The sequence below is a fragment of the Martelella alba genome (genome assembly GCF_005217455.1).
Classification (GTDB): domain Bacteria; phylum Pseudomonadota; class Gammaproteobacteria; order Enterobacterales; family Enterobacteriaceae; genus Acerihabitans.
Window position 1 is genome coordinate 1 of record NZ_SZPQ01000027.1, and the last position, 57,671, is coordinate 57,671.

A 57,671-nucleotide genomic window follows, 5' to 3' on the forward strand; every position below is an offset into this window, starting at 1 on the left:
TATAATGCTGATTTCCCACTGACCGAAGCTGGCGCCGGTCAGTTTTAGCGCGGCCACGCAGCCGCAGCCGAAGAACAAAAGCAGGGCGGTCCCGAGGAATTCCGCGATACATTGGCCTTTTAAAGTTGGCGTTTTCTGGCTCATAAGCATGTCCTACTGGCAAATTGTGAAATAACCGGTTAAGACGGGGAGTGACCGGATCAAGCCTAGCCTGAAAGCATGACTAGGTCTGCGAGGAGTGTAACGTTGATGAGCGAAAACGAGAAATATCGAAATTAATATGTGTGCAATAGGTCATAAAAATGATCGTAAACGACTATAAACGATAATTATTCTTTCACTTTCGAAAATGGCCGTGGCGATACGCGCCGGCGAAAACACGTCGGCGTCAGAGGGATGCGGACCGGCGCGGCAATGCGCGGCGCCGGAAAATCACGCGGTGCGCGTCAGGGGATAAACCGGCCTAATCCGCCAGCGCCCGCGCCAAAATTGTGATCGGATGCTCGCAGCGTTTACTGGTGGACATCTCAATCTGCCATTTACAGGTTTCGCAGTCGGTGACCACCAAATCGGCGCCGCACTCTTCAATTTGTTTAAACAGCGGCGCGCCGATGCGCTGCGCCGTCGGATAATTTTCCGTTTTAAAGCCGTAAGTGCCGGCGATGCCGCAGCAGCGCGAATCCAGAACGGTCAGTCGCAGGCCGGGGATCCGACGCAACAGGTCCAGCGTATAGGCGCTCCAGCCCAGCTTTTCCATATGGCAGGGGGTATGGTAGGCCACATGGAGCGGCATAGCCTTAAGCGGTAGCGTTTTGCCCGCTTCCAGCAGGCGATAGAGATAACGGGTGGCGAGTTCCACCCGATCGCGTACCGCCGATGTGTCCACATCCAGCAAATGCGGATATTCCTCGCGCAGGGCATGGATGCAGCTTGACGAGGTGCCCACCACCGTCACGCCCTGTTCCTGGACCGCCGCGCGCAACGCATCATTATTGATTCGGGCCTGCCGCTGCGCCTGGGTGATAAAACCGTTGGCGATAAGCGGTACGCCGCAGCATTTTTCCTGCTTGAGTAATTGCACGCCGACATTCAGCGCGTTGAACACCCGCAGTAAATCCTTGCCCAATTGCGGATAGTTGTAATTGACATAGCAACCGTGAAAAAACGCCACCTGTTCCGGGTAGCGCCGCTGTTGGTCGGCCTGCTGGCGGTACCAGCGGCGAAAGGTGCCAAAGGCATACGTCGGCAAGGATCGGCGGTGGTCAATCTTTAACGCGCCGTCCAGCAGACGTTTGACCGGCGGCAGGCTGGTGCCCAGGTTCACCAGGGGCGCCAATGGGGTCGATAGCCGGCCCATCATGTCGGTATGACTCAGCAGCCTGTCGCGCAGGGAGGGGGTATGCTCGCTATACCGGGCTTTGGCCCGTTGGATGATATCGCCTATCGGCACATCGGAGGGACAGGCGACTTCGCAGCGCTTGCAGTTGGTACAGTAACGCAACGCCTCATCGAACAAACCGGGATCTTTCAGTCGCAGCCGTTCGCCGTCCGGTCCGGCCTGCTTGGGGCCCGGATAAAGGGGATTGACGTTGGCCACTGGACAATAGGTGGTGCATACGGTGCATTTGATGCAGCTCTCGAAGCTGCTTTCCCATGAGCTGTTCATGCGATTTCCTTAGCCGACGCCAGGATCCGGCGCGCGGCAGACAGGGCGCTGATTAGCGAGACGCCCGCGCCGCAGCCTTGCTGTAGCGGATCGTAACCGCCGAGCACCGCCCCCGCGGCATAGACGTTTTCCATTGGCTCGCGCTCAGCCATAAGACGCAACCGATCGTCGGTGTTAACGCCGAATTCCCGATAAGGCTGCGGCTCGAAAAAACCGGTTCGACACCAGTCGCCGCGGGAGGGGAGACTGTGAATATCCGCATTGAATACCGGCTCACGGATGCCCTCGCGCTCGGCCAGCAGTCCATTGCTGAAAAAACTGCCGCTGGCCAGAATGAACTGCCGCGCCTTTAGCATAATATCGCCGTGGTTGCGGGTGTAGAGGCCCATTACCCGTCGACCGGCCATGCTTGCCTTAAGGACGGTGTCGCCCGGCATAAAGATCCCGCCGAGCCTGTTGAACCGTTGGCGCAACGCCTGGAAAAAGCGCACCCCCAGCAGGGATGGCGGCAGCGTGGGCAATATATGCACCGGCCTGCCCAACGCGGCGCGAAGTCGTTCCAGCGGTCGGCCGTCTTCCAGTCCGATGCAGGCCGGCAGGATAATGCTTTCGGCATCGCCGGCCAGACGGACGAGCTCGTCGGTCATCGCCTGGGCGTTGTCGGGGATATCCAGGCGCCGGGCGATATTCACCGCCCGGAACTCGCTGGGATTATTGCGCAGCGAATCCAGCACGGGCAGGTGAATCAATGTGGCGCGGGCGTCGAGTCCTTGTTCTCGCGTCAGCGTATCGGCCACCAGGGCCGGTTGGAAATCCAGAAAACCCTCAATGCCGGCTATCAAAATAGCGTGCCAGGGGAGGTTTTGGCCGGATTCGACGATGGGAACATCGGTCGGGCTGAGCCAAGTGGCCCGGCGGGTGCCGAGCGGCGTGATCCGTAGATGATTGCGGGCCATGGAACCCCGCAGTGACAACCCGCATCGCTCCAGCAGGGCCTGCGCTTCCTGCGCCAAGGTTGCGACGGTCTCGGCGCCAAGGATGCTGTAGGGATGCCGCGGCGCCATCCGCGCCAGCGCCGGCAGCGCCGCCGGCGGCGACGTCACCGCCGTACCGTCCGGCAGACGGGAGAGCAGGTCGAGGGACCCGGAAGACGAAAACAACGCGCCTTGGCCTGCGCTGACCACTGCGCAGCGCAGGCCGTGTTCGGCCAGGCGGATGGCGCCGCTGAGTCCGGCCAATCCGCCGCCTATCACTATGACATCAAAGTCCATGATCCGCCTCCCGCCGTTTGGCGTCGTCACAGGCGTCCAGCCCGCACAACCCTTGATAGACCCAACTGGTGAATTCGCTTTCGCGTAACGCATCGCCCCAGGCCACCGGTCTGATGCCCTTCCAGCGTTCATTGAGAAATTCGCCCAGTTGCTCGACGGATTGCTGCGCGGTGACGACGTTGAAACGGGCAAGTAGCCCGGCGGCGCGGCAGGCGCACAATTCGCCCTGACAGGTGCCCATGCCCACCCGCGTCCGGCGTCGCAAATCAGTCAGATCGCGTACCGCCAGCGTCTCGGCGGCGTAGCGTACCTCGCCGGCGGTCACCGCCTCGCATTCGCATACCAGGCTATTATCGAGCCGGTTATTCTGGGGCAGGCGATCGGCGCGATCGCCATGGCGATAACGGGCGGAACCGGCAATGCTGGCCGGCAGGAGGGAGGGATCCCGGCCGGATTCTTGTTCCGGCGCGCGCGAGCCCGGCAAAGGTTCGCTGGCCGTCGCGCAGGTCGCCGTCACGCCCAGCTTTTTGCAAATGCTGTCGGTGGCCCATTCCGCCATCAGGCGGTAAGTCATCAACTTGCCGCCGGTAATGGTAATGAAGCCTTCCATCCCGTCGCGGACGGCATGATCGAATAACACGATGCCACGGCTGACGGCCCGTCCGGAGGGATCATCATCGCTGGCCACCAGCGGCCGCACGCCGGCATAAGCGCGCAGCAGTCGGGTAGTGGCCAGCGCCGGCGCCAGCAGACTGCCTTCCCGGATAAGCAGATCCACTTCTTTCTCCGTCACGGTCATTTCATCAATGCGATCGTAATCCACCCGGGTAGACGTGGTGCCAATCAGCGACACGGTATCCCCCGGCACCAGGATATCGGCGTCGGCTGGCGGCCGGCAGCGGTTGATCACTGTGTTGTTGATCCGATGGCCGAGAATCAGTAAGGCGCCCTTGGCGGGAAACATTCGCACGGGCAAATCAGCGTATTCGGCGATATGCTGTCCCCAGATACCGGCGGCGTTCACCACCACCTGCGCACGAATCTCCCCTTGCTGCCCAGTGTGGTGGTCGAAAACGCGCACGCCGCAAACGCGATCGCCCTGGCGTATCAACCCGGTCACTTCATGGTAAGTCAGAAAACGCGCGCCGTGCTCGCGGGCATCAAGCATATTGGCGGTGATCAGTCGGAAAGGATCGAGGGTGCCGTCAGGCACCCGCACCGCCCCGATCAGATCGGGGTTGACGCAAGGTTCCAGGCGCCGCGCTTCGGCCGGATCAATGGCCTGCGCGTTGATGCCGGCTTCGGCGCAACGACGGATAAACAATTGTTGATAGTCCAGCGAATCTTGCGGCAGGGTGATAAACAGGCCGTCGACCGGTTCGACGCAGTGCCGGGCGATGCGCTTTAGCACCTGATTCTCGGCAATACACTCCCGTGCGGATTCACTGTCGTTTACCGCATAGCGGGCGCCGCTATGCAAAAGTCCATGATTGCGCCCACTGGCGCCGCTGGCGATATCGAAACGCTCCAACAGCAGGCATTTCAGTCCGCGCAGGGCGCAATCCCGCGCGATTCCCGCCCCGGTCGCGCCGCCGCCGATGATAATCACATCCGTGTCATTATAAGGAGATTGCGTGGTCATAACCTCTCCTATCTCTATTGAGCCGGCACCGAAACGTGCCTTGTGCCGCTATTAGGGCATAAATGCGTCCCAAAAAGTTTGATAGAGAGCAAAAACGAACATAAAACGAAAATTATATTTTCGTTAAAAAACGTTTTAACTGATAACATCGCCAAAGAAATCGATAGACAGGACTTATGGAGTCCGTGGGGATATGTAGAGGTCGACGATTGAATTGCCGGGGGTAAATCCTTACATTCGGAACTCTGATGACATCATTGAAAAATATCATGAAATACAAAGCCCTTAGAGATCACGCTCTCCATCCCGCCAGCAAAAGGGAACGAATACGCCGGGTGCGCGACCTGCGGCGCAAGGTGTGGCTGGCGGTTTTTTTCATATGCGCACTATTCTGGTTATGCGTGGCCTGGATCGTTATCCAGTTCTAAGTTCGTTATAATCACGACAAACCCAGGGAATCCTGCGCCTCGAAACATATCGATGGGATGATACAACACTAAAACAACACCATAGGCTAAATGATCCGCCTGACCTGCCGATAACGCAGAGGGACGTGAGATCGGACCAACCCCCGCGGCCGATTCGCCTTTTTTTAGATGTCATGCCTGAGGAAAAGTAATATAACAAATTTATTAACAAAATGTTGTTTTGGTGAGCGTGATGCTGATGCTACAGGCGCATGCGCTTTGAGTAACCAATCCTTGGTGGTGTTCCTCATATAGGAGTTGATGGGATGAAAGGACGCAAACGCGTAAACCAATCCGGCTTAGCCTGCTCGCCTCTGCCCGCGCCGCTACCGGCATCCGTTCCCAGGCTGATCACCCGCTTGGCCTATATCGCCGGTGTCGAGCAAGAGAAAGCGATGGAAATTCTCGGCAGACCCTATGCCGATGGCGGAATTTCCTCAGATCAGGCGGCGGCTATCAGGAAATATTTTCCGTTTTTGAATCTGACGGCGGGGGAAACCGGCATGGAATCTCTCACTATCGCACTGGTCGCAACCTATTTGCAAATTGAATATGCCTATGAAAAAGGCCATTATCTTCCGCATAAAGTGTTACAATATATTGCGTCCCTTAACGTTATGTGATCAATCCACAACGCTACTTTATCGGCCTGAAAATTGTTTTTGACAACGGAAAGAAGTTCTTTTGGGCGCGTCATCGCAAATTTTAAGAATGACTGACTAATTTAATGTAATAACGGGGTTTTCCGACCTAACGCATCGGGCGTAACGTGACTTTTCGTTCAGATTTCTTGCGCTGCGTGGCATTTTCCACAAGCAGGCATATTGAGGCGGGCTGTCGTTTCAGCGTACAAAACTCGATTGTTTCATCAATGAATAGCGCATAAATTATAATTACCCTCAATTGATTAACTTCAAACAAGGTATATATGATAGCGGCTGTTTTTCAGGGCATTCCGATTTCATTAATAGAATTCACATTTTAACTATCAAAATAAGTTGCGGGTAAAATCTTATATTCTCATACGATTTTTTGATAGGTGTTTTTCTCTTGTTTATTGCTTGTTTCGAGGGATGCGCAGTGCGTGCGGAAACAGGTTGTAGCCGGCATGATGCCGGGTTTTTCAATAACATCAGGGCGGGTGTTTATAATCTTGAATTAGATTGTCTTTCGTAAAACATATGAGCGGGAAAGGGAATAATGGAACTTTAAGAAGTGATTTTTGTCAACTTTTTATCTGCCCACGCTAATTCTTTTCCCTTCAGGATAAGAATATAAAGACAGGACGATGGTAAAAAAATACAATAAGGTAAACGCCAGGTAACGTACATAACTTTCTTATAACATTGAGACAAGGTGTTGATGTCAAGCGGCCTTTCTATCCGGTATGGTTTTCCCGCTGACGCTGCATGGCCGGCGGGGAGGCGATTGTGCATCAAGGATAGACGACGAAGGCGCTGACAAACCCGGAGAAAAGTATGAATATTCGAGATCTGGAGTACTTGGTGGCGCTGGCCGAGAAGCGCCATTTCCAACGGGCGGCCGATGCATGTAATGTGAGTCAGCCAACGTTAAGTGCTCAAATACGAAAGCTTGAGGACGAACTGGGATTAAGATTGCTGGAGAGGACTACCCGTAAGGTTCATTTCACGCAAAATGGTTTACAACTGGTCGAACAGACCAAAGCCGTGTTACGCGAACTCAAGGCGCTGCGATCATTGGCCACGTTACAAAAAGACGTTATGCAGGGTCCGACCAATATAGGGATTATTCCGACCATCGCGCCATATCTCATTCCACTGATATCTCCTGTTATTTGTCAGAAATTCCCGAATCTCGATCTTTATTTGCATGAAGAACAAACGCATCAATTGCTGGCGATGCTGGAAGCCGGCAAGATTGAATGCGCTATTATGGCCATGGTGCGCGAAACCAGTCAATTTGCCGAGCTACCATTGTATGAGGAACCGTTTTTGCTGGCGGTGACCCGTGACCATCCTTTGGCGCAGGAAACCGCAGTTGATATGCATAAATTGGCTGGCAATAAACTGATTATGCTTAATCAAGGTAATTGTTTACGGTGGCAGGCCATGCGGTATTGCTATCAATTCGACGCCGAGGAAGATACCCGGTTTGCCGCCACCAATCTGGAAACGCTGCGTACCATGATTGCCTGCAACGGCGGAATGACCTTTATGCCGAAGCTGGCGGTCAGGCGGGATGATCGCTGCGTTTATCTTCCCTGTGTCAATCCGGAACCGAAACGGACCATCGTAATGGTTTTTCGGCATGGCAACAGTATGCGTAGTCGTTATGAACAGCTGCGCAAAGAGATAGCCCGCCATATGAAGCCCATTCTGGAACAAAACATCGTCCATGCGCCGGCGATGCCGGCAGTAAAAAATTGGTCCGACTGCAATGAGCCGGATTGATAACGGTACCCTTTGACTTTATGTCGATTTAATCCGGTAGTCCCTTAGTGACAATCCCGTCCGTCAGGCATTGGCCGGGATTAACGCTGGGTTGGTGACGGTCATTACTGGGGTGTCATCTATGAATAGGGTGCATTTAATTCATTGACGTCCCGCTTGCTATGGGCGCGGCGCATTAAATAGGGACGGTGATGGTTGGAGCGATAATTAATTGATAAGAGTGATTGAATTTCTGTGCATATAAACTATATGCTTCATTTGTTTTTAGGCCGATTCAGCGCTGTTTCATTTTCCACGCCGAAAAAACGCTGGCGGCCGGCGTTCAACATGCGGGTTGACGGCCTAAAATCGGTGCATAAAAAAGGCTTCAGCCAAATCGGCAAAATAGCTGTAGCGTGCCGAAAAGGTCTATTCAGGAATGGGGAAAAATAATGTACGATGATATTGGCAATCTGAAGGAAAAAAGTGGTTTGCGGAATTTCGCCTTTCAAGATTTTAGTAAACAAGACGAAAAAACCTCTTCCTCCGCCGACGATCATGTCGCCGATGCCGGCGACGGCAGTCGGACCCCTCCGGCGCAAGCAGTGCGGGTGAAAGCCGTATCACCCCTAAATGCCGCACAGGCCGCTTCCGACGGCGCGGCCGCGCCGGCCATGGCCAAACATAACAAACCGCCCCGCGCGATGGACGCCTCTTTGTTTGCGCAGCCCGCCGCACCTTCAGCGCCTGTGCAAAACGGAATACGGACAGTGGATGGCGGCCGTTCCCGCGCCATAGATCATATTTCCCTGAGCTCGTTGCTCAAGGCGATTGCCAATTCCCAATGAGTCGGCGTTAACGACTCGCCACGCAATATTGGCCGCTAGGGATGAAATTTTATACTCATCATACTTCAGGATGACTTTTGTGGCGGCGTTTGCTCATCCCGGTCACGGCGCTGGCTATGCGCCTGGGGACAAAAAGAGGCCTCCCGTTTCTTATCGGAGGCTTGCCATGGGGCGGTTCAAGTTCGTTCCGGCGAATTCGTCGCCCGCCCGCCGCCGCGATGCAACTTGGCGTATTTAGAGAATATAGACGCTGCGTTTGAACGTTTACCAGATGTACCATTTTCATTCCTATACCAGCGTCTGGCCTCTGACTGCCGCAATCATAATGACGTGTGTGGATACACGGCGTGTAACGGATTTTTTTGGAATTATGATGATGATATTTCTGAGGCGATGCTTACTCCTGATGGCATCTATGATTATGGTGTTGTTAATCATTACGCCAATGGACAATAACCGACAATACATACTGGGCTTGATCAGTATTGCTTTTGTCATGATATTGGGATACAAACCCAGCCGCCAACGCTTATTGGTAATGATTATATTATCCACCGTCATGTCAACGCGTTATTTATATTGGCGGGCGACCCATACTTTGCATTTCAACTCAACGATTGAAGCCATTCTTGGTATCGGGCTTTTCTTGGCGGAAGTCTATGCCTGGTTGATTATGATCCTGGGCTATTTACAAACCTGTTATCCGTTACGGCGGGGCATCGCGCCGTTGCCGCAGGATATCTCGGCCTGGCCCAGCGTCGATGTCTATATTCCCACTTATAACGAAAGCCTGGATGTGGTCCGGGATACGGTGCTGGCGGCTCAATGTATTGATTATCCCCGCGATAAGCTGCAAGTCTATGTGCTCGACGACGGCAAACGTCCGGAATTCGAGGCGTTCGCCAGCCAGGCGGGGGTAGGTTATATCACCCGTACGGATAACAGCCATGCCAAGGCGGGTAATCTGAATCATGCCATGACCCTTACCCGGGGCGAGCTGATTTGCGTCTTCGATTGCGATCATGTGGCCACACGTATTTTTCTCCAGGCGACAGTAGGCAGTTTTCTACAGGATCCCCGTCTGGCGCTTATCCAGACACCCCACCACTTTTACTCCCCGGATCCGTTCGAGCGTAATCTGAGCGCCGCGCGCCGCGTGCCCAACGAAGGCGCGCTGTTTTATGGTCCGGTGCAGCAGGGCAATGATAATTGGAACGCCACGTTTTTCTGTGGGTCCTGCGCGGTTATTCGTCGCGCGGCGTTGGATCAGATTGGCGGTTTCGCCGTGGAAACCGTCACCGAGGATGCGCATACCGCCCTGAAACTACAGCGGTTGGGCTGGAATTCGGCGTTCCTGGCAATTCCACTGGCCGCCGGACTGGCGACGGAACGACTGGCGCTGCATGTCAATCAGCGAATCCGCTGGGCGCGCGGCATGACGCAGATTTTCCGTATTGACAACCCGCTGTTCGGCCGGGGGTTAACCTGGCCGCAGCGTCTTTGCTATCTCAATGCCATGCTGCATTTTCAGTATGGCTTGCCCCGCATCGTATTCCTTACGGCACCGCTGGTATTTATGTTGCTGGGATTGAATATCATCGCCTCGTCCGCTGGCATGATTTTTGCCTATGCCTTGCCGCATCTGGTGATGTCGGTGTATGTCACTTCCCGCAGCGTCGGTCGTTACCGGTATACATTCTGGGGAGAGGTGTATGAAGCGGTAATGGCCTTTCATTTGGTGCTGCCCACGGTGTTGAGCCTGATCTCGCCGCGCCTGGGCAAGTTCAATGTCACCGATAAAGGCGATCTGCTCGACAAAGATTATATGGATTATCGTACCGTGTGGCCGCTCATTGTGACGTCGTTGCTGCTGGCGGCGGGCATGGCCTGGGTCATTTACCGCTATACCGCCGGCCAATTGCTGGGTGTGGATCCTTATGTCGTCGCGTTAAATCTGGGTTGGGCCGGTTACAGCCTGCTGATTCTCCTGGCATCCATCGCCGTTGGCAAAGAGACGCGCCAAGTTCGCAAGACTATCCGTATCAATGCCGCTTTGCCGGCGGTTGTGACCCTGGCGGACGGCGGCACGCTTGCGGCGCAGACCCGTGATATTTCCATGGGAGGGGTCCGGGTGGCGGCCGATTATCGCGCCGGCGATTTGCGTGGCAATGTCGCGACGGTGACGTTGCACCTGCAGCGGGAACAGGTCACGTTACCGGTCAGTGTCAGCGCGATGGGAAAAAACGAGATCCGATTGGCCTTCAAGTCAATGACCCTGGATCAGCGCCGTAAGCTGGTCCGCGTGGTTCTGACCCGTGCCGATGCCTGGATTGCCCCGCCGGGGCGGCGGGATCGTCCGCTCCGCGCCCTGGCCGGCATTGCCCGCTGCGTACTGGAATTATTTTTTGGGGCCCGTCCCCGCGCGCAGGTCAAATCGCTGCGTTCGGGAGAGAGGGCATGAGAGCGAGGCTTATTAAACTGTTATGCGTCGGAATATATTGCTTGAATACGCTACCGGCCATGGCACAGCCGGCTACGCAAGGCGAAACGCCGCTAACGTTGCCCAATGGCGAACGTCTTGATGCCCCCGGTTTACCGTTGGCGCCGACATCGGATACGGAACCTGGCGGTCCGGCCGTCTCCCCGGCAACAGCCGGCAAGACACCGGCGGAAGCCGCGGTGACCGAGGATCTGACACTGGCGCAAATGGGGCAACGTCGGGCAATGACGCTACAGGGCAATCAGGCATTGTCCGGCGTGTCATTTTCTTTGCCGCAGGATTTGGTGGTGGAGCAGGCGCAGTTAAAGCTCATGGTATCCGCTTCGCCGGCACTGGCCCAGCGGGGCGAGATGTTGTTCATGATGCTTAACGGCCAACCGATGGGTACGCTGCCCCTTGGCCAGGATGCCGGCGGGGAGAATACCTACCAGTTGGATATTCCGGCCGCGATGCTGACCGGCCAGAATAATCTCAGCTTCCGGGTGGGGCAAAGCGATCAACCGGCGGAGGGACAATGCCTGGCGCCATTGGATAAAGGGCTCAGCGTCAGTATCTCTCCGGCTTCGGCGCTGCAATACCGGGGCGTCTGGCTCAATGGCGGTCGTAATCTGCGCCGTTTCCCGTTACCGTTTTTCGATCCCCGTAGTATGACCGGCACGTCATTGCCGCTGATGCTGGCCGCCGATCCGCAAGCGAGCGAGATAACCGCCGCCGCGATCATCGCCTCCGGCCTCGGCAGCCTGAGCGGGAACAGCGCGGTGGACTTGCCGGTATTACTGGACCAGTTGCCCGCCGGTAACGGCATTATCATTGGCCGGTCCGGGCAAACCGTGGCGGGTGTCGTGTTGCCTGGCGGCGACGGGCCGCAGTTGACGATCATTGATAACCCCTCCGCGCCGACGTTCAAATTACTGGTGGTCAGCGGCGACGATGAGGCTCAGCTACGCCAGGCCGCCTGGGATCTCAGCACGGCGCCGTTACCGGAGGGACCGCAATGGCGGGTCCCGATGAATGGCATTGCGCAACGCCATGATTATGATGCGCCGGCGTGGCTGAGTGCCGACGGACCGGTGCCGTTGCGCCGGCTTGCTGCCGCCGAGGGCGCGTTGTCGGCCAAAGGCCTTTACCATGGCGCCAACAATCTTACGTTTCGCGTTGCGCCGGACCTTTTCTGGTGGGATGGCGCCACATTGCCAATGAATCTGTCCTATGTGTTCGCCTCGGGCGAGGGAATCGATACCGCCGACTCGTCCCTGACGGTGTCCCTCAACGGCCGTTTTCTGGGGCGCCTGACGCCGCGCAACGCCGAGCCGGAACGGATAATCCGGCGTTGGCTGGGGCTAAACCAACCTATGCGGCACGCCAGCCTTTATCTGGATCCCGCCGGCATTTACAGTCAAAACCAGTTGGGTTTCTATTTTGATCTGCGTCCCGACAAGGCCAAGGGTTGTCTACCGCAAGCGGGGGCCAACCTGATCAGCCGCATTGACCCCGACTCGACGTTAAATTTCCCCCATAACCGGCATTTCGCGCTGATGCCCAATCTCGCCTATTTCGCCGGGGCGGCGTTTCCCTTCAGCCGCCGGGCGGATTTCGCCGAGACAACGCTGTTGCTGCCGGCCAATCCAGATGTGAATGAGCTTTATACCCTTATCAACCTGATGGTACGAGCCGGCAAAGCCACCGGTTTGGCGGCGGGACATGTCAAGGTCAGGCTTGGTATGCCCGCGGACGGCGATATCGACCATGACGATATTCTGGTGGTCAGCGATCTCGGCCAGGACAGCCCCTTGCCCGGCCTGATGACCGGCAGCGCTTTCGACATAGACGGCGGCGGGCTTACCGTCCGACCCCCCAGTAATGCGATACGGCTGCGATCTTGGCTGAATGGCGACGCGATGCCACAGGATGCCGCCGCCCGCGCCTACCTGGCCGGCGCCGGCGACTGGCGGGGGCTGCTCAGCTTCCGCTCCCCATGGGATCCCGGCAGAGTGGTCGTGGCGGTCGCCGCCAAAGACACGCGGCAGTTGCCGCGACTGATTCGGGACTTGAATGACCCGTCGGTCAACGCGGCGATCCACGGCGATCTCAGTATTATCAGCGGCAAAGGCGAGGTGAGCAGCTTTCAGGTCAGCGATCGTTTCGCCAGCGGGGATATGCCGCTTTATCTGCGGATTTTCTGGTACGCGGCCAGGCATGTGGTGGCGGTTGCGCTGTTGATCTTCGCCTTATCGTTGTTCCTCGGTCTGACCGCTTACGGCAGGCTACGGCGGCGAGCCGAACAGCGGCTCGGCGATTCGGACCGGGAAACGGGAAACGATGATACCCATGCTGGAGCATAACAATGAATAAAACTCTGCTTGCCGCGTTGACCCGGACGGCCTGTTGCGGCCTGCTGCTGGGCGGGGCTTGGCCGGCTCAGGCGCAACCGGTGATTAGCGCGCTGTTGCAACAAGCGAACTACTGGCACGGTCGCGCTCATGACGACAAGGCCCGTGAAGCGTTGCAAAAAATTCTGACGGTAGACGGCAACAACGCCGACGCGTTGTTTTATCTGGCGCTCTATGCCGCGCAGGATGGCAATACCGCCCAGGCCCTCTACTGGCGGCGACGGCTGGAAACGGCATCGCCGTCCGACCCCCGGCTGGCATCGTTGTCAGCCGCCGCCAAGCCGCAGGCGGTGTCCGCGCAGCAACTCGCCCAGGCCCGCCAGTTGGCGCGCCAGGGGGACAGTACGGCGGCGGTGGCGGCTTATCGGCGGATCTTCGGCGGCGACAGACCCACCGAAGAGTTAGCGACGGAATACTACCAAACGCTGGCCGGCGTTCCCGGACAACTGCCCCAGGCCATCGCCGGGTTACGGGAACAGGCGCGGATGTTCCCGGGCGATAACACCATTGCGCGCGCATTGGGCCGGACCTTAACCTATACCGAGGCAACCCGCCGCGAGGGTATCGGGATGCTGGCCGCGCTGGCGGACAAGGATACCGATGCCGATAAGGCTTTGCGGCAGGCCTTGCTCTGGCTGGAGGCCGGTCCGGGCGATCGCCCGCTATACCAGGCCTGGGCCAGTCGACATCCCGCCGATGGACAGCCGATGGCGCATTTTCAGCAGGCTATCGCCGGGCAGGACAAAAAGGCCGCCTATGATGCGCTGAATCAGGGCAACACGGCATTGGCCGCCGCCCGATTCGACCGGATCCTGCAAGCCAATCCCCACGATGCCGAAGCCCTGGCGGGGAGAGGGTATGCGGCGCTGCGCGCCGGCGATTATGCCGCCGCCACACGCTGGCTGAACCAGGCCGCCACTGATGGCGGCAGCGATGGAAGCCGATGGCGGCAACAGGCGCAGGACGCCGATTTTTACGCCCGGCTCGCCACCGCGCGTGAGGCGGCCCGCGCAGGCGATACGGCGCGGGCGCTATCGCTCGTCGAGCCATTGCAAAACGCGACGGGTGAACAAGGGGTTTTAGCGGGCATGTTGAAGGCCGATTTGCTCCGACGCCGGGGCGATATCGCCTCGGCCCGCGTGTTGCTGCAACGTTTGCACGATCAGTCCCCCGCGCGCGAAGATGTCTCCAGCGCACTGTATTATGTGCTGCGCCAGCAAGGGGAGAATGAACAGGCCCAAAAGCTGCTGGGACAATTGTCAGCGCAGACGCGGCAAAAACTGCGTCCGGCGGATGATCCCGCCGAGGCGCTGCGCCGTTCGGCGCGACAAGCGTCCGACGCGGGCAACGATGACCGGGCCGAAGCGCTGCTGCGCCAGGCGCGCGCCCGCAGTCCGGATAATGTCTGGGTCACTTTGGATTTGGCCAGACTACTGCGCCGGCGGGGCGACACGGTCGGTGCCGAACGGGAAATCGCCTCGCTGGCGGGCCGCCGGAATGACGACGCCGTCTATGCGGCGGCTTTGGATGCCGCGGACCAGCAACACTGGCGGGATGTGCTCAATTTGCTTAACAGTCGTCCGTCGCTAAATGAACGGGCGGTTGTCAAGGCATTGCGGGATCGGGCGGCGTTCAACTTGCAACTCGCCCAGGCCGACGATTACAGCCGGGCCGGCAACAACGCGGCGGCGATAAATACCCTGCGCCCACTGCTGGCGCATGCGCCGACGGCGTCCGCCGATATCGGCAAGCTGGCGCAAAGCCTGATGAACGCCGGCGATATGCCGCAGGCGCTGCAATTGGTGCGTCAGGATATGGCGCGCGGTTTGCACGGCTCGGTGGGGGACTATGCCGGGCATATCGCGGTGTTAAATAGCGCCGGTCGCTATGCCGACGCCGAAAGCCTGCTCAGCGACCCTTCGCTGCAAAACGGCAGCAACGCGGCCGATGTTCGCGCGCTGCGTAACGGCAGTCTGATCGCCGAGGCCGACGCGCTGCGGCAGCAGGGCCGGATTCGCCAGGCTTATCAGCGTCTGGCCGTCCCGTTGCGCGACGATCCCGGCAACGAGAATCTGTTGCTGGCCATGAACCGGGTTTATATGGCCGGCGATATGCTGCCGCAATCGACAAAAATCATCAATTACCTGCAACAGAATCATGGCGATGACCCGCAAGTGATCCGGGCCGGCGTTGAGCTGGCGCTGGCGCGCCGCGATGGCGATCAGGCCGGCCGTCTGCTGACGCGCTTGCCGCGCGCGCAGCAGCCCGAGGATATGCTGCTGGCCGCGCGGGTGGCCGAACTTAATGGGGAGAATCGCAAGGCCCTGGCATTGCTGGAGTCCGCGCAACAAAACACTGCGCAACGGAATGACTTCGCGGCGGCGCAGGATGCGGCGGCACCGGGATTGCTTGCCAACGGCGGCGTACCCGGCGACCCGGATTTATTCGGTTTGGACAACGCACGGGGTACGGACAAGCCGGATCCGGCCACAGCCGTCAGCCGCGACATCAGCCGTCGTATCGATGCTCTGAGAGACAAACTGGCGACCTGGGCGCAGGGCGGGATCGAGGTACGCAACATCAATGGCGAGAGTGGCCTGGGCCGATTGACCGAAGTCGCCGCGCCCCTGAGCTTGTCCGGCGTGCCGGGCGACAGCGCGCGCTGGGAGTTCAAGGTGCGGCCGTTGACGCTATACAGCGGTCAGGCCAGCGGCGAGGTCGCCAATCGTTTCGGGGCAGGCGCCCTAGTGCATGCTGAACGCCAGGCGGCGGATGATGACGACAACAATGCCGATGCCACCGATACCCAGCAAGCCTCCGGCACCGAACTGAATTTCAGCGTGAAGAACGACCTGGCCGGGATCGATATCGGTTCCACGCCTTTGGGTCAGCCGCTGGCCACGGCGGTGGGCGGGTTGACGTTTTCCCCGCAACTGAGCGAGCACAGCCGTCTGACGTTTACCGCGGAACGCCGGGCGGTCACCGATAGTCTGCTTTCCTACATCGGCAGCCGCGATCCCGTCACCGGTAAACGTTTCGGCGCGGTGACCCGTAATGGCGCGGACGCGCAATTGGCATGGGATAACGGTTATGCCGGCGCCTATCTCAGTGGCGGCTATTATCGTTACCTTGGCCGGAATGTCGTGGATAACGATGAAACAAAAGCCGGCGGCGGATTTTATTTACGGCCCTATCGAACCGATGATCAAGAACTCAAAACCGGCATTGATATTGATTATATGAACTTTAAGAAAAATTTAAGTTATTATTCGCTTGGCCAGGGCGGGTATTTCAGCCCGCAAAATTATCTCAGCGTTTCCGCGCCGGTGACTTTTACACAGCATTTTGATAAAGGCACCATTAGTCTGGGCGGCGCGATAGGCTATCAAACTTATCGCGAGAAAAGCAGCGATATTTTCCCTGGTCAAAGCCAATTACAACAGGAAATCGAAAGCTATGCCTCTGAGGTGGATGGTATCGATAGTCAATATGCCGAGCAAACGAAACATGGCGTCAGTTATCGCCTGAATTTTGATGCCCGTTACGCCATAACCGATGATTCGGTGCTTGGCCTGAATTTAGGTTACAGCACTTTCGGTAATTATAACGAAAGTAGCGCGCTTTTTTATTTAAAATATACCCCGAGTTATTGATGCTTAAAACGGATATTCCTATGCAGCCACAAGAAAATGAAATTCTTCAGCGTTCCTATCAAAGCGGTTGGCATGACCTGATTCAGTTTCTTTTCAATCAGGTTATCAGCGATAGTCAAGATAGCGAGGCGCACGAAAAGTTGCGTCAAATCGGCGCGGCCATCGCCGCCCGGCACCCTTTACCGCCTTGCGACAGTATCGCCGCCCTGGAAGCGTGTCTCAACGATCTGCTGGGGCATTTTGACTGGGGATTTGTGCGCATTGCGCCGGCGCGCCATGAACTGATTCTGGTGCATTGCGCCTGGCCGCATACGCCCACGCAGGGAGAAAACGCCCAATGGCGGCTGGCCAGCGCCTGTATGCTGGCGGGCGCCTACGGCGAATGGATAAGCGCCCAGGGGGGCAGAAATGAAGTCACCACCAACTGGCACGCCAAAGATACCGACGATGTATTGATTTTCCGTTATGCGTTGCATGCCTGACAGGCGACGCGACGTTCAGCGAAATCCGGGGGCTTGTAATAAATGGCGGCATTGTTTACCGAAGCGACGGCGGCGTATCGCCGGCCTAAGCTTTCCTTCATGAAATATATCATGGATCAGGCCTTGATGGTCACCATCACCGATACGCAAGGCATCATTATCTATGCCAATGAACTTTTTTGCCGGCACTGCGGTTATCAGCGATATGAATTAACGGGGCGACCGCATCAGATTATTGATGGCGGTTTCGGCGATGAAAAAACCTTGGCGCAACAACAAGCGCAATTAAGGCAAGGTGATTATTGGCGAGGGGAATTTTGCAACTATAAGAAAAGTGGCGAGCCATATTGGGAAGATATCACCATCATTCCGGAACGAAATGAACAAGGTAAAATCATCGCGTTCATTTCTATCCGTTTTGATATTACCCGGCAAATCGCCTTGCGTGATGGTTTATACCAGCGCAGTTATTACGACTCCATGACCCGGTTATTGAACCGGATCGGTTTTCTGGAGCGAGCGGAGGAAATCATTCAAGACAGTCAGCGTCAGTCTCAGCCTATCTGTCTGGCGATTTTAGACGTGGACAATTTCAAAATTATCAACGACAGCTACGGCCATGCCGCCGGCGACAGCGTACTGCGGCGGCTGGCGGTCCGGCTCGGCGCCGCGGCCGGCGTGCTGCCCGGCAGGTTGGGCGGCGACGAGTTCGTGTTGCTGTTTCCGGCCGGACTGGCGCCAGAGGATCCGGAATTGTCGCGCTTGCTAAATATCATCCTGGCGCGCGTCGCCAGACCGATACGTCTGAAAGGCCAGCGTCAGGTGATGCCGGCGGTAAGCCTGGGCGTCGCTTGCGCGCCCTATCACGGGCTGCGTTTGTCCGTCTTGCTCAAGCATGCCGATCAGGCCCTCTATCGTATCAAGAACAGCGGCGGCAACGGCTATGCCTTATTCGGCAGCCTGAACACCGCCCGCCGTTTCGGTCGCGATGGCGCGGATAGCGCATAACCGCCGAAGCACAATTGGCTGGGTTTTGTCGTAGTCGGTTGGGCGGGCGCGGTGTTTGACGATGCCCACCCGGCCCGGACCGATTTTTTTTGTTAAGTGATGCAGATAATCTGCCGATACTAAGGAAAAATATATGCTGAAAGCCGTCATCCCCGTTGCGGGTTTGGGTACGCGCATGCTGCCCGCAACCAAGGCAATACCCAAAGAAATGTTGCCGATAGTGGATAGGCCTTTGATTCAATATATTGTTGAGGAGTGCGCCGCGGCCGGTATCCGGGAAATCATCCTGGTAACCCACGCGTCCAAGAACGCCATTGAAAATCACTTCGATACCAGTTTTGAACTGGAATCTCTGCTGGAAAGCCGGTTAAAACGCCAATTACTCGACGAAGTCCGGTCCATTTGCCCGGACGATGTCCGCATCATGCATATCCGGCAGGGGCAGGCGCTCGGCCTGGGCCACGCGGTACGCTGCGCTTACCCCCTGGTGGGGGACAATCCGTTCGCGGTGATATTGCCCGACGTCCTGATCAATCCTTATTGCTGCCGACCCGCGCAGGACAATCTGTCCGCCATGCTTCGCCGTTTTGCTGAAACCGGTGTCAGCCAGATTATGGTCGAACCGGTCGCCGACGAAGATCTTTCCCGTTATGGCGTCGCGGATTGCGGCGGTCGCACTTGCGTCGCGGGCGCTTCGGCGCCAATGCATCGGGTAGTGGAAAAACCGCAGCCCCAGTCCGCCCCGTCCAATCTGGCGGTGGTGGGACGTTATGTCTTTTCCGCCGCCATCTGGCCGGCGCTGCAACAGATCAGGCCTGGCGTCGGCAACGAAATCCAGCTTACCGACGCCGTGGATTTACTGTTGACCCAAGAGCCGGTCGAAGCCTATGCCCTGGTGGGCAAATCCCATGATTGCGGCGACAAAATCGGCTATATCGAAGCGTTTGTCGAATACGCGTTGCAACATGCCAGCCTGGCGGAACCGCTTCGCGCCTGGCTAAGCCGGCGTTTCGCCATGACCGAAGCCTAATACCGGGATCACTACCGGCCGCACGGGCGCGGCCGGCGCAGGGGAGACATCATGCGTATGCGGTTATTACGATCTTTTTATCCGGTGGTGGCGATACTGGCAGTCATCATTGCCGTCGCCCGTCCTTTGGCGGCCAGTGCCGGTTCTCCGGGCTGGCAGCAATATAAAATGGCGTTTATCAGCGGCGATGGCCGTGTGGTGGACACGGGCAACAACGGCATTTCCCACTCGGAAGGACAGGGTTTCGGAATGCTGCTGGCGGTACTCAATGACGATAGGCCCACCTTCATTTCGTTGTGGCAATGGACTTACTCTCACCTTTATCGGCCGGACAAAGGGTTGTTCATCTGGCGCTATGTGCCCGACCAGCCCAAAGGCGAGCGGGATATGAACACGGCCTCCGACGGCGATACGCTGATAGCCTGGTCATTGCTGCTTGCCGGCCAGCAGTGGCGGGAAGCGGCGTACACCGAGGCGTCGGCGTCCATCCAACAGGCATTGGCGGAACAAACGGTCAGGCAAGTCGGCGCCTACACGGTGATGTTGCCTGGTCTGGAGGGTTTTGCGCATACCGATCAGGTGGTTATTAATCCTTCCTATTTTATTTTCCCCGCCTGGCAGGCTTTCTATCGGTTCAGTCATGATCCCGTCTGGCAACTGCTGGATAAAGATGGCAGGACATTACTGGGCAAAATGCGTTTCGGCCAGTGGCAGTTGCCCACGGACTGGGTGCAACTGGATGACAAAGGCGTCCTGGCACCGGCCGCCGGCTGGCCGGCCCGCTTCGGTTTCGACGCGGTGCGTATCCCCCTCTACCTACGCTGGGCCGGCTATGACGGGTTGTTGCAACCGTACCGGCACTATTGGTCCGCCATAGGCCAGGGCGCCGCGCCGGCCTGGATTGATGTATCCGACAACCAACTGGCGGATTATCCGGTTTCTCCGGGCATGGAGGCGATAAAGGAATTAACTCTGGGTAACGGCGACAATAAGAATAATGCCATGACATTGCAGAAAAGTGAGGACTACTATTCCGCGTCACTGCATTTATTGGCCGCTTATGCCGGGAATCACGCCATCCGATAAGTTCGCTACGTGACATAGCGCGGCATCGTGGCGGCTCCCGTCCACATGCCGCCGCCTGGCGATCAGAATAATCCATACTCTACATAATTCAAGTACACTTATCGCTGTCGGCTTAAATAGCCTCTGGACTTTCAAAAGGTGAAAGTTATTATCGAATCTCTCTATTTTTGCAACGGTATATATAGGGTGGGTGTGCTTTTTATTTCTTTATCCGCATGCGATTTTTAATTTAAAATCTACTCAAAGCGGAATTTATTCACTGATGAAATGGGCAATATACTTATTATGGCCAGCGGCTCTCTTTTCCCTTGTCGCCTGTAATGCGGTTGGCGTTACCCATGTTGATGAAACGGCTTACGATAAAGCGGATATTCATTTTATCGGCGTACCCGTTTTGGCCGGGGCAGTAGGTTCCAGTTTCCCCATCAGCAAAAAATACAGCCTGACCGCCGCTCATGTGGCGAGAATCATGCTGGTGAAAGTCAAAGCCTACCATCCCCTTTGCGATGTCGCGGTTATTTATAGCGATAATCAGCATCGCGTGCTGCCCAAACTGGAAACGGCGGTGAAGGGGGAACAACTGAGTATGTATGGATACAATGCCTATACCGCGATGCCCACTTCATCGTACGGCACCCTACAGGCCTTTGGCTGGTGGGACAAACCGACAACCAGTTGCCTGGTCGCCCTTAGCAACGCCGGCGGCATCCAGGGCATGAGCGGCGGCCCCGTTTACGGCGCGGACGGCGCCGTTATCGGGGTATTCACCGCCACCCATCCCGCCCGGCACCAGTCCATATTCATTCCCTATCAGCAAATTGCCCATTGGGTGGCGCAGCAAATCAAAAGCTAAGCAAGCCGGCTTGCCGTTTTACCGCGCGAAAGGGCGACGAATGCCTTTTCGCGCGGGTGGGCCGGCGCCGTCAGACGGTACGGCTTTTCAACCAGCCGGTCAGCGCGACGGGGTTCAGCGCCCGGGAATAGTAAAATCCCTGAGCGATGTCGCAATTGAGCTCGCGAAGCTGGGCGAATTGCTGTTCCGTTTCCACCCCTTCGGCAATAACGGTCTGTTTCAAACTCTGGCCGATACGCACCACTGTCGTGGCGATGGCTTTCATCTTGCTGCCTTCGGTGAAATCGCGCATAAAACTCTGGTCGATTTTCAGTTCGGTCATCGGTAATTGCGCCAGTCGAGACAGGCAGGAAAAACCGGTGCCGAAATCATCCATCGACAGGCCGACGCCGAGCGCCCGCACGGCGCAAATCACCGCCAGAGTCTCCGGTCGCTTATCCATCATAACGCCTTCGGTAATTTCTATGGTGAGGGTTTCGGCGGGCAGGCGATAGCGGTTGAGCAGCCCGGCGATATAGTCCGGCAGGCCGCTGTTATAGAAATTGATGGGAGAAAGATTGACGGAGATGACCGGCACCGCGATGTTGTCCTCCCGCCATCGGGCCATTTGCCGGCAGGCTTCCTGCAAAGTCCAGCGGCCGATAGCCTCAATTTCCCCGGTTTCTTCGGCCAGAGCGATAAACACCCCCGGCGAAATTTCGCCAAGGGTCGGTTCGTACCAGCGGGCCAGCGCCTCGACGCCGTAAAGTTCACCGGTATCCAAACGGACCTGAGGCTGATAATGTAAATGCAACTGGCTATCGGGAATGGCGCGTTTAAGCGCCGCCGCCAGTTTCAGCCTTTCCTGATCAACCTGGTTCATTTCCGGTCCGAAAAACAGGTAGCCGCCGGAGGTGACTTTTTTTATCAGATGGGTCGCGTGATTGGCGTGCTTAAACAGCAGATCACGCTCGCCGCCGTGTTCCGGATAAAGGCTGATGCCGATGCTGGCGGTGACGCTCAGCGTCAATTCGTTCATATGGAAAGGTTGATGGAACAGCGCCTGGATACGCTGGGCTATCATTACCGCCTTCGACCGGTCGCAGCCCGTCGCCACAACCACGAAACCGTCGCTGTCGGCATGGAAAACGCGCGCGCGCCGGGAAAATTCCAAACACAAGCGCTGGGCAATCTTCGCCAATACGTGATCACCCGCGGCATAGCCCAGCGCATCGTTGACATCCTTGAAATGATCGAGATCGAGCGAGAACAGCGCGAACTTGTCTGTTTTTTCATTGATGATGATATCGTCAATGAAAGAATACATCGCCGCGCGTTTCGGCAGGCCGGTCAGATTGTCATAATGCGCCGAGCTGTCCGTTTTACCCTGATCGATATGCAATATGATCATTTTCCGGCGTCCATTGCCTGTTGCCGGCAGCGCAATCAGGGATGCGGCATAGACCTTGGTCTGCGATGCGGCGGTGATCACCTCCATCAACCAGCCGCCATCGGGAGAGCTTGAACGGCTCGCTTCCTCATCATTGAAAAGCGGTATCTCCTCGGGTTTGCGCCGCAAGACCGTGGAGGCCGGATAACCCCACAGACGTTCGGCGGCGGAATTGAAGAAAGCAATATTCCCGGCACCGTCCGTTATGATTACCGCATCATGAATTCCCGCCAGCGCGGTTTGTAATTCTTGATGACTTATATCTGAATTTTCCAATGGCATGGTCTCATTCTTATCTTGAGAAAGGGGAAGTTGATTATTTATAAAATGACATTCTCGCCAGTGAATTAATTCACGTCAAGCCTAAGGCTTATTAATAGATCGGGTAAATGAAACTGTCTCTAATAATAAATAACGCAAAAGAGAAATCGTCTCTGGATAATGTATATCCGTCTTGGCGGCAAACGCGCAGTCTGATAAAAGCAGTGAACGGGGTTGTGCGCCCCGAGGATGTTCTCGGCGTCTGCGGCCGGGCCATAGACCTAAAAACCTTGACAGTCCGCCGCCGTTCGTCGAAAAATGGCGGCGGCCGGTTTACTATCCAAGACTTGGACTGATTCAAAAAGCATGCAGAGAATTTCACTCAGAACGGCCGTTATCCTCGGCGCGCTAACCGCGTTGGGACCGGTGTGTACCGATCTTTACCTGCCGGCGCTGCCGGCCATACAACAAGAACTTGGCAGCGGCACCGCCCTGGTTCAGATGACCTTGACCGCGTCCCTGATAGGATTGGGCGTCGGTCAGCTGATTTTCGGTCCCCTCAGCGATCGGCTGGGCAGAAAAGGGCCGCTGATGCTCTCGTTGGCCATCTTTATTCTCTCCTCCATCGCCTGCGCCAGGATAGACAATGTTCCGTTGCTGATCATCATGCGCTTCGTGCAGGGTCTGGCCGGCGCGGGGGGATCGGTACTGTCGCGCGCCGTGGCCCGAGATAAATACCATGGCAACACGCTGGTGGCGTTCTTCGCCCTGTTAATGGCCATTAATGGCGTCGCGCCGGTGATCTCGCCGGTGATAGGCAGCTATATCGCCTCCATATGGGGATGGCGGGACATTTTTACCATCATGGCGGTACTGGGTATCCTATTGCTGGCGAGTTCGGTTTGCTGGATAGCCGAAACCCTGCCCAAACGCGCCAAGGGCGTGTCCCTTATCAAACAGAGCGCCCGGCTCCTGGCTAATCGGGCCTTCGCGATGAACTGTCTGGTGCAGAGTTTTCTTACCGCCGGGCTGTTCGCCTATATCGGTGCGTCCTCCTTTGTCTTACAAAATGAATACCACCTGACATTGCTGCAATTCAGCTATGTATTCGGCTGCAATGGCGTGGGTTTACTGCTCTCGTCGCTGTTTTTTTCCCGTCTTTCGGTCCGGTTTTCCCTCGGCCGGATCTACAACATCGGTTTGGTGGCGGACCTTGTCCTTGCCGGGTTGCTTTTGCTGGGCGTAATGAACGGTTTGCCGTTGACGGGAGTGTTGATATTGCTGTTTTTAACCGTGTCGATGATAAGCGGCATCGGCACCCTGGCCGCGTCGCTGGCGATGGACAGCGTAAGACCGGAACAATCAGGCACCGCTTCCGCTTTTCTGGGGTTCGCCATGTTTCTGCTGGGCGGGATCGCCGCGCCGGCGACCGCCATTGGCGGCGTATCAATGCTAAAAATGTCGGTGGCCATCGTGCTGTGCTTTTTGATTGCGCTGCTGCTGCGGTGGTCACATCTGCGGTCTCACGCCGTCCCCCGGCCCTGACACGTAAAGCGTCCTATACCACACCGAAGCGGTGATGGCCAGGCGTTCGCGCCCTGCCGTTGGTCCTTTTTGCTAAAGCGTTTATTGACTCCGGCCGCAAGGTGGACCAGGCGCCGGGTGGGGGATTCCCGTCTATCCCGAGGGTGGCGATAGCTTGGCCCGTCACGTTTTTTCTGCAAATTGCCGCGCCAGCCATTGGGTAAACACCCGCACGCGCCCGGAGAGGTGCCGGCTTTGCGGATAGAGAATTGAGACCGGCATGAAGGGCGGTGGATTTTGGGGTAAAAGGATGCGCAGCAGATCGGTTTTCAGCGCGTGGGCGATGCGATAGCGCGGAACCTGTATCAAACCCAGTCCCGCCAAGGCCGCGCCGGTATAGAGGTCGGCGCCGGTGACACTGATTTTTGTCTCCAGCCGGAACGTCGTCAATTTCCTGCCGACGTTGAATTCCAGTCCGAGGGCCTGACCACTGGGGCTGGCGATATAATTCACCGCAAAATGTCCGCGAAGATCCTCTGGGGTCTCCGGCACACCGTATTTCCGCAGATAGGCCGGACTGGCCACCGTCACCTGCTCCATCAAGGCTATCTGCCGGCCCGTCAGGGTGGAATCTTGTAGCACGCCCGCGCGCAATACACAGTCGATCCCTTCCCGTACCAGGTCTACCATCCGGTCATCCTCGGCAATCTGCAATGAGATATCGGGGTATGACTGCAAAAATTGCCCAAGCGCGGGCATCACAAAATGTTTTGCCAACGTTCCTTGCACGTTCACCCGCACCAGCCCATGGGGGGGACCGCCCCGAAAGGCGTTTTCCGTATCTTCCAGTTCAGTCAACAGGCGCACGCAACGGTGGTAAAACGCTTCTCCCTCATGAGTCATGCGCACCTGCCGGGTTGTACGCTCCAGTAATCTGACGTTAAGTCGCTGTTCGAGCCGTCTGATGAGATTCGTCACGGTCGTTCGGGGTATACCGAGATCAGCGGCGGCCTGAGAGAAACTGTGCCGTTCAGCGACTCGGACAAAAACCTGCATCTCTTTAAAGCGATCCATTGATTTTCCCCCATAAAAACCGGTCACACCGAATAAAAAAGCCCTTTGACGGGGGACGATTATAAAAGTAAATGGAATAGTCATGGCAACTTTCGAGTGATTATCTTTATAGCAGAACGGTCCATACTCTGTCTTACGCTATCCAACAAGAGGATTGAAAAATGATGTCAGACAATTTCCCTGTCGCGCTGATAACCGGCGCATCGCGGGGTATTGGCGCCGCTATCGCCCGACGTCTCGCCAGCGAGGGTTTCGCCGTGGCCATCAATTACGCTTCCGGCGCCGCCGAGGCGAACGACCTGGCTGATGAACTCAACCGGAAAGGCTTGCGTGCCGGCGCGTTTCAAGCCGACGTCGCCAATGCCACACAGGTCAGCGAAATGTTTTCCGCGGTTGAGCAGACGTTCGGCAAAATTGATGTGCTGGTCAACAATGCCGGTATCCTCAAAACACTGCCCCTCGCACAGATGAGCGACGAACTCTATGCCCGGCACTTCGCCATCAACACGCAGGGCGTATTCAACACCTTGCGTGAGGCAGCCAGCCGGCTAAATGACGGAGGGCGGATCATCAACCTGTCAAGTACCGCGCTGGCGTTGAATTTACCGGGCTATGCCATTTACAACGGCACCAAGGCGGCGGTCGAAGCATTTACCCGTGTTTTCGCTAAAGAGCTTCGTGGCCGTCGAATCACCGTTAATGCGGTGGCGCCGGGTCCGGTGGCGACAGCGTTATTCCTTGATGGAAAAACCGACCAGCAAATCCAGGCATTTACCAAGATGCCGCCCCTCGAGCGTCTCGGACAACCGGATGATATCGCCGGCGTGGTGGCCTTTCTGGCGGGCAAGGATAGCGGATGGGTGAACGGGCAAGTGCTGCGCGCGAACGGCGGAGTGGCATAAAAAGCGCGCGGCCACACGCCTTCTCTTCGTCATGACTTGACGGAGGGGGCCGGGGGCGTGATGGCCGCGACCTCGCGAATCAGTAAACTGATAGTGTCCGGATTATTCAATATGATTAATGCCTTGAAGAAATCGTCGATTTGAAATATACCATGCAGATTGTGTCGCGTCATTAAGCTTTCCAATGTATAAATCTGATAGGTTGGATTGCTGGTGAAAAAGATCTGGCTCAGATAATAAAACTCCTTTTCCAATCCTCGGTTGGAATGAATGGATCGCGTGATAAAGTCAATAGATTCGTCCAACTCCATGATACTGCCACGTTTGTTGACTGGCAGATAGATCAGGTCATATCCGCTATTAACCGCGTGCGCCGCTTCATGACATAACGTGTCAGTGATCAAAGAAATAAAAAAATCTTTTCGGGTAAAATCCTGATAATTATTCATACTAAAGCCGTTTTGAAATAATTCTGTATTCAGAAATATTCTATCGAGCGGATCACCAATCATGGTAAAACCCAGCACCGATTGTCCTCTTTTTTCAATGAACTTCACTGGATCCTGCCAAATATGGCTTTCCATTCTAACAATAGACTGTTCGTTTGTCTGTTTCGATACAAGAAAAATATTTTCATGAGGGTTTTCGAAAAATAAAGAAACCCTTTTTAATTTTTCCAGAAAAATATCCAAAAAAAATGCCAGCGCATGATTATTAACCAAGGCAAGCTTTCTGGTGATAAATAACTCCACACGTAAACGGTTGTGTTTGAGGTTTTCAATCGACGCCTTGATATTATTCCTCGCGAGGTTGATGGAAACATCAATAATATCAATAAAATTCGAGTAGTCAGAATTTCCTTTAGCCTCCAATAAACTGGATAATTTATAGGTGAAAGGATTATTGTAAAAATTCCGCAATACCGTTTTCAACTCTTCATCCATTTGTTTAAAAGAAAAAACGATTTTTTTACTACAAAGACTCATGAACTCTTTTTTTAAAATTTCACCAAGATTCTTGTCATTTTCCGCCAGTCTTAATTTAAGGCTTGGTAGACTAAAATTGTAAATTCTGTTTTGCCTGGATCGCCGGCGCTCCATAATACGGGTGGCATGTTCATCGATATTGAATATTATGGAGTAGGCCTCTGTGCGTGTGGAAAGAATGACTTTTTTGTCATGAAAATCCTTAAGAATCGCCACCTCCGCGATGAGATGATTACTATTTAGCGTTCCATCGGGATTCCCTCCATACAGTAAAAAAAAACCAGGAATAGCCTGAACATCTTTATGAGATTGTTCGATGGCATGATAATAAAGATTATCTTTAGTTCGATAGATAATCTTTTTACTGTCTTTTTTATGCCTGTAAAAACCGTCTAAAGACACGAAAGGCTCGAAATCCCGCAGAGGATCAGTTATCTTTATACCGTGTTTTACATTAATGGAAAGCAATTGTGCGAGGTCCCGTGACACATAATGGGATTGACAAAAAGGGAAAACCTGCCGCTTGCTCCGGCAGAATTGTATTTTCGTTAACGACTCTCTTGGAATATCGTAAACGATGTCATCAAAAAAATAAAATGTATTGCTTTTACTGTTTTTATAGACATGGATGGTAGGTCTTCCCTTGCTGCCGCTCAGTGTATAGGTGTCATCGCCATGATCGGTAATACGGAAAAAACGATTGCGGTAAGGTAAATAATCATAATTATCCGAGGCATGAAGTGTGCCATGAATGAACCCCGCTCTTTGCACGTCGATATGTGTAAAGGCGTCATCCATTAATTTTTTGTTTTTTATCTGAAAAATAACCGAGTTGTCAATAAAGGCCTTTTCAGAATTGGATGAGCCATACGGTCCGGTGATGTCTTCGCGATAAATTTCGATAATGTCTTCAAAAAAAGTTTCTTTCTGATAGAACTGATTGTATTTTTTTTTAAGCGGCATGATATCATGTTCCCCTTGCAGATACCATTGGCCGCCGAAACCGTACTGGAGATGATAATAGTTATTGCTGATTTTTATATAGCTATGCAAGATATTATCGTATTGTAATTTCTGTGATAATGTCATGGGTGTCACATCGGTATGGCTAATTTGGTCACTGACCAAGCGCTGATTGGTCCGCGCATTACGATGGAAATTTATTTCCAATGCCTGGCTGACCAATGGCGATGTGTTTTCTTCAAAGACCCACTCCCCACCCCGAGTGACGATGGGAAGAAAGGGCGACGCATTCTCCGCACTTGTTTGAGTACGTCCCATATAACGATATATATCATGATTAACAACCACTTCCTTGATATGAATAAATCGCGCGTCCACCAGCGCGTAAATCTGTTCTCTGTTTCGCAATAAAATTGCATCGTTGTAATATTGAGGTGAGCTGTTCAACAGACATGATAAATCCCTGTCCCAAGAGAACACTTGCTCGGCCAGAAGAATATTTTTTTTATGCATGTGATTGAACAATGTGTTTTCGTGTATCCGCCATTTTTCTGCTTGCGCATCAAAAAACATTATCTGACGACTGTCCTTGATAAGGATATTATTGAATCGCCTATCGATTTCCCAATGACGTTTGGGTTTATCCGTTTCAATAATTAACTTATTTTTATTGTATTTAATGGGCTCAACCATCTTGGTGAGAGAATTCTTTTTTGACAGGTCCGCCAAGCTATTCTGATGTTTGGTTTCCAACGAGGAAATAAGATTTTTCGATAGAGAAACCATATCGAAAGTAATTGCTGAAATATGATCGTCGGAAAGCATATTTTCCTTCAGCGCATCGGATATGACATTGAGCGCCTTGGCGGTGATCCGCGCGATCAATCTGGCGTTATTGTAATAGGGAAACCAGGAAAGGAGAGAATCCAAGGCATTTTCGATTTTTTCAAGCAGTTCGTGGGATGCCTCAGGACATCCTATGCCTGACAGGTGATCTATTACGATTTTTCCCTCTTTGACGATGGCGGTAATAGGGTTTTCCATGGCGTAAGCCACTGCATTGAGAATGTTCGGCAACGTCATGTTTTCTCTTTCATCCCGACAGGACGTTTGAAATAATTTGACTTTCTCGACCTGATCCAGGATTTTTTCGGGCTTTTGGGGCGCGGGTAATACGTGACGTTTTTGCGGCATATTGATAAACAGGGAAATATTTCCGGTATTCGGTTGCGCATGGCCTCTCAACGCGCGGGTGACGGTCCGGGCGCCCTTGGCGTCAAATGCGCTGGCGTCACCCGGGGCGTTCGATCGACGGACGGGGGGGGTAACCGTAAAATACCGCTCGGTAAGAAGGGATGGGGTTAAAGTCGCCTCTTTGTTGTGGCTTTCATGCTTCTGGACGGAATAATCCCGTTTGAACGTCTTTATCGCGGCCTGGGCCTCGTCGCCTACAAGCCCGTTGGCGATATCCCATAGGCGATTGAGGGCGTAGCGACCGCTTGGCGCCAAATGCTGGCGTTGGATACGACCTTCTTTATCATCCAGATTGTCCCTCATGTGCGTAATGCAGCCAAACAATAATCTCAGATGATGTTGCTGCCGGGATGACGCGTTCCTAACATCCGGCGCGTTATCGGCAACGCGGAATATTTCATCAAGAAGATTACTTACGCGCCAATCCAACGCGGGGTCTTGAAGTACCGCCAGGATTGCCGAGGGGATGCCCCGGATTGAATCAGCGTCCCTGGACGATTTTTTTCGTCTCTTGACAACCGGCGAACCCGATTGTTCCGAATAAACCCGATTGCCTGTCTTGGCTGAGAACCGCAGTTTGACCGGAGTCAGGGTCGGGGCGGCGGACCAGTATGCCACGTCGTCAAGACCGCGGTGAACGGCGGGTTGTCCCGCTCTCCGCTGTCCGGCAGGCATATTTCCTCCTTGTCGGGCGCCGATAAACCAAGCGCCGCCCAATAACCCCAGTCCGCTTAGCGACAGCCCCACAAGCGCCACGCCGGTTGCCGACAGACGCGTTTTAACTGGGGGCGCGCTATGGGTAACGGCAGGGTCGGCCGAGTTTTTGTGGCCCATCAGCCGTTGTGACTCCCTCATCAGCGCGGCGCCTATTGCCAGGGCGTTGCAACAATCTTCATCCATCCGGGTGTCCGCGACGCGAGTGGTTAACCCGTTGTGTATACGCTGGAGCAGCTTGGTGAATAGGCCGTCATGGGCAGCGGTGAATTGGCGTCTATCGGGCGAGGTATTGTGATGGATCGGCAAAAAATATCTTTCCGGCATGCTTTCTACTCAGGTTTGAACGACATTCCGCGGGCGCCCCCCGGCCGGTGGGCTGGGGGAGGGCGGGGTAGTCGCCGCCGATATCGAGGACGGGTCGACAGCACATCCCGACCGCGTGGCGACATCGCCACGCCGCCGGCGGCCTCTGTCGCGGCGAGCCTTAGGGGTTAGGCTACATACTGCCAGTTTCGCCCGGAAAATCGATTGAGCGGATCAACAACAGTATTTACTCAGCGCCGCTTTATCGGGGTGTCCGTCGCGGCGACGGCTTCCCGCGCGCATCGCCGCGAAAAACGCCTCGGACGCGACGGATTTTGTCCCTTGGTCCGTTTAATATTTATCTTATCCTGCCTTATCCTGCGCGCGGCGGGCGAGTTGGGCTTCAATCACCATGGCGAAGGGAGCTGGGCGTGAGGAGAAAGGCGAGTGCAGCAGACAAGTTCGCTATCCGGGAGGGCAGGTTTTGAGCGAGAGGGATCCGGACGCCGAATTGATCGCGGCTGTCGGTCGCAACGAGCCGGACGCCATCCGGTTGCTCGTCGCGCGCAAGCTGCCGCTGTTGTTGTCGCTGGCCGGGCGAATGCTCAACGATCCCATGGCGGCCGAGGATGTCGCCCAGGAGGCTTTTATACGGGTCTGGCGGCAGGCGCCGCATTGGCGTGAGGGCGAGGCGCGGTTTGAAACGTGGCTTTATCGCATTGCCCTCAATCTGTGCTACGACCGCTTACGGGCGCGTCGTGAGCAATTGTTGGACGCCATTCCCGAAAATCCTGATAGCGTGTTGTCTCCCGACGCGCATTTGTCCGAACAGCATCGCCGCGCAGGTGTGCGCACGGCCCTGGCGGCATTACCGCTGCGCCAGCGCGAAGCGCTGGTCTTGAATTATTATCAAGAATTAACGAATAGCGAGGCGGCCGCGGTGATGGGCATTTCCGTCGAGGCCGTTGAAAGCTTACTGGCGCGGGCGCGCCGCTCTCTGCGCGCCATGCTGGATAACGAGAGCCTGTCATAGTAAGGATATAGTGAATAATGACACCTGAAAGATTCCGAAATCTGGTAGAGATCTATGGCGCGGACGCCCACCGTTGGCCGGAGCGGGAACGCGCGCAGGCGCTGACATGGGCCGCCGCCCATCCCGGCGGGGCTGAACGGATGTCGCGGGCGTCGGCGCGCCTTGATCGCTGGTTGGACGAGGATAGCGTGCCGGTGCCGTCCGCGGCGCTGATGCGGCGGATCGTCGCGTCGGCGCCCGGGGGGAAACCGGAGCGCCGGGCCGGGCAAGCCGGAATGACGCTCGCGGCATACTGGTGGGCCGGCGCGGCATTTGTCTGCGTTGGACTGGCCGGCGGGCTGGCGGGGGCCTTTTTGACGGCGACGCTGCTGTCGTCCACCGCGCCGTCGTTCGATAACGCCGCCATCTATATGATGACGTCGTTTAGCGCGCCGCCTGCTGAAGGAGGCGCCGAATGAGGCTCCGCCACTGGCAAATTCTGCTGCTGGGCTCGCTGATGTGCAATGCCTTTCTCTTGGGCGGCGCGGCGGGGGCCGCCTGGCAATGGTTGGCGACCCATGGACATATTTCTCGCGCCGCGCCGCCATCTCAGACGCACGCCTTGCGTTTCGCCGCGCGCGGCCTTTCCTTGCAACGCCAGCAGGAATTCATGGCCGTGCTGAAAGCCGCGCATCGCGATGCCGGCGATTCCGCCCGTCAGGGTAGGGAGGGGCGTCGGGACGTTCTCGATCTGCTGGCGGCGCCAAAGCTCAATCGTGTGGCGTTGGATGCCGCGCTGGAACACACCCGGGAAGCCGACATGACCTTACGGACCCGAATCGAACAAGGCGTGGCGGATTTCGCGGCCAGTTTGACGCCGGATGAACGCGCCCGGTTCGCGGCGGCATTGCGGCGGGATGGGGAATGGCGGCAGGCAGACGGCGCCCCGGCGACGCAACGACTGGACAAGCCACACGCCCGGCCTCAATAAAAAATCGGTTATTCGCATTATGGCGTCGCTTGCGCGTCACGGCACCGGAGCGGGCGGTCTCATAGGGGGCGCTATTTTTTCCATTCATGCGACGGGTTTTCCGTCGGGCGACGTTCAATAAGTCATCGCCGTTAATCAGGAATTCGACTATGCCCGTTGCCTCAGTCTCGCCACCCCTCAGCCCTCCTGGCGTGTTCCACCCATTGAGCGCCGCCGCCATCGCCTTTAACCGCTTCGGGCTTGGCGCGCGTCCGGACGATACCCCGCCAGATAACGCCAGGGCCTGGTTATCCCATCAGTTCGCCGATTACCAGTCGCGGCCAGCCGCATGGGCGACACAACCCGGTTCTCTCGCCATTGCCGCGTGCCTTGCCCAAGAGCGCCGGGCGGCAACGATGACGCCGGGATCCGCTTCAGGGTCGCCGGGGTCGGGGGCCCGCGCGGTTAACGGCAAACAAGATAAAGCGGCTCGTCAGGCGGCGATGAAGGCGGTAAACGCCACCGCCCGCGATCTGTACCAGCAAGCGGTGGATGCCCGCGTGGCCAGCGCATTGACCACGTCCGCGCCGTTTATCGAGCGGTTGGTCCATTTTTGGTCGAACCATTTCGCGGTATCGGTGGATCGGGGCGAAGTGATGCCTTATGCGGGGGCCTTCGAGGCGGAAGCCATCCGACCGCACGTACTTGGCCGCTTTGAGGATATGCTGACGGCGGTCGAGCAGCATCCCGCCATGCAACTGTTTCTGGACCAGAGCCATTCGGTCGGGCCGGACAGTCCCGCCGCCCTTCGCGCCGAGCAGCGCAAGCCACAGCGCCATCCCGGATTAAACGAAAACCTGGCCAGGGAAATCATGGAATTACATACCCTGGGCGCGCGTAGCGGCTACAGCCAGGCCGATGTGACGGAATTCGCCCGCGCGATGACCGGCTGGAGCATTGGCGCGGGTCGGCCGAAAAATGACGGGCCGGCCGGCGGTTTTGTTTTCCGGCCGTTATGGCACGAGCCCGGCGCGCGGGAAATCATGGGGCACCGCTACGGCCAACCGGGTATGGAACAGGCACGCGCGGTACTGCATACCCTGGCGATATCGCCGGCGACCGCGCGACATATCGCGGGTAAGCTGGCGCGCCATTTTATCGCCGATAATCCGTCGCCCACCGTAACCGAGGAGCTTGCGCGGGCGTTTATGCAAAGCCGCGGCGATCTGCCGACACTCTACCATGCTTTGATTGCCGCCAAGGACGCATGGTCGCCCTCGGCGGTGAAATTCAAATCCCCCTGGGACTGGGCGATATCAGCGCTACGCGCGCTCGGCATCGTCGACGTGACGCCGGCAAACGGCAGGCTGCCGCAGATGGCGCCGTTGCTGGCGAAACTCGGCCAGCCGGTTTGGCGACCCGGCTCCCCGGCCGGCTATGAGGACAGCTCGGCCAATTGGGCCGCTCCCGATGCGCTGGTGCGACGGGTGGAATTGGCGCAGCGCCTGGCGTCGCACATCGGCGATCGTCTCGATCCGCGCCGGCTTGGCCCGCATTTGCTGGCCGGCTCGTTAAGCGCTGCAACCGCCCAGGCGGTCTCCCGCGCCGAAAGCGTTTCGACAGGTCTGGCATTATTGTTGGTTTCGCCCGATTTTCAACGGAGGTAACCGATGCTCAATCGTCGCCGTTTTATTCAGGTTATCGCCGCCGGTGGCGCGGCGTTGCTCGTCGCGCCGCGCATCGTGTTCGCCCGCGCCGCCACCGATCGCCGCTTTATCTTTGTTATTCAGCGCGGCGCGGCCGACGGGCTCAATACGGTGGTGCCCTACGCTGATCCCGGTTACGCGGCGATGCGCGGTCCCCTGGCGGTGGATATTTCCGCCGGCGCCAAGCTCGATAGCCTGTTTGCGCTGCATCCGTCCCTTGAACGCATCGGGATGATGTACCGCCGGCAAGAGGCGCTGTTTGTCCACGCCGTGGCATCGCCCTATCGCGATCGTTCCCATTTTGATGGGCAAAACGTACTGGAAACAGGCGGCGGCGCACCCTACCAGGTGAAGGATGGCTGGCTAAACCGTCTGGCGGGCATGCTGCCCAGCGCTGATCCGGCTGAACGGGAACGGGCCATCGCGTTCGCCGCGACGATACCGATGGCCTTGCGCGGCCGGACGGATGTGACCTCTTATGCGCCGTCCGGTTTGCCCCAGGCCCCCGATGATTTGCTGGCGCGCGTTACCGCGCTTTATGCCCGGGATCCTCAGTTGCATACCTTGTGGGAGGCCGCCATGGACGCGCGCGGGCTGGCGGGCGATGTGCGGGCGCGGCAAGACCCGGCCAGCATTGGCAACATGGCCGCCCGTTTCCTGAAATCCGCCGACGGACCGCGCATCGCCATGATCGAGACCGGCGGATGGGATACGCATAGCGCGCAAATGCCCCGGATGGCGGCGCAACTCAAGGCGCTGGACGGCATGATTGCCGCTTTGCGCGAGGGTTTGGGCGATATATGGGGTAAAACCACGGTCCTGGTCGCCACCGAGTTCGGCCGCATGGTGGCGGCCAATGGCACGGACGGCACCGATCATGGCACGGCATCGGCGGCGATGATTTTGGGCGGCGCCGTGGCGGGCGGGCGTGTTATCGCCGACTGGCCGGGGTTGCGGCGGCAAGATCTCTATCAGGATCGCGATTTGCGGCCGACGACGGCGCTGGACGGACTTATCGCCGGGGTGGTCAGTGATTGCCTGCAACTGGACCCGGAATTGACGGCGCGCACGCTCTTTGCGCGGGCGAAGGGCGTGCGGCCGGCAAAGGGGTTGATCCGGACATAAAAGCCGGGAGCGAAAATGCCTAACGAACGCCGGCGGAAAAACCCTGGCGCCGTGCGGTTGGACAAGAAGAGAAGGTTGATTATAATATAACTGTATATATATACAGGATTAGATTATGACACTCGATCTTTTTGAAGATGCGCTCCCCCCGCCCTGGCGCGAACAGATCGCACCGGGTGCGGTCGTGCTGCATGGCTTTGTCCGCGAACAGGGTCCACAACTGCTCGCGGCAGTGCAAAGCGTGATTGTACGGGTGCCATGGCGGCACATGATTACGCCGGGAGGCTATACCATGTCGGTGGCCATGAGCTGGTGCGGCAACGGCTGGTCCCGCCGTGATCGAGGCTACCGTTATCCGGAACGCGATTCCCATCGCAACCGGCCCTGGCCGCCCATTCCCGGGATTTTGCTAGCGTTGGCCGATGAAGCGGCGCGACAGGCCGGATTTGGCGCCTTTGCGCCGGATTCCTGTCTGATGAACCGTTATGATCCCGGCAGCAAGCTGTCACTGCATCAGGATAAAGAAGAGCATGATCTGGACGCGCCCATCGTGTCGGTCTCGCTCGGCCTGCCGGCGGTGTTTCAGTTCGGCGGTTTACGGCGCGGCGATCACGCGCGGCGTATTCCGCTGGCGCACGGCGATGTGGTGGTGTGGGGCGGCCCGTCGCGGCTTTGCTTTCACGGGATCATGCCGGTCAAGGAAGGTTATCATTCACTGGTGGGACCGCATCGTATCAACATTACACTGCGCAAAGCGTCCCGATAAAGGCGCGCCGCGGACCGCTGTCCCCGGCGGAAAACCGGGGGCGGCGCGGCCGAAGCCTGTTTGATTGGCTGTCGGCCAAGGAGGTCGCTAGGCGGCGGTGGCTGCGCTATGCACCGCTTCCCACAACCCCATCAGGTAGGTGGCGCCCAAAGCCCGGTCATACAGGCCGTAGCCCGGCCGGCCGGTTTCCCCCCAGATAAACCGGCCGTGATCGGGACGGATATAGCCGTCAAAGCCGTTATCATGCAGGGCCTTGATGATTTTCACCATGTCCAGCGAACCGTAGCGGGATACATGCGCCGATTCGTAGAAATCCTTATCCTTGATAAGCTTGATATTGCGGACGTGAGCGAAATGAATACGTTTACGCCGCGAAAATTCCGCCAGGATGTCATAAACGTCATTGGCGGGATCCTCGGCGATGGAGCCGGTGCACAGCGTGATGCCGTTGGCTTCGGAGTCGACGGCGTTGCACAGCCAATCCAGATCGTTCCGGTTTTTAATGATACGCGGCAAACCGAAGATGGAATAGGGCGGATCATCGGGATGGATGGCCATTTTAACGCCCACTTCCTCGCAAACGGGAATCACGGCTTTCAAAAAGTAGACGAGATTCTCACGTAGCCTGGCATCATCGACATCGTGATATTTCGCGAACAATTCCTGCACCTGGGCAAGACGCTCCGGCTCCCAACCCGGCAGGGCGAAACCGTTGGAATTATCCAACACTTCCTTGACCACTTGCGCCAGGCTTTTGTCGATGCCTTTCTTTTCAAAGGCCATGGTAATGGAGCCGTCGGGCAAAACGTAATTCATATCGGTTTTCATCCAATCGAAAACCGGCATGAAATTATAGCAAATCACTTTGACGCCGAACTCGGCCAGATGGCGTAGGGTTTGTTGATAATTAGCGATATAGGTATCGCGGCTGGGCAAACCGATTTTGATGTCGTCATGGATATTGACGCTTTCGATCACTTCCATGGTGAGGCCGGCTTGATGCGCCTGGCTGATCAGCGCCTTGATTTTATCCTTTGGCCACACTTCGCCCACAGGAACGTCATATAGCGCGCCCACAACACCTTCCACGCCGGGCACCTGACGGATGTTTTCCAGTGTGACCTTATCTTCTGCCGGGCCGAACCAGCGCATTGTCATTTGCATAATAATTCATTGACCTCATAATAATACGGCGTTTAACGGTAATCCCACGAGTACTGACCGCAGGTAATGCAATCGCACTATCATACCGCTTTAACACGACGGAAATCCCCCGTCATTAAACAGGCTAAAATAGTGTCAAAACACCAATGATTGATAACGCTTCCATGGTGATACTTTGGATTTTTTCACATCACTAAGTGTATCATTAACCCTACTACCATACAAGTCTGGCGAAAAATTTTAGTGATCCAAATCACATTTAATGACGCAACTTCGCAAAAATAATCAAAATTTATAGGGTCGCTCGTCAAGATGTTAACCGGATGCCAGACCGTTCGAGCGGCTCGCCACTTAGAAAGCATACCATTGCTTTTAAAAATTAATAAAATGATATGTAATCGTTTACATGTGATTTGGTTCACAAATTCATTATATTTTGCCTTGTATGCGACGGCAATTCGCACGATGATTTCGCCTATTGAAGAACCATTAAGCGCTAAATTACCCAAGTCGCATCCCGTGAGTCAGAAGGAGACATGGTCGTCGGAAACGGTTAAAAACCGCTAATGCCGGTTTGGGACGGAAGACGAAATGACTCATTTATGACCAGAGGGATAGGCAGGGGGGTATTTAGGGTGAGCGGACGCCGTCAACGAGGCTATATGGCGTGTGGCGGGTATATTATGCATCGGGGGAATAATGGACGTTATCGGGAAGAATTTCATGTTGCGCGGCAATAAGTCCCAGGATTTATATCATCGGCTTGCCGCCAAATTACCCATCATTGATTATCACTGTCATCTGGATCCGCGCATTATCGCGGAAAATACGCCGTTTGAAGATATGACGGCGCTGTGGCTGGCGGGCGATCATTACAAATGGCGGGCGATGCGGGCCAATGGCGTCGCTGAGCGTCTGATAACCGGCGATGCGCCGGCGGAAGAAAAATTCAAAGCCTGGGCCGAAACGGTGGAGGCGTGTCTTGGCAATCCGCTTTATCACTGGACGCACCTGGAGTTGAAATTCTATTTCAACATCACCGAGCCGCTCAATGGTCGGAATTGGCGCGAAATCTGGAATGCCTGCAACGCGGCTTTGCAAACGCCGGCTTTTTTACCGCGCGAATTGATTCGTCGCGCCAATGTGACCGCTCTTTGCACGACCGATTCACCCACCGATTCGCTGGAATATCACCAGCAAATCCGCGCGGACGAGGATTTCGCCGTCAAAGTTCTCCCCACCTTCCGGCCCGATGACGCCCTGGAAGCCAACGGCGAGGCGTTTGTCCGCCACGTCAGGCGGCTTGCGGAATTGACCGGCGGCGCCATCGCCACGTTCGAGGATTATCTGGGCGCGCTGGACAAGCGCATTGCCTATTTCCACGCGCAGGGCGGGCGGCTGTCTGATCATGGATTGACGCGCCTGTGCTATTTACCGGCGACCGATGCGCAGCGACAGGCGTTATTCGCCAGAAAATTAGCCGGGGAAACGCTAACCGGCGACGATGCCGTCCGCTTTACCTCCGCCGTGCTGGTTGGACTGGGAGAAAGCTATGCCCGGCGCGGCTGGGCGATGCAAATCCATTTCGGCGCCATCCGTAATACCCAAAGCCGGCTCTATCAGGCACTGGGGGCGAATATCGGCGTGGATTCCATCTATGACCAAAGCGATGTGGCGCCGCAGCTCAATGGACTGCTGGATGCGATGCAGCGCGGCGGGGGATTGCCAAAAACCATTGTTTATAACCTTGATCCGTCCCTAAACGATGTCATCGCCTCGACCATGGCCAACTTCCAAAGCGCCGGCGGGGTTAAATCACCCATGCAATTCGGCGCCGGATGGTGGTTTAACGATACCCGGCGCGGGATGTTGCGGCAGCTCACCGCCTTGGCCGATCACGGCCTGTTGATGAATTTCGTCGGTATGCTGACCGATTCCCGCAGCTTCACCTCTTACACCCGCCATGATTATTTCCGGCGAATCCTCTGCAATCTTGTCGGGGAATGGGTGGAAAATGAAGAAATACCCGATGATGACGCGTTGCTTGACAGACTGATCGCCGGGGTCTGCTATGACAACGCGCGGGAGTATTTTCAATTTTAATCCCCCCGTGTCAGTGTGAGCTAAGCCGAACGGATAACGGCAAACTCTCATTGCGGGGGATTGCAATCTGCTCTTTAGGCCGGATAGTCTACCTTGTACGAAGAACGCCCGGTTTTTTCAAGACAAGGAGAGAACATGCAGTCTGAAATAGCGACCCCGACCGACGCGGTGGCCATCGCCGCGCTCATCAACGCGGCCTATCGCGGCGGCGACCATGGCCATGGATGGACACATGAGGCCGGGCTGATTGCCGGCGACCGCACCACGCCGAGCGCCGTGGCGTCGCTTATCGACGATGTCGCCGCCACGGTGCTGCTGCGGCGCGACGATGCGTTTCGTCCTATCGGCTGTATTACCGTGACGATGAACGCTCCCACCCGTTGTACGCTCTCGATGCTGGCGGTCGATCCGGATTGTCAGTCGGCCAGGATGGGGCGGATGCTGCTGGAGGATGCCCAACGACTGGCCGCCGGCATGGGCGCCACCGTGGCGAAAATCACCGTGCTTGAGCAGCGGGAGCCCCTGCTTGCCTGGTATGGCCGGCGGGGGTTTCAGCAAACTGGCGACTACGAGGCATTTCCCTACGGGATCAATCAATGGATAGCGCCGCTGCGCGACGATCTGCGGTTCATCGTGCTGGAAAAAGACTTGTAAAAAAAATCGCCAATGATTGGGAAATATCCTAAGATCGCGTAGACAAGGCTTATGGTTGAAATCATCAGCGCAATTTGATTGACGAAACCAGCGAATCAGACCGAAAATCCGGGATAAAGCGCCATGTTATTTCGCCACACGGGGGCAGGGAAGGATGCCGCCCCGCGAGCGCCAGACGAATTCGCGCCGGCTGACATATTTTTGACATCCGCGCGGTGCAAAAAGGACAGGGCGACGGATCAATTGGATAATGCCATGTGCCGATGGTTTCGCCAGCAGTTAACCCTGGCGGCAAGCGCGGTCATCATCACGCGGCTGAAGGTAAACTGCGAACGGCCGGAATGTCGGGGGAATTATGCCTGAATGGACTGCACCGGGGTGGCTGATGCCCGCCATTTCCAACTATGGCTATGCCGCGCTCTTTTTGGCCGCGTTGGTTGAAGGGCCAATCGCGACCGTATTGGGCGCGATGCTGGCGTCCCAGGGACTGTTGCATGTCGGCGGCGTTTACACGGTGGCCGTGGCCGGCGACCTGACCGGGGATATTATCCTCTATGGACTGGGAATGAGCGGCCGTGTCACGGTATCGCCCTTGAACCGCCGTTTCAAACGGATGGGCGGTCGACAATTCGGGGCGCTGATGACGCGCTTTCGCCGCTATCCGGGACGGGTGCTGGTGACCGCGAAGCTAACGCATGCGGCGGGCTTCGTGGTGCTGTTCGGCGCAGGCGTGGCCAGAATACCGTTGCGGTTGTTCATCGGGTTTAATTTGCTGGCGACCTTGCCGAAATCCGGCGTGCTGGTGTTGGTGGGATACTTCGCCGGTGCCGCTTGGCATCGGGTTAATGCCTGGTTGTGGGTATTTTCCTGTTCGCTGTTGCTGGCGCTGGGCGTCGCGCTGGTGATCTGCTTGCGAAAAGTGACCGGATCGGTGCTGTCGGGGAGGTGAACAGGTGCGTATCGCCGTATTTACCGATAGCTTCTTCCCCGAACTGGGCGGCATCCAGGATTCGGTCTTGTGCAGTTGCCGCGAATTGGGCAAGCGGGGCCATGAGATATTGCTTTTCGCGCCGCGCGCCACCGCTCATGATTATAGGGTCGCCGGCCTGCCCGAACGGGAAGTGGATGCGGGGCGCGCCGTCGAAATCCGCCGGCTGCTTTCCCTGCCGGTCCCCAGCTCCACCGGCCAATCCCGTCTGTTAGTGCCCACCGGACGCCGCTGGCGGCAGTTGCGCGCCTTCGCGCCGGATGTCATTCATGCCCATACCTTTCTCGGCGCAGGCCTGGAGGCGCTGCATGCGTCGCGTCGCCTGGCCGTGCCTCTTGTCGGTACCAACCATTGGGCCATCGGCGAGTTTTACGGCTACACGCCATTTTCGGCGGCCTTTTTTCGCAAAATCAGCGTTCGGGCCGTCACCGCCTTTTATAATCGCTGCGCCATGGTCACCGGCCCCTCACACTCCGTTATCGACGAAATGTGCGCCTTCGGCCTGCGACGTCCCCATAGCGTGGTATCCAATCCGGTGGATACGCTACGGTTCTGTCCCCTGTCCGAGTCCGATCGCGCCCTGTTAAAGCGAAAAAAGGGTTTCAGCCCATCCACTATTGTTTATGCCGGCCGGTTAGCGGACGAGAAAAAAATCGATGTCCTGATCCGCGCCTTGCCGCGCGTTATCGACCAGGTGCCCGACGCCATGCTGGCGCTGGCCGGACACGGCTCCGCACATCGCCGTCTGGAACAGTTGGCGAGGCAGCTGGGGGTTAGCGAACGGGTCAGGTTCCTCGGCACGCTGGACAAGGCCGCGCTGGCCGATGTGTTTCATGCGGCGGATATCTTCGCCAACGCCAGCACATCTGAAACACAAAGTATGGTATTGATGCAGGCCATGAGCGCGGGGTTGCCCGCGGTCGGCGCTCGCTGGCGCGCCTTGCCGGAATACATCGACGGGCAATCGGGGTTGTTGGCCGAACCGGGAGATGATGCGGATTTCGCCCGCAAGCTGACGCAATTGCTGTGCAACCCGACATTGCGCAAGCAGATGGGCGAGCATGCCGCCAGCAAAACCCAGCTTTTTTCAATTGCCACCGTGACCAGCCGCTGGGAAGAGCTGTACGACCAAATCCGTCTGGCCGTACCGGAGGAAGTGTCACGCATTTCAGGAGCGTAATGGTGAAACTCAGCTTGATCATCCCGGCCTATAATGAGGAATCCTACCTCGCCGAGTGCCTTCGGCATGCCATTAAGGATTTATCGGCCCATGCCGCGCCCGGCGAATATGAAATTATCGTCGTCAATAACGCCAGTACCGATCAAACCCCGACGGTCGCCGCCGGTTTTGCCCAGGTACGACTGGTGTATGCGCCGGTCAAGGGCCTGACGCATGCCCGGCAGAAAGGACTGGAATCCGCCGCCGGGGATATCCTGGCCTTTATTGACGCCGATACCCGCATGCCCACCGGCTGGGTGGGCAAAGTGCTCGCGGCCTATGAAGAAAACGCCGAGCTGGTATGCGTCAGCGGCCCGTACCGCTACCACGACCTGCCCTGGCTAAAAAGGGCCATGGTAAAACTTTACTGGTGGGCCCTGGCCAAACCGACATATTGGTTTACCGGCTATATGGCGGTGGGGGGGAATTTCGCCGCGAGTAAACGGGCCTTGCTGCGCATCGGCGGGTTCGATACGTCCATTGCGTTTTACGGCGAGGATACCAATATCGCCCGTCGTCTGGCCGGCGAGGGAAAAGTGCGGTTCGATCTGGATATGGTGATGGAAACATCGGCGCGTCGCCTGAAAGAAGAAGGCTTTACTACCACGGCGGTGCGTTATGTTATTAATTTCCTGTCGGAGGTGTTACTGAAAAAACCCGCCACGTCGGAATACCGGGATATACGTTAGCGGACGGACTGATACGATGAGGGCTTTATACCCGCCAGAGGTCAAGTTGCCTTTGTGTTCGCTGCATAGGCCCGCCCCGGTCATAGAGCCGTCTATGCGCATGGGGGGCATAGCAGCGCCCCGTTGTTTCACCGGAAGCCCTCCATAGACGGTTTACATGCATTGCCGACGAATTTGCCGGGGCGCTGCGGCATAAAGCATTAAGGGTGTCGAGAGAGCCATGCTAGCGGAATGGCTAAATTCTCGGTTGCGTTCAACACAAAACAACTCCCATCATACCATGGGAATTGTTATTGTTGTGGAGCCGATGGATTCTTCACGCTTATTTAGTCAAAGAAAATGTCGTCGACGGGCTGGCTTTCCAACCATAACGGACCGCTTTAGCGTAAAGCGTCGCAGCATCCGATTTGGGGGTAAAACTTCCGGCATAAATTGTCCAGTTATTGTTATCATAACTATAGGCCACGGAAGCACCTTGTGTCCTATTGGCAATAAATATTTGGCCTGAAAGATCGTCTTTTTCGACAACGGGTGACAGGGTTGTTTTCTGTGAGCCGTCCGCAGCCAGGAGATCCTTTCGCATGACTGCCTCAGGAACCAAACTCATATCATTACCCTGATTGCGCCAGATATAAAGCTGGTCTCGATCGTGTAAAGACGTATCATCGCTATGCACGCCATTTTTGCCGAGCATTCGCTGTGCGAAGAATTTTAAATGCGTTATAAACCTATGATAACTAAGAGTATCTTCCTTTAACTCCAACTGTAGTTGATATTTGACGATATGAAGGATTTCATGCATCACCTTGGTGATACTCATTACCTCCGGTATCTCGCTATTGAGTTGGGCATTCACCAAATGCAGAGCAATAAATCCCGCCTCATCCTCAGGTAAGGTGACCTGTAATTGCTCCGCAATCATTTTGAGCGCTTCCATGCCGATGGCGTACTCACTGGGATAAAGCCATTTAATGTCCCAAAGCAGCGCATTATAGATATCCAGCCCTTGTTTATGCCGCTCAATGGCAAAATGGCAGTGGTCGGTCAATGCAATAAACAGTCCTTCATTAAGTTTACCGGGTAGGACTTTTTGTGCCAGAGTGATGATTTGTGATGAAAGCGTAACCACGTCCAACGGAATCTCCGCCAGCAACTCGCTCAATCGCTTGCTTAAGATCCCGTTTTGCAATGAAAATGTTTTTTCTATCGATATCGGATCCAGCGTGTCGCCGACACGTTTTTTAAAGGCGAGTCCGCGTCCCATCACCACGCTTTCCCGACCTTGTTCGTCGAATACGATCGCCACATTGTTATTTAATATCTTCGCGAGTTTCATGACGAACCCTACTTATATCGGCATATAAAAAAACCCGACTTCCGATATGATCAGAAATCAGGTTTTGCCTGCATGAGCAGTAACAATCCTTAAGTATTATGCATATTATCAATTTGCCTTGCCGTGACAAGGCAAAGACAAAAAAATTGTGATGATGATCTAATTAATAGAAGGCTTATGGCGTTTGCCGGGTAGCACTTATACCATGATAATCTCACTACTTTACCCCTATCCCGCGGGAACTTACTGTTACTCAGAACTGCAACGCATGAGGAGAGAGTAGCTATGCGAGTCTTTGTTACTGGCGCCAGCGGCTTTATTGGTATGGCGGTCGTAGAAGAATTGCTGTCGGCCGGCCATCAGGTGATCGGGTTGTGCCGTTCGGCTGAAAAAGCGCCGCAACTGGCCGCGGCGGGGGCCGAGGTTTGCCGGGGAACGGTTGAGGACGAGAGGGTGTTGAAAAGCGCGGTCGCCCGGGCAGACGGCGTGATTCATCTGGCTTTTAATCATGATTTTTCCCAATTCGTCGCCAATTGCGCCGCGGATCGCCAGGTTATCGGCATGCTTGGCGCCGCGTTGGCCGGCTCTGATCGGCCATTGATCATCACATCGGGTACCGCCATCGTCAACATGCCCCCGGGACAACTGGCGACGGAGGACGGCGAGGTCATGGGTTCCGCGCAGTCTCCCCGCGCGGCATCGGAGGAGGCCGCCGTCGCCGCGCAGACGGGCGGAGTGAATGTCTCGGTGATGCGGCTGCCGCAAGTGCATGACACGCAGCGTTGCGGTCTCATCACCTATGCCATTGAGATCGCCCGCGCGAAAGGCACATCCGCGTATATTGGCGATGGTTCGGCCCGCTGGCCCGCCGGCCATGTGCGGGACGTCGCCCGTCTTTACCGGCTGGCGCTTGAAAAAGCCCGGCCGGGCGCGAAATATCATGCGGTGGCGGAGACGGGTATCGCCATGCGCGATATTGCGGCGGTGATCGGCCGGCGTTTGCAATTACCGGTCGCTTCCATCACCAGGGAGCAGGCCGAAGCGCATTTCGGCTGGTTATCGGGTTTCGCGCTTCGCGACATGCCGGCATCGGGGGCGCAAACGCAGCAGCGGCTCGGCTGGATGCCCACCGGCCCGGGACTGCTTGCCGACCTCGAACAATTAGCCTAGTTTCGCCTCGCGCGGGTGACACTCGCCGGCGCGCCCCGCATTGCCGTGCGCGACACTGCAATATCCCCGTCTTTCAGGGAGGTCAATGCGGGGCCTCATCGAACAACTCGACAAACGGCAGAATGACCGGCGCGTCGGCGCCGGCGTGGCGATAGAGCAGCCAGGTGCGGTTTTTGACCGGCTGCCCCTCGAAGTCCAGGGGAATACAAGACAGCCGTTCGTCCAGGGCCAGATAGCTGGAAACAATGGCATAACCCAGACCGTGCGTCACCATCGCCAGGCACACCTCTAATTTGTCCACTGTCATCGCCACATTGGGGGGGCGGGAATAATTGGCGTTCCACCAGCGTTCAAGCAACTGGGCGATGTGCGGGCCATGACTGATGCGGATTTGCGGCAAATAAGGCAAACGGGCGAGATCGAGGGGCTGACGGCTGACCAAATAATAATTGTCTTCGTCCACAAGCAGCTTGCCCTCGCGCCAGCCGAAATGATCTTTGACTATCGCCAGATGCACCGTTTCGCGCTGCAGCCGTTGAAACATATCTTCGCTGTAGCCGCTGACCAGATTAATGCTGATACCAGGGTGGCGCTGGCTGAACAGCGCCAATTTATCGGGGAGGCGATAGGCGGCATAATTGCTTGAGACGCCGATTTTCAATTCGCCCCTTTGCGGTTTATCCATATTGAGCAAGGTCTGCTTAAGTGACTGATAGTCGTTAAGCATACTTTCCGCCCGCTGGGCCAGATAACGTCCCTGGGCGCTAAATACCAGGCCCCGCGCGCTTTCCTCAAATAGCCGGATACCGAGCTTCCGTTCGATTTGCCGCAGGCGGTAACTGAGCGCCGGCTGGGAGGTATACAGTTGCTCGGCGGCACGGGTGATGTTTTTTTTCAGCCACACGGTGCGAACTATCAGCCAGTCTTTTTCATTCATGGTTGTTGATAACCCCTTGTTTTCCCACATCCATAAAATAATTTTTGCATAAATGAATCAAGCGATAAAAAAGCTTGATTTCAATGATGGGTAAAAAAGTTTTATATGTAGTTAACCTATTAATTTAATGTGAATAATTGCACTATTTTGGGGAGGCGCTCATGGCGTCCCGCACCATGGCTGAACATAAAGATAAAATTATTTTTGCTGTTGACGCGCTACGTCCGTCGATGGAGCGGCTGGCGTTAAACATCCATGCCCGACCGGAGCTGAGTTTTCATGAACGGCAGGCGGCAAGCGCTCTGCTGGCGCCGCTGCGCGAAGCGGGTTTCACCGTGACGGAGGGGGTGGCCGGGCTGTCCACCGCATTTCGCGCCGTTTGGAACAGCGGCAGACCCGGCCCGCGCATCGCCCTGCTGGCGGAATATGATGCCCTGCCGGAATTGGGACACGCCTGCGGCCACAACCTGATCGGCACCGCATCCGTGGCCGCCGCTCTGGCGCTACGCCGAGCCTACGGGGAGATGCCGGGACGTCTGGACGTGATCGGCACGCCGGCGGAGGAAGAAGGGGGCGGCAAGATCATCATGGCCGATAACGGCGTTTTCGACGATGTCGACGCGGCGATGATGTTTCATCCGCGCGAGAAAAATATGGTGACCCGCGGCGCGCTGGCCTGCGTGGACGCGGTGTTCAAGTTTCATGGCAAGGCCTCACACGCCGCATCCGCGCCCCAGTTGGGCGTCAGTGCGCTGGACGCGGTTATCCAAACCTTCGTCGGCATCAATGCATTGCGCCAGTTTTTCACCGACGACGTGCGGGTACATGGCATCATTACCCATGGCGGCAGCGCCACCAATATCGTGCCGGCCTACGCCGAAGCCAAATTTCTGATGCGCGCCGGCACAGTGGGCGATTTGCAAACCGTGCGCCGCAAGGTCTTCGCTGCCGCCCGGGCCGCCGCGGACATGAGCGGGGCGCGGCTCGAAATCGAAGAGGGGTTAACGTATGCCGAGCGCAATACCAACCTGGCGCTGGCGGCGGGGTTCGCCCGAAATTTGACGCTGCTGGGATTACCTGTCGACGAACCGCCGCAAAAAGGCGGGGTGGGATCATCGGATATCGGTAACGTCAGTCAGGTGACGGCCACTATTCATCCTTACTTGCGTATCGGCGACGTGACGCCGCACACGCCGGAGTTCGCCGCCGCCGCCGCCGCTCCGGCCGGGCTTGAGGCCATGCTGAACGGGGCGAAAGCATTGGCGATGACCGCTTATGATTTGTTTGCCGACCCGGTATTTTTCCAGGAAGTCCGCGACGAATTTACGCAATGGCAAATTAACTCCGGAAGATCACAATGAAAAATAGTCTAAAAACAGTCGTGGCGGCTTCCGCCATACTGGTGTGCGTTCAATTTCCCGCCTTGGCCGATACGCTGCGCGTTGCCGCCGACCTGAGCTATCCGCCGTTCCAGTATCGCGACAGCCAGGGTAAGCCGGCCGGTTTTGAAATCGATATCACCAACGCGGTATGCGCCGCCATCGGCGCCAAGTGTCAATATGTCGCTGTTTCTTTTGATTCGGAAATCCCGGCGTTACTGGCTAAGAAAGTGGATTTCATTTCACCGCAGGGCGCCACGAAAAAACGGCGGCAGGTCATCGATTTCAGTCATTTTATCTATCATATCCCCACCCAGCTGGTGGCGCGTAAAGGCAGCGGCCTGCTGCCGGATGCGGCAAAACTGCAAGGCAAGCGCATTGCCGTGCAACAGGGCACCATCCAGGAAATGTACGCTAACCAATACTGGGCGCCGCACGGGGTCGAGGTGGTGCCTTATGCCGATCAAGACACCATCTACCAGGATCTGGTCGCCGGACGGCTGGATGGCGCGCTCAGTCCGGCGGTAGCGGTGACCTTCGGTTTTCTCGCCAAGCCGGAAGGAAAGGATTTTGCGCTGGTGGGGCGGGAAGTGCGCGACAGTACCTTGTTTAGTATCGGATCGGCGTATGGGTTGCGTAAAGGGGATACGCCGCTGGAACAACGTTTAAACCAGGGGTTGGACAAAATAATGGCCAATGGCACTTGGGATAAAATCAAGCAGCGCTATTTTGGCGATATTGCCATGAAAGTCAGCGGCCAAGAGGATGCCAAATGACGTCCGACGCCGCCGCTTTGCAGGGGGTGATGACCGATCTACTCAATGCGTTCACGGGACTTTCGCGCCTTTCCGGCACAGCGGAAGCCGAACGCGGCGTCGATGCGTTAATGGCGCTGTTGGCATATCACGGACTAACGGTCCGAAAGGAGATCTGCCGGCTTTGGCTAAGCGATCCGCTGGAGGGCGGTTTAACATTGCCTCGCTTTCCGGATTGGCGCTGCGCGGCGAAAACCCGTTCTTTTTCCGCATCCCGCCCCGATGGCGTATCGGCGGAACTCTATGACGACGGTCGCGCGCTGGCGTTTGTGCCCGATGATGAACAACCGGCTTGGGAGGCGGCGGTGCGCGGCCGGATCGTCGTGGCCGATCAAGGGTTCGAGGATTATGTGCAACGGTTGATGCACGCCGGCGCCGCCGGACTGGTGCATATCTGGGGATCGGCAGAAGAGGCGCTGCATGAGGAGACGGTCGGTCCGATTTGGGGCTCGCCGGTACCGGACGATGCGGCCAGTTATCCCACCTTGCCGGTTATCAGTATCAATCAGCGCAGCGGTGCCGAGTTACGGGTGTTAATGGCCGCCGGACCGCTTACCGCGCGGCTGACCACCCGCCTGGATGAACGCCTGGCGCAGTGCGGTTTGCCGGTGGTAGAGATCGGCGCAGATCTGGACGAATTCGTGCTGCTGTCCTCCCATTATGACGCTTGGCATGAAGGCCTGACGGATAACGCCACCGGCAATGCCCTGTGTCTGGCGGTGGCGGCGCATTTCGCTGAACATCGCGCCACGTTGAAACGCGGTTTGCGTATCGCCTGGTGGCCGGGCCACTCCAACGGCCGCTACGGCGGCTCCGCCTGGTATGCCGATAAGTACCGGTTCGAGCTGCAACAACGCTGCATCGCCCATATCAATGTTGACTCGCCCGGTTGTCGGGATGCTTTGCGCATAGTGATCAACGCCAGCGGCGCGGAAAACACCGATTTTCTTAACCGGGCGGTAAACGCCGTGACCGGCCGTCCGGCCCAGCGGATCGCGCCGATCGGCAAAGGCGGCGATCAATCGTTTTGGGGGTGCGGTATTCCGTTGCACTTCGCCCTGCGCGAAGAGCCCGAAAAGCGGGTCAGCCAATCACCCGGCAGTGGCGGGGGATGGTGGTGGCACACCGAAAACGACACGCGCGACAAGGTGGACGACCTCATTCAATGGCGCGATTGCGCCATTCATCTGCATTGGCTGGCGGAACTGCTTACCGCGCCTGATCTTCCGTTTGATGCGCCTGGTTATCTGCGCCGACTGCAACAGGAACTGGTTTTACTGCAACGGGATCTGGATCCGGCGTTCAGCCTTTCGCGTATCGTCATTGAATTGGCGGCGCTGAGGAGCGCTTGTTTGCGCAGGCCGCCGGAACATCGCACGCTTATCCGCTTGTTGGGGATTTTGCACCGGGCGCGTTATATGTCCACCGATGATTTTCATCAGGACAAAAGCTACCACGGCGGCGCTTTTCCCGGTTTGCAACTGCTGCGCCATCATTTACGGGCGCGCTGCCGGCCGCGAACCTGGCTGATGCTGGAGACGCAATATCGCCGTCAGCACGACCGTATCCTCGATTTGTTGCGCCAGGGCGCGGCACTGTGGCCGGATGACGGCTTCGAACAAGAAATGCCGGCGGTAATGCCCTGCCGGTAACGTGCAATCTCGTCGCAAAGGGTTCCCGGCGCGCAAGACGCCGTTTATGGCCTCAACCGGGCGCGCCTGGAATAACCGACAGTGCTATCATAACTTCGCCGTCGCCAGGTTAAGGCCCGCGGCGGGACGGCCTGAGGGAAGGGGAGATGACCCGTTGTTCAGGTTTCATCAGTTTGAGGCGAGGATTATGAGCGAAGGCACCACGGGCAGCGATGCCCCGTTCGGTACGCTATTGGGGTACGCCCCCGGCGGCGTGGCGATTTATTCATCGAATTACGGTAGCCTGGATCCGCAGGATTATGCGGATGAGGCCGCTTTTCGCAGTTATATCGATAACGAGTACATGGGGCATAAATGGCAGTGCGTGGAATTCGTGCGCCGTTTTCTGTTTCTCAATTACGGCGTTGTGTTCACCGATGTGGGCATGGCCTACGAGATATTCTCGCTGCGCTTTTTGCGCCAGGTGGTCAATGACAGTCTGCTGCCGTTGCAAGCGTTCGCCAACGGCTCGCCCCTTGCGCCGGTCACCGGCGCCCTGTTGGTCTGGCAAAAAGGCGGGGAATTCCGGCATACCGGTCATGTGGCGGTCATCACCCAATTATTGGGCAACAAAGTCAGGATCGCCGAACAAAATGTCATTCACAAACCGTTACCGCCGGGGCAGCAGTGGACCCGGGAATTAACGATGACTGTCGAAGACGGCCGTTATACCCTTCACGATACCTTTGCCGATACCGCTATTCTCGGCTGGATGGTTCAGACCGACGACACGCGTTACAGCCTGCCGCAGCCGTCGGTGCCAGGGGCGGCGCTGGCCCTGCGCGGCGAACGCCTGCCGGACGAGGGGCAATTCGCCGGGCACTGGCTGGATGAACGGGACCCGTTGCAAAAGGCCTATGTTCGGGCCAACGGACACGTCATTAGCGCGGATCCCTACTTGTATTTCACCATGACGGAGTGCGCCGAGCAGGAGCTTATTAAAGCCACCAATGAGCTGCATCTGATGTATCTGCATGCCACCGATCAGGTGCTGAAAGACGATAACCTGCTGGCGCTGTTCGACATCCCCAAAATTCTCTGGCCAAGACTGAGACTCTCTTGGCAGCGGCGCCGGCATCATATGATCACCGGCCGGATGGATTTTTGCATGGATGAACGCGGCATCAAGGTCTACGAGTACAACGCCGATTCAGCGTCTTGCCATACGGAAGGGGGCCGGATCCTGGAACAGTGGGCCAAAAAAGGCGGCGTCGGCCCTGGCTATAATCCCGCCGAAAATCTGTTGGATGAATTGGCCGGCGCCTGGAAGCACAGCTTGGTACGCCCCTTTGTGCATATCATGCAAGACCGGGATCTGGAGGAAGATTACCATGCGCGGTTCATGTTGCAGGCGCTGGAAAAGGCTGGTTTCGCCGGGAAAATTGTCCATGGACTGGATGAATTGCGCTGGGATGCCGCCGGTCGGTTGATTGACGGCGAGGGCCGTCTTATTGATTGCGTCTGGAAAACCTGGGCCTGGGAGACGGTGATAGAGCAAGTACGGGAGGTGAGTGAAACCGAGTACGCCGCCGTCCCCATCCGCACGGGACATCCTCGCAACGAAGTGCGGCTGATAGACGTGCTGTTGCGACCGGAAGTCATGATTTTCGAGCCGCTCTGGACGGTTATTCCCGGCAACAAGGCAATCTTACCTGTGCTGTGGTCATTGTTTCCCCATCACCGTTACCTGCTGGATACCGATTTCCAGGTGAATGCCGAACTGGCGAAATCCGGTTACGCCATCAAACCGATTTCCGGACGCTGCGGCAGCAATATTGATCTGATAAGCCGCCATGACGAGGTGCTGGACCAGACCTCCGGGAAGTTCATCGATCGCAAAAATATCTATCAGCAGCTTTGGTGCTTGCCGAAGGTGGCCGGTAAATATATCCAGGTTTGTACATTCACGGTCGGAGGAAGTTACGGCGGCGCCTGTTTGCGCGGCGATGACTCGCTGGTCATCAAAAAGGAAAGCGATATCGAGCCTCTGATCGTTGTGCCCTAGCGACCTGGGCGCCGGATGCGTTTTTGTGCCGGCGCCAGGAAGATTAATGTTTCCTTAATCTGGTTATGAGAAAGTCTAGCGGCTCAGTCCAGGGGGAAACATTGATGAATCGGATGTTGCAATATTCTTTCAAAGAATACGTTGCGGTACTCATTGGTATATTTGCCGTGATCAGCTTTCTCGGCTTGTGGTTTACAACCTGAATTCAAGGCGGCGATGTGGCCGGGCCGTGTCGCGGCGGCCTCCCGCCGTAGCCTGTTGTCCGCCAACTCCGGCGATATCAGGAAAACCTGGCAATAGGTTAAGCTTACCTTATTTATCCGCCGGCGGGTTTTACACAACCTTTATACTTGTCATACTTCACGTTGCGTTTTTATTGGCCGCATTCGTTCACCCCAGTCACAGCGTTATCTATGCATCTGTGGATTTTGAGAGATATCCTGTCTTTCATCGCAACCCCCGCCGTGGGTGGTTCATATCCGTTCCGACGTCTGTGTTACTCGTTTGCCGCCGCGATGCAGCTCGAAGTATTTAGCGTATGTAGAGAATTGATGCTAAGAAATAAGAAAATATGCTAATACGGCCAAGTCAAATCCAAAAGAATTGTGAACTTAAAGCACCGCTAATATGTAATTGGCCATCTTATGATGGCCCTTTTCCTATTGTGTCATCATTTGGCTACCTTGCGCCGTTTACGATAGCATACTCCCATAAACATTGAAGGCTATAATAGCGATAATGATAATCAGCACCAACCACCATTTCAATCCCAGCCCATAACGGGGTGTTCTATCGCGTTTCTTCATCGTAAGATGGCTCGTTAAATGTACTAAATCCCGTCCCCATTCAGTTGATACCCAAATAATTCAAGCTGCATTGCGGTGGTCGGTGGGCGACATCTTCACGGAAACGAATATGAACCACCCACGGCGGGGGTTGCGGTGAAAGACAGGATGTTGCTCATCGTTCCCATACGCATAGCCAACGATGCGCTTGAGGTGAACGAGCGCCGTCAACGAAGAGGCAACGTGAAGTATGACGAGTATATAAATCAATTGAACAAATTACAGTAAAGATTGCTTAAGCCTTGTGTTAATGTCTTTTGCAGACCGCTACACTCCGGTTTCTCAAAAAGGAATGGCATGATCAAATACCTGTTGACGGTCCCGTTAATGCTTCTGTCACTCATCTTCTTTTGTGGCTTTTTCTGATGGGACGAATGTGGTCAACCTTGGCGCCAATTGACGGTAAACTTTGAGACCGTTTGGGTTGATTAAGACAGCATTTGCTATAGGCGGTTACGATGCAAAATAGAAAAAACGCTTAACGCCATGTCGGCCCTTACCAGGCAAGATCAAGGCTTCTCAATATTGCTGCAAGTGGACTGTTAGAGTTTGTCCGATATGCGTCAAGCGCTGCGCGATGGTTTTCAAGCGCGGGCTGGATGCTCGCTCCCGTGGCAGCCAGCAACCGAGCGCGCCGAGCACTCGGCCTGATTTTCCCCGCAACGCGCAAGCAATGCCGCATATTCCCTCGGCAAATTCCTCGTCTTCTACCGCGAAACCGTGGCGCCTTATTTGCCGTAAACTGTCCACCAACGCCGCCAGCGAATTTAGCGTGCGCGGCGTGAATGCCGTCAGTCCCTGGTCGGCCACTACCCGCGCGATTTGGACTTCCGGTAACCAGGCCAGCATCGCTTTGCCGAAAGCGGTGGCGTGCGCCGCGCCAATACAATCTTCGGCCGATTTAGGGCGGTCGCGCAACACATGGCCGTTATCCTGTTGTGCAACCAGCACCAGGCTGGAGCCGGTAAATCTCGCCAGAACCATGGTCTCATCCAGATCCGTCGCCATACTGCGCAAATCGGGCAACACCAGGCCGACCAAATCAAAGGTACCCTGATGGTCATAACGTAGCAGTGCCATGACCCCGTCGCTCAATGTATAACTGCGGTTATCGGCGTGGCGCATGACATAACGCCTGAATACCAGGGTATTAAGCAAATGGTGGCAAGTGGCGTTATTAAGCCCGCACACACTGGCAATTTGTTGCAGCTTCAGCGGTTGCGGGTGTGCGGCCAGGGTCTCGAGAATATCCAGCGCCCGGTTGACCGACTGGATTAGCGTCCGGTCATTAACCCGCATCTCGGGCACGGACATCGGCATTTTTCCGTCGTCGGCGGAGAAGGAGCGTTGTTCCTGCGCCGGCGGCAGCGGCGCCAATTGCGGAAAGATATCCTCCGGCTTGCGAGCGGCGGCGTGCCTATGAGGAAACCCCTCAGGTAATGACATATACGATTCCTGTTTAAGCTAGCCATTAGGCGTTATCAGACGGCGTAATCTTTGTTGCAATACCAGCGCCAGCAGGCAAAAAAACACGCCTAGCACACACACGCCTAGCCAACCGGCCAGCGGCCAGACAATTCCGCCGGCAAAGGTACCCAGCGCGCCGCCAAAAAAGCGCGTGACCATATATAGCGTATTTAGCCGACTTACCGCCTGCGGATCAAGCCGATAGTTGCAATGCATACTGATCACATGGCTTATCTGCATCCCCAAATCCATTAGCACCACGCCGGGAATCAACGCCAATAGTTGTCCGTGCGCCATGGCGTAACTGATAAAAGACAGCGTCATCAGCGAACCGCCAATAAGCAACAGGCCCGGCGCAGACAGTCGCCGCGACAAGCGCCCAGCCACCGGCGCGGCCAGCGCGCCGCCGGCGCCCACCAGACCGAACAAACCGGCGGTGGCCGCCGTATAACCGCGATCCAGACTCAGTAGATAGAAGGCAAGTGTAGTCCAAAACAGGCTGAACGCGGCGAATTGCAGCGCGGCGCCGATGGCCGTCACACGCAGCACGGTGTGACGACGGAATAACGCCGCCAAACTTGCCAGCAACTCCCCATACCCGCCCTGGAATGTCGGCGCCACCTTGGGCAGTGTTAGGCGTAACGTCGCCAATAACAGCAGCATGATGGCGGCGGCCAGAAAGTAAACCGTTCGCCAGCCGAACCAGTGCCCGAGCTCACCGCCGACGAAACGCGACAACAGGATGCCAAGCAACAATCCGCCCATCACCAGGCCAATGGCTTCGCCGGCGCCGTCCGGCCCAGCCACTTTGGCCGCGAAAGTCGGCAGAATCTGCGGCACGATACTGCAAAAACCGATCAGAAAGCCAAACAGCAGTAGCTGGGGGAAGTTGCCGGCCGCAGCAAAAGCGAGCAACGCGCCGGCCGCCAGCAACAGCATGATCGAAATAAGATTGCGTCGTTCCACCTTATCGCCGAGCGGCAACAGGAATAGCATGCCGAGCGCATAACCCAATTGGGTCAACGCCGCGATATTACTTGCCTGCTGTTCTCTCACTCCGAAACTTGCCGCCAGATCCCCCAACAACGGCTGATTGTAATAATTATTCGCCACCACCAGTCCAGCAGTCAATGCCATGATCCATAGGGTCAGTCGCTTCATCCGTTTCATTCGGTTATCGGTCTCGCCTACATCGGTTTGCTGTAATTTCATAATATGAAAAAAAGAAGATAATGTAATCGGGAATATTCCCTGTATTTGCGCCTTGACGCTATCATACCGGAAATAACTCTGAAAAGTTAGCAGTTGGAGGGGTTTCCCCACGACAAAACACTGGGGTGACAATTATTTCATATTATGAAATATTCGTTTGATGTAGCCAATTAATGAAGGACCGGTTGGATGCAGAATAGGAATCTGTCGGATGGGGGTTTCCGGCGCGAATGCCGCGCCTTCACCATCGCGGTCAACATGTCGGCCATATACAAAAATTTAAAAAGGTATCGAAAATCGGTGGCAATGTGAGGTATCGTTGATATTGTCGCATATATAATACAAACAATTCAAAATAGATTTTACTCTATTTACATTTATATCACGGCAACACGTGTGGGAACCGCGCGAGCATAGTCTATGCGTGGACAACGGTCAATCGAAAAGAGGTTATATTAAGGATGGCGGACGGGGCATGACGTGGGCTTTTACATCGTCCCGTGGCATCTCGGGTTAGTGTCGCCGCTTTCATTTTATATACTCTAAATATGACGAGTATATCAGCGTTTATTACTGGCATACTCATACTTTGTGGGTTTTTTATTATCAATTGATAGTCATCAAGGGAGTGATATGGAAAATTTTAGAAAAGAAATTGATGTAATCGATCGTAAGTTGGTGGAACTTCTGGCAAAAAGACTCGATATATGTCGGGAAATAGCACGGTTCAAATCAGACAATGATCTCCCGGTCATGCAGCCTGGTCGTCTTTCAGAGGTTAAACGACGGACCGCCGAACTCGCAATGGTGTCGGGGCTTAACCTGGAATTTATTAATACGCTTTATAATCATATTATTAACGAAGCGTGTCGTATCGAAAATGCCATCATCAGCATCTCCGGGGTAAACGAAAACTATCAACAACCGGATAGCGGGAAAACGGGCGGGTACGGGCTAACTGCGTCGAATGGCATGGCTGGGGTAAGCGAGCGCGGCCAACCAAGGGGCAACGTGAAGTATGACGAGCATATACGCTAAGAAGGTTGTGGCCATGAAAGTATTGATCATCGATAATTTTGATTCCTTCACAAATAATATTGCTCAGTGCATTTATGAAATATGCGGTTGCCGGCCGGAAATCATCCCCAACAATACCCCGATTGCGCATGTCAATATCACGCGCTACGACGCGATAATTTTATCGCCAGGGCCGGGGACGCCGGCAAATGACGACGACTTTGGCATTTGCCGGCTTATCCTCGCCCAACGGGCAACGCCCATACTTGGCATTTGCCTTGGCCATCAAGGCATCAACCATTTTTACGGAGGGCGGGTTCTCCGCGCTCCCCAACCTGTTCACGGCTATCGCTCCAACGTGAAACACACCGGGCAAGGGATATTTGCCGGCATTCCCGATAACTTTGCCGTCGTTCGCTATCATTCATTGATTTGCGGCGAGGTTCCGGATTGCCTGGAAATCACCGCATGGACCGACGACGGATTAGTCATGGCGTTGGCGCACCGTGAGTTGCCTGTTTATGGCGTACAGTTTCATCCTGAGTCCATAGACTCGGAATACGGCCACCAGATACTGGCGAATTTCCTTGATATCGCCTCGGCGAAGCAAGCGCGGACGTCTTTGTATCCGGAAATGCAGTCCGTGATGGCAAAGGTGGGCGGGCCCACATGCATGCGGGT

The 57,671-nt window shown here is 56.0% G+C and carries 44 protein-coding genes (1 of these 44 running past the window's edge); 32 read left to right on the forward strand and 12 right to left on the reverse strand.

The window, feature by feature from the left end; translation table 11 throughout:
• The 4 genes from FCN80_RS17270 to glpA form a co-directional block, all read right to left on the reverse strand.
• The coding region (locus FCN80_RS17270) for an aquaporin (RefSeq protein WP_170975434.1) at positions 1-144 on the reverse strand (144 nt) is incomplete at its 3' end.
• Positions 145-463: 319 nt separating this feature from the next.
• On the reverse strand, positions 464-1,666 hold the full coding sequence (gene glpC, locus FCN80_RS17275) for an anaerobic glycerol-3-phosphate dehydrogenase subunit GlpC (protein ID WP_136991421.1): 1,203 nt from the start codon (positions 1,664-1,666) through the stop codon (positions 464-466).
• The gene (glpB, locus tag FCN80_RS17280) at positions 1,663-2,937 is read right to left on the reverse strand and encodes a glycerol-3-phosphate dehydrogenase subunit GlpB (protein ID WP_136991422.1); all 1,275 of its coding nucleotides are present in this window, start codon (positions 2,935-2,937) and stop codon (positions 1,663-1,665) included. The genes glpC and glpB overlap by 4 nt, the downstream gene beginning before the upstream one ends.
• Positions 2,927-4,579 (reverse strand): anaerobic glycerol-3-phosphate dehydrogenase subunit A, encoded by a 1,653-nt coding sequence (gene glpA, locus FCN80_RS17285; protein ID WP_136991423.1) that lies wholly within the window; start codon positions 4,577-4,579, stop codon positions 2,927-2,929. The genes glpB and glpA overlap by 11 nt, the downstream gene beginning before the upstream one ends.
• A 248-nt stretch (positions 4,580-4,827) precedes the next feature.
• Here glpA and FCN80_RS17290 point away from each other — a divergent pair, with 248 nt between their 5' ends.
• From FCN80_RS17290 to FCN80_RS17345, 12 genes are all read left to right on the forward strand, one after another.
• Positions 4,828-5,007 (forward strand): YmiA family putative membrane protein, encoded by a 180-nt coding sequence (locus FCN80_RS17290; RefSeq protein WP_230492739.1) that lies wholly within the window; start codon positions 4,828-4,830, stop codon positions 5,005-5,007.
• Positions 5,008-5,312: 305 nt separating this feature from the next.
• The gene (locus FCN80_RS17295) at positions 5,313-5,669 is read left to right on the forward strand and encodes a hypothetical protein (RefSeq protein ID WP_136991424.1); all 357 of its coding nucleotides are present in this window, start codon (positions 5,313-5,315) and stop codon (positions 5,667-5,669) included.
• Between the two features lie 855 nt (positions 5,670-6,524).
• Positions 6,525-7,478: a DNA-binding transcriptional regulator OxyR gene (gene oxyR / locus FCN80_RS17300; RefSeq protein ID WP_136991425.1), complete on the forward strand. Its 954-nt coding sequence runs from the start codon at positions 6,525-6,527 to the stop codon at positions 7,476-7,478.
• Positions 7,479-7,909: 431 nt separating this feature from the next.
• Positions 7,910-8,305 (forward strand): hypothetical protein, encoded by a 396-nt coding sequence (locus FCN80_RS17305; RefSeq protein WP_136991426.1) that lies wholly within the window; start codon positions 7,910-7,912, stop codon positions 8,303-8,305.
• A 376-nt stretch (positions 8,306-8,681) separates the two neighbouring features.
• Entirely contained in the window at positions 8,682-10,766 is a 2,085-nt protein-coding gene (bcsA, locus tag FCN80_RS17310; RefSeq protein ID WP_306767894.1) for a UDP-forming cellulose synthase catalytic subunit, read from the forward strand.
• Between the two features lie 41 nt (positions 10,767-10,807).
• Positions 10,808-13,147 (forward strand): cellulose biosynthesis cyclic di-GMP-binding regulatory protein BcsB, encoded by a 2,340-nt coding sequence (gene bcsB / locus FCN80_RS17315; RefSeq protein WP_170975435.1) that lies wholly within the window; start codon positions 10,808-10,810, stop codon positions 13,145-13,147.
• A gap of 2 nt (positions 13,148-13,149) precedes the next feature.
• Positions 13,150-16,848, forward strand: a complete 3,699-nt coding sequence (locus tag FCN80_RS17320) for a cellulose biosynthesis protein BcsC (RefSeq protein WP_136991429.1) — start codon at positions 13,150-13,152, stop codon at positions 16,846-16,848.
• Positions 16,849-16,868: 20 nt separating this feature from the next.
• On the forward strand, positions 16,869-17,330 hold the full coding sequence (gene bcsD, locus FCN80_RS17325; RefSeq protein WP_170975436.1) for a cellulose biosynthesis protein BcsD: 462 nt from the start codon (positions 16,869-16,871) through the stop codon (positions 17,328-17,330).
• A 42-nt stretch (positions 17,331-17,372) separates the two neighbouring features.
• Positions 17,373-18,338 carry a sensor domain-containing diguanylate cyclase gene (locus FCN80_RS17330; protein ID WP_136991431.1) on the forward strand — a complete coding sequence of 322 codons (966 nt, stop codon included), beginning with the start codon at positions 17,373-17,375 and terminating at the stop codon, positions 18,336-18,338.
• 133 nt (positions 18,339-18,471) lie between these two features.
• Entirely contained in the window at positions 18,472-19,368 is an 897-nt protein-coding gene (gene galU, locus FCN80_RS17335) for a UTP--glucose-1-phosphate uridylyltransferase GalU (protein ID WP_136991432.1), read from the forward strand.
• 51 nt (positions 19,369-19,419) lie between these two features.
• A complete protein-coding gene (locus tag FCN80_RS17340; protein ID WP_136991433.1) occupies positions 19,420-20,454 on the forward strand; it encodes a family 8 glycosyl hydrolase in 1,035 nt (344 codons plus the stop codon).
• A 262-nt stretch (positions 20,455-20,716) separates the two neighbouring features.
• Positions 20,717-21,307 carry a trypsin-like peptidase domain-containing protein gene (locus tag FCN80_RS17345; RefSeq protein WP_136991434.1) on the forward strand — a complete coding sequence of 197 codons (591 nt, stop codon included), beginning with the start codon at positions 20,717-20,719 and terminating at the stop codon, positions 21,305-21,307.
• 70 nt (positions 21,308-21,377) lie between these two features.
• On the opposite strand, the gene FCN80_RS17350 is transcribed toward FCN80_RS17345, so the two are convergent.
• Complete coding sequence (locus tag FCN80_RS17350; protein ID WP_230492741.1) at positions 21,378-23,012, reverse strand: putative bifunctional diguanylate cyclase/phosphodiesterase; 1,635 nt, start codon at positions 23,010-23,012, stop codon at positions 21,378-21,380.
• Positions 23,013-23,363: 351 nt separating this feature from the next.
• Here FCN80_RS17350 and FCN80_RS17355 point away from each other — a divergent pair, with 351 nt between their 5' ends.
• The gene (locus FCN80_RS17355; RefSeq protein WP_136991436.1) at positions 23,364-24,542 is read left to right on the forward strand and encodes a multidrug effflux MFS transporter; all 1,179 of its coding nucleotides are present in this window, start codon (positions 23,364-23,366) and stop codon (positions 24,540-24,542) included.
• 162 nt (positions 24,543-24,704) lie between these two features.
• Here the strand turns inward: FCN80_RS17355 and FCN80_RS17360 are convergent, their stop codons facing one another.
• Positions 24,705-25,595, reverse strand: coding sequence for a LysR family transcriptional regulator (locus FCN80_RS17360; protein ID WP_136991437.1), 891 nt, complete (start codon positions 25,593-25,595; stop codon positions 24,705-24,707).
• A 161-nt stretch (positions 25,596-25,756) separates the two neighbouring features.
• Between FCN80_RS17360 and FCN80_RS17365 the strand changes: the two genes are divergently transcribed.
• Entirely contained in the window at positions 25,757-26,497 is a 741-nt protein-coding gene (locus FCN80_RS17365) for an SDR family oxidoreductase (RefSeq protein ID WP_230492742.1), read from the forward strand.
• A gap of 29 nt (positions 26,498-26,526) precedes the next feature.
• Here the strand turns inward: FCN80_RS17365 and FCN80_RS17370 are convergent, their stop codons facing one another.
• Positions 26,527-30,600: a hypothetical protein gene (locus tag FCN80_RS17370; protein ID WP_136991438.1), complete on the reverse strand. Its 4,074-nt coding sequence runs from the start codon at positions 30,598-30,600 to the stop codon at positions 26,527-26,529.
• A gap of 532 nt (positions 30,601-31,132) precedes the next feature.
• Between FCN80_RS17370 and FCN80_RS17375 the strand changes: the two genes are divergently transcribed.
• The 6 genes from FCN80_RS17375 (at position 31,133) to alkB (ending at position 36,299) form a co-directional block, all read left to right on the forward strand.
• On the forward strand, positions 31,133-31,753 hold the full coding sequence (locus tag FCN80_RS17375; protein ID WP_136991439.1) for an RNA polymerase sigma factor: 621 nt from the start codon (positions 31,133-31,135) through the stop codon (positions 31,751-31,753).
• A 17-nt stretch (positions 31,754-31,770) separates the two neighbouring features.
• A complete protein-coding gene (locus FCN80_RS17380) occupies positions 31,771-32,211 on the forward strand; it encodes a hypothetical protein (protein ID WP_136991440.1) in 441 nt (146 codons plus the stop codon).
• Positions 32,208-32,723, forward strand: a complete 516-nt coding sequence (locus tag FCN80_RS17385) for a periplasmic heavy metal sensor (RefSeq protein ID WP_136991441.1) — start codon at positions 32,208-32,210, stop codon at positions 32,721-32,723. The genes FCN80_RS17380 and FCN80_RS17385 overlap by 4 nt, the downstream gene beginning before the upstream one ends.
• Positions 32,724-32,872: 149 nt before the next feature.
• On the forward strand, positions 32,873-34,369 hold the full coding sequence (locus tag FCN80_RS17390; RefSeq protein WP_136991442.1) for a DUF1800 domain-containing protein: 1,497 nt from the start codon (positions 32,873-32,875) through the stop codon (positions 34,367-34,369).
• 3 nt (positions 34,370-34,372) lie between these two features.
• Positions 34,373-35,533, forward strand: a complete 1,161-nt coding sequence (locus FCN80_RS17395) for a DUF1501 domain-containing protein (RefSeq protein WP_136991443.1) — start codon at positions 34,373-34,375, stop codon at positions 35,531-35,533.
• A 115-nt stretch (positions 35,534-35,648) separates the two neighbouring features.
• The gene (gene alkB, locus FCN80_RS17400; RefSeq protein WP_136991444.1) at positions 35,649-36,299 is read left to right on the forward strand and encodes a DNA oxidative demethylase AlkB; all 651 of its coding nucleotides are present in this window, start codon (positions 35,649-35,651) and stop codon (positions 36,297-36,299) included.
• Positions 36,300-36,386: 87 nt separating this feature from the next.
• On the opposite strand, the gene uxuA is transcribed toward alkB, so the two are convergent.
• Positions 36,387-37,463, reverse strand: coding sequence for a mannonate dehydratase (uxuA, locus tag FCN80_RS17405; protein WP_136991445.1), 1,077 nt, complete (start codon positions 37,461-37,463; stop codon positions 36,387-36,389).
• 699 nt (positions 37,464-38,162) lie between these two features.
• On the opposite strand from uxuA, the gene uxaC reads away from it, so the two are divergent.
• From uxaC to FCN80_RS17430, 5 genes are all read left to right on the forward strand, one after another.
• Positions 38,163-39,566 (forward strand): glucuronate isomerase, encoded by a 1,404-nt coding sequence (gene uxaC, locus FCN80_RS17410; RefSeq protein WP_136991446.1) that lies wholly within the window; start codon positions 38,163-38,165, stop codon positions 39,564-39,566.
• Between the two features lie 135 nt (positions 39,567-39,701).
• Positions 39,702-40,220, forward strand: coding sequence for a GNAT family N-acetyltransferase (locus FCN80_RS17415; protein ID WP_136991447.1), 519 nt, complete (start codon positions 39,702-39,704; stop codon positions 40,218-40,220).
• Between the two features lie 355 nt (positions 40,221-40,575).
• On the forward strand, positions 40,576-41,169 hold the full coding sequence (locus FCN80_RS17420; protein WP_136991448.1) for a DedA family protein: 594 nt from the start codon (positions 40,576-40,578) through the stop codon (positions 41,167-41,169).
• Positions 41,170-41,173: 4 nt separating this feature from the next.
• Positions 41,174-42,388, forward strand: a complete 1,215-nt coding sequence (locus FCN80_RS17425) for a glycosyltransferase (protein WP_136991449.1) — start codon at positions 41,174-41,176, stop codon at positions 42,386-42,388.
• The gene (locus FCN80_RS17430) at positions 42,388-43,116 is read left to right on the forward strand and encodes a glycosyltransferase family 2 protein (protein WP_136991450.1); all 729 of its coding nucleotides are present in this window, start codon (positions 42,388-42,390) and stop codon (positions 43,114-43,116) included. Before FCN80_RS17425 ends, FCN80_RS17430 begins: the two co-directional genes overlap by 1 nt.
• A gap of 322 nt (positions 43,117-43,438) precedes the next feature.
• Here FCN80_RS17430 and licT read toward each other — a convergent pair whose 3' ends face one another.
• Positions 43,439-44,452 (reverse strand): BglG family transcription antiterminator LicT, encoded by a 1,014-nt coding sequence (gene licT / locus FCN80_RS17435; RefSeq protein WP_136991451.1) that lies wholly within the window; start codon positions 44,450-44,452, stop codon positions 43,439-43,441.
• A 285-nt stretch (positions 44,453-44,737) separates the two neighbouring features.
• On the opposite strand from licT, the gene FCN80_RS17440 reads away from it, so the two are divergent.
• Positions 44,738-45,622 carry an SDR family oxidoreductase gene (locus FCN80_RS17440; protein ID WP_136991452.1) on the forward strand — a complete coding sequence of 295 codons (885 nt, stop codon included), beginning with the start codon at positions 44,738-44,740 and terminating at the stop codon, positions 45,620-45,622.
• 82 nt (positions 45,623-45,704) lie between these two features.
• Here FCN80_RS17440 and FCN80_RS17445 read toward each other — a convergent pair whose 3' ends face one another.
• The gene (locus FCN80_RS17445) at positions 45,705-46,559 is read right to left on the reverse strand and encodes a LysR family transcriptional regulator (RefSeq protein ID WP_136991453.1); all 855 of its coding nucleotides are present in this window, start codon (positions 46,557-46,559) and stop codon (positions 45,705-45,707) included.
• A 176-nt stretch (positions 46,560-46,735) separates the two neighbouring features.
• Between FCN80_RS17445 and FCN80_RS17450 the strand changes: the two genes are divergently transcribed.
• The 4 genes from FCN80_RS17450 (at position 46,736) to gss (ending at position 52,449) form a co-directional block, all read left to right on the forward strand.
• Positions 46,736-47,920: a M20 family metallopeptidase gene (locus FCN80_RS17450; RefSeq protein ID WP_230492745.1), complete on the forward strand. Its 1,185-nt coding sequence runs from the start codon at positions 46,736-46,738 to the stop codon at positions 47,918-47,920.
• Positions 47,917-48,714 (forward strand): transporter substrate-binding domain-containing protein, encoded by a 798-nt coding sequence (locus FCN80_RS17455; protein WP_136991455.1) that lies wholly within the window; start codon positions 47,917-47,919, stop codon positions 48,712-48,714. Before FCN80_RS17450 ends, FCN80_RS17455 begins: the two co-directional genes overlap by 4 nt.
• Entirely contained in the window at positions 48,711-50,405 is a 1,695-nt protein-coding gene (locus FCN80_RS17460) for a M28 family peptidase (protein WP_136991456.1), read from the forward strand. The genes FCN80_RS17455 and FCN80_RS17460 overlap by 4 nt, the downstream gene beginning before the upstream one ends.
• Positions 50,406-50,592: 187 nt before the next feature.
• Positions 50,593-52,449, forward strand: a complete 1,857-nt coding sequence (gss, locus tag FCN80_RS17465; RefSeq protein ID WP_136991457.1) for a bifunctional glutathionylspermidine amidase/synthase — start codon at positions 50,593-50,595, stop codon at positions 52,447-52,449.
• 1,364 nt (positions 52,450-53,813) lie between these two features.
• Here the strand turns inward: gss and FCN80_RS17470 are convergent.
• Positions 53,814-54,740, reverse strand: a complete 927-nt coding sequence (locus FCN80_RS17470) for an IclR family transcriptional regulator (RefSeq protein WP_136991458.1) — start codon at positions 54,738-54,740, stop codon at positions 53,814-53,816.
• Between the two features lie 18 nt (positions 54,741-54,758).
• Complete coding sequence (locus FCN80_RS17475; RefSeq protein ID WP_170975437.1) at positions 54,759-55,931, reverse strand: MFS transporter; 1,173 nt, start codon at positions 55,929-55,931, stop codon at positions 54,759-54,761.
• A 675-nt stretch (positions 55,932-56,606) separates the two neighbouring features.
• Here FCN80_RS17475 and FCN80_RS17480 point away from each other — a divergent pair.
• Together FCN80_RS17480 and pabB are read left to right on the forward strand one after the other, a co-directional pair.
• A complete protein-coding gene (locus FCN80_RS17480) occupies positions 56,607-57,011 on the forward strand; it encodes a chorismate mutase (protein WP_136991460.1) in 405 nt (134 codons plus the stop codon).
• A 13-nt stretch (positions 57,012-57,024) separates the two neighbouring features.
• On the forward strand, positions 57,025-57,671 hold the start of the coding sequence (gene pabB, locus FCN80_RS17485) for an aminodeoxychorismate synthase component I (RefSeq protein WP_136991461.1). 1,381 nt of this gene lie beyond the right edge of the window; the window shows 647 of its 2,028 coding nt (coding positions 1-647); it begins with the start codon at positions 57,025-57,027; its stop codon lies off the right edge, out of view.

What these genes read in the sequence shown, in the direction of transcription:
- glpC (WP_136991421.1), bottom strand. Translation starts at nt 1,666, where the DNA reads ATGAACAGCTCATGGGAAAGCAGCTTCGAGAGCTGCATCAAATGCACC.
- glpB (WP_136991422.1), bottom strand. Translation starts at nt 2,937, where the DNA reads ATGGACTTTGATGTCATAGTGATAGGCGGCGGATTGGCCGGACTCAGC.
- glpA (WP_136991423.1), bottom strand. Translation starts at nt 4,579, where the DNA reads ATGACCACGCAATCTCCTTATAATGACACGGATGTGATTATCATCGGC.
- FCN80_RS17290 (WP_230492739.1), top strand. Translation starts at nt 4,828, where the DNA reads ATGACATCATTGAAAAATATCATGAAATACAAAGCCCTTAGAGATCAC.
- FCN80_RS17295 (WP_136991424.1), top strand. Translation starts at nt 5,313, where the DNA reads ATGAAAGGACGCAAACGCGTAAACCAATCCGGCTTAGCCTGCTCGCCT.
- oxyR (WP_136991425.1), top strand. Translation starts at nt 6,525, where the DNA reads ATGAATATTCGAGATCTGGAGTACTTGGTGGCGCTGGCCGAGAAGCGC.
- FCN80_RS17305 (WP_136991426.1), top strand. Translation starts at nt 7,910, where the DNA reads ATGTACGATGATATTGGCAATCTGAAGGAAAAAAGTGGTTTGCGGAAT.
- bcsA (WP_306767894.1), top strand. Translation starts at nt 8,682, where the DNA reads ATGATATTTCTGAGGCGATGCTTACTCCTGATGGCATCTATGATTATG.
- FCN80_RS17320 (WP_136991429.1), top strand. Translation starts at nt 13,150, where the DNA reads ATGAATAAAACTCTGCTTGCCGCGTTGACCCGGACGGCCTGTTGCGGC.
- bcsD (WP_170975436.1), top strand. Translation starts at nt 16,869, where the DNA reads ATGCAGCCACAAGAAAATGAAATTCTTCAGCGTTCCTATCAAAGCGGT.
- FCN80_RS17330 (WP_136991431.1), top strand. Translation starts at nt 17,373, where the DNA reads ATGGCGGCATTGTTTACCGAAGCGACGGCGGCGTATCGCCGGCCTAAG.
- galU (WP_136991432.1), top strand. Translation starts at nt 18,472, where the DNA reads ATGCTGAAAGCCGTCATCCCCGTTGCGGGTTTGGGTACGCGCATGCTG.
- FCN80_RS17340 (WP_136991433.1), top strand. Translation starts at nt 19,420, where the DNA reads ATGCGTATGCGGTTATTACGATCTTTTTATCCGGTGGTGGCGATACTG.
- FCN80_RS17345 (WP_136991434.1), top strand. Translation starts at nt 20,717, where the DNA reads ATGAAATGGGCAATATACTTATTATGGCCAGCGGCTCTCTTTTCCCTT.
- FCN80_RS17355 (WP_136991436.1), top strand. Translation starts at nt 23,364, where the DNA reads ATGCAGAGAATTTCACTCAGAACGGCCGTTATCCTCGGCGCGCTAACC.
- FCN80_RS17360 (WP_136991437.1), bottom strand. Translation starts at nt 25,595, where the DNA reads ATGGATCGCTTTAAAGAGATGCAGGTTTTTGTCCGAGTCGCTGAACGG.
- FCN80_RS17365 (WP_230492742.1), top strand. Translation starts at nt 25,757, where the DNA reads ATGATGTCAGACAATTTCCCTGTCGCGCTGATAACCGGCGCATCGCGG.
- FCN80_RS17370 (WP_136991438.1), bottom strand. Translation starts at nt 30,600, where the DNA reads ATGGATGAAGATTGTTGCAACGCCCTGGCAATAGGCGCCGCGCTGATG.
- FCN80_RS17375 (WP_136991439.1), top strand. Translation starts at nt 31,133, where the DNA reads ATGGCGAAGGGAGCTGGGCGTGAGGAGAAAGGCGAGTGCAGCAGACAA.
- FCN80_RS17380 (WP_136991440.1), top strand. Translation starts at nt 31,771, where the DNA reads ATGACACCTGAAAGATTCCGAAATCTGGTAGAGATCTATGGCGCGGAC.
- FCN80_RS17385 (WP_136991441.1), top strand. Translation starts at nt 32,208, where the DNA reads ATGAGGCTCCGCCACTGGCAAATTCTGCTGCTGGGCTCGCTGATGTGC.
- FCN80_RS17390 (WP_136991442.1), top strand. Translation starts at nt 32,873, where the DNA reads ATGCCCGTTGCCTCAGTCTCGCCACCCCTCAGCCCTCCTGGCGTGTTC.
- FCN80_RS17395 (WP_136991443.1), top strand. Translation starts at nt 34,373, where the DNA reads ATGCTCAATCGTCGCCGTTTTATTCAGGTTATCGCCGCCGGTGGCGCG.
- alkB (WP_136991444.1), top strand. Translation starts at nt 35,649, where the DNA reads ATGACACTCGATCTTTTTGAAGATGCGCTCCCCCCGCCCTGGCGCGAA.
- uxuA (WP_136991445.1), bottom strand. Translation starts at nt 37,463, where the DNA reads ATGCAAATGACAATGCGCTGGTTCGGCCCGGCAGAAGATAAGGTCACA.
- uxaC (WP_136991446.1), top strand. Translation starts at nt 38,163, where the DNA reads ATGGACGTTATCGGGAAGAATTTCATGTTGCGCGGCAATAAGTCCCAG.
- FCN80_RS17415 (WP_136991447.1), top strand. Translation starts at nt 39,702, where the DNA reads ATGCAGTCTGAAATAGCGACCCCGACCGACGCGGTGGCCATCGCCGCG.
- FCN80_RS17420 (WP_136991448.1), top strand. Translation starts at nt 40,576, where the DNA reads ATGCCTGAATGGACTGCACCGGGGTGGCTGATGCCCGCCATTTCCAAC.
- FCN80_RS17430 (WP_136991450.1), top strand. Translation starts at nt 42,388, where the DNA reads ATGGTGAAACTCAGCTTGATCATCCCGGCCTATAATGAGGAATCCTAC.
- licT (WP_136991451.1), bottom strand. Translation starts at nt 44,452, where the DNA reads ATGAAACTCGCGAAGATATTAAATAACAATGTGGCGATCGTATTCGAC.
- FCN80_RS17440 (WP_136991452.1), top strand. Translation starts at nt 44,738, where the DNA reads ATGCGAGTCTTTGTTACTGGCGCCAGCGGCTTTATTGGTATGGCGGTC.
- FCN80_RS17445 (WP_136991453.1), bottom strand. Translation starts at nt 46,559, where the DNA reads ATGAATGAAAAAGACTGGCTGATAGTTCGCACCGTGTGGCTGAAAAAA.
- FCN80_RS17450 (WP_230492745.1), top strand. Translation starts at nt 46,736, where the DNA reads ATGGCTGAACATAAAGATAAAATTATTTTTGCTGTTGACGCGCTACGT.
- FCN80_RS17455 (WP_136991455.1), top strand. Translation starts at nt 47,917, where the DNA reads ATGAAAAATAGTCTAAAAACAGTCGTGGCGGCTTCCGCCATACTGGTG.
- FCN80_RS17460 (WP_136991456.1), top strand. Translation starts at nt 48,711, where the DNA reads ATGACGTCCGACGCCGCCGCTTTGCAGGGGGTGATGACCGATCTACTC.
- gss (WP_136991457.1), top strand. Translation starts at nt 50,593, where the DNA reads ATGAGCGAAGGCACCACGGGCAGCGATGCCCCGTTCGGTACGCTATTG.
- FCN80_RS17470 (WP_136991458.1), bottom strand. Translation starts at nt 54,740, where the DNA reads ATGTCATTACCTGAGGGGTTTCCTCATAGGCACGCCGCCGCTCGCAAG.
- FCN80_RS17475 (WP_170975437.1), bottom strand. Translation starts at nt 55,931, where the DNA reads ATGAAACGGATGAAGCGACTGACCCTATGGATCATGGCATTGACTGCT.
- FCN80_RS17480 (WP_136991460.1), top strand. Translation starts at nt 56,607, where the DNA reads ATGGAAAATTTTAGAAAAGAAATTGATGTAATCGATCGTAAGTTGGTG.